Source organism: Sphingorhabdus sp. Alg231-15, assembly GCF_900149705.1.
In the GTDB taxonomy this organism is placed as follows: Bacteria; Pseudomonadota; Alphaproteobacteria; order Sphingomonadales; family Sphingomonadaceae; genus Parasphingorhabdus.
The window spans coordinates 3,466,587-3,521,382 of the sequence record NZ_LT703001.1 but is presented as its reverse complement, the minus strand read 5'-3'; the positions used below and the strand labels follow the sequence as shown (position 1 = coordinate 3,521,382).

At 52.0% G+C, this 54,796-nt stretch carries 67 protein-coding genes (2 of these 67 only partly in view); 25 read left to right on the top strand and 42 right to left on the bottom strand.

Annotation, left to right across the window (positions count from 1 at the left end; all coding sequences use genetic code 11):
• The 14 genes in view from DG177_RS17110 to DG177_RS17045 are tightly spaced (at most 45 nt apart) and all read right to left on the bottom strand, a layout consistent with a single transcriptional unit that may run on beyond the window.
• Positions 1-117 carry the start of a flagellar biosynthetic protein FliQ gene (locus tag DG177_RS17110; protein ID WP_108812595.1) on the bottom strand. Its footprint begins 159 nt before the window's first position, so only the first 117 of its 276 coding nucleotides appear in the window; its start codon is at positions 115-117; the stop codon falls past the left edge of the window.
• 3 nt (positions 118-120) lie between these two features.
• Positions 121-897: a flagellar type III secretion system pore protein FliP gene (gene fliP / locus DG177_RS17105; RefSeq protein WP_108812594.1), complete on the bottom strand. Its 777-nt coding sequence runs from the start codon at positions 895-897 to the stop codon at positions 121-123.
• A complete protein-coding gene (locus DG177_RS17100; RefSeq protein ID WP_108812593.1) occupies positions 887-1,141 on the bottom strand; it encodes a flagellar biosynthetic protein FliO in 255 nt (84 codons plus the stop codon). The genes fliP and DG177_RS17100 overlap by 11 nt, the downstream gene beginning before the upstream one ends.
• Complete coding sequence (fliN, locus tag DG177_RS17095; RefSeq protein WP_337658992.1) at positions 1,141-1,482, bottom strand: flagellar motor switch protein FliN; 342 nt, start codon at positions 1,480-1,482, stop codon at positions 1,141-1,143. The genes DG177_RS17100 and fliN overlap by 1 nt, the downstream gene beginning before the upstream one ends.
• A gap of 9 nt (positions 1,483-1,491) precedes the next feature.
• Positions 1,492-2,394, bottom strand: coding sequence for a FliM/FliN family flagellar motor switch protein (locus tag DG177_RS17090; RefSeq protein WP_108812592.1), 903 nt, complete (start codon positions 2,392-2,394; stop codon positions 1,492-1,494).
• A gap of 23 nt (positions 2,395-2,417) precedes the next feature.
• Entirely contained in the window at positions 2,418-2,993 is a 576-nt protein-coding gene (locus DG177_RS17085; RefSeq protein WP_108812591.1) for a flagellar basal body-associated FliL family protein, read from the bottom strand.
• Between the two features lie 45 nt (positions 2,994-3,038).
• Positions 3,039-4,817, bottom strand: coding sequence for a flagellar hook-length control protein FliK (locus DG177_RS17080; protein WP_108812590.1), 1,779 nt, complete (start codon positions 4,815-4,817; stop codon positions 3,039-3,041).
• Positions 4,814-5,254 (bottom strand): hypothetical protein, encoded by a 441-nt coding sequence (locus tag DG177_RS17075; protein WP_108812589.1) that lies wholly within the window; start codon positions 5,252-5,254, stop codon positions 4,814-4,816. Before DG177_RS17075 ends, DG177_RS17080 begins: the two co-directional genes overlap by 4 nt.
• Complete coding sequence (locus DG177_RS17070; protein WP_108813047.1) at positions 5,251-6,609, bottom strand: FliI/YscN family ATPase; 1,359 nt, start codon at positions 6,607-6,609, stop codon at positions 5,251-5,253. Before DG177_RS17070 ends, DG177_RS17075 begins: the two co-directional genes overlap by 4 nt.
• Positions 6,602-7,294 (bottom strand): hypothetical protein, encoded by a 693-nt coding sequence (locus tag DG177_RS17065; RefSeq protein WP_108812588.1) that lies wholly within the window; start codon positions 7,292-7,294, stop codon positions 6,602-6,604. Before DG177_RS17065 ends, DG177_RS17070 begins: the two co-directional genes overlap by 8 nt.
• Positions 7,287-8,339, bottom strand: coding sequence for a FliG C-terminal domain-containing protein (locus DG177_RS17060; RefSeq protein ID WP_108812587.1), 1,053 nt, complete (start codon positions 8,337-8,339; stop codon positions 7,287-7,289). Before DG177_RS17060 ends, DG177_RS17065 begins: the two co-directional genes overlap by 8 nt.
• Entirely contained in the window at positions 8,332-10,083 is a 1,752-nt protein-coding gene (gene fliF, locus DG177_RS17055) for a flagellar basal-body MS-ring/collar protein FliF (RefSeq protein ID WP_108812586.1), read from the bottom strand. The genes DG177_RS17060 and fliF overlap by 8 nt, the downstream gene beginning before the upstream one ends.
• A gap of 3 nt (positions 10,084-10,086) precedes the next feature.
• On the bottom strand, positions 10,087-10,449 hold the full coding sequence (gene fliE / locus DG177_RS17050) for a flagellar hook-basal body complex protein FliE (RefSeq protein ID WP_108812585.1): 363 nt from the start codon (positions 10,447-10,449) through the stop codon (positions 10,087-10,089).
• A 14-nt stretch (positions 10,450-10,463) separates the two neighbouring features.
• Positions 10,464-11,735 carry a sigma 54-interacting transcriptional regulator gene (locus DG177_RS17045; RefSeq protein WP_108812584.1) on the bottom strand — a complete coding sequence of 424 codons (1,272 nt, stop codon included), beginning with the start codon at positions 11,733-11,735 and terminating at the stop codon, positions 10,464-10,466.
• Between the two features lie 299 nt (positions 11,736-12,034).
• On the opposite strand from DG177_RS17045, the gene DG177_RS17040 reads away from it, so the two are divergent.
• Positions 12,035-12,850 carry a flagellin N-terminal helical domain-containing protein gene (locus tag DG177_RS17040; RefSeq protein ID WP_108812583.1) on the top strand — a complete coding sequence of 272 codons (816 nt, stop codon included), beginning with the start codon at positions 12,035-12,037 and terminating at the stop codon, positions 12,848-12,850.
• 99 nt (positions 12,851-12,949) lie between these two features.
• Here DG177_RS17040 and DG177_RS17035 read toward each other — a convergent pair whose 3' ends face one another.
• The 8 genes from DG177_RS17035 to DG177_RS17000 form a co-directional block, all read right to left on the bottom strand.
• Entirely contained in the window at positions 12,950-13,669 is a 720-nt protein-coding gene (locus tag DG177_RS17035; protein ID WP_108812582.1) for a FliA/WhiG family RNA polymerase sigma factor, read from the bottom strand.
• 17 nt (positions 13,670-13,686) lie between these two features.
• Complete coding sequence (gene flhA / locus DG177_RS17030; protein ID WP_108812581.1) at positions 13,687-15,798, bottom strand: flagellar biosynthesis protein FlhA; 2,112 nt, start codon at positions 15,796-15,798, stop codon at positions 13,687-13,689.
• Positions 15,799-15,804: 6 nt separating this feature from the next.
• Entirely contained in the window at positions 15,805-16,632 is an 828-nt protein-coding gene (locus DG177_RS17025) for a flagellar biosynthesis protein FlgJ (protein ID WP_108812580.1), read from the bottom strand.
• A 181-nt stretch (positions 16,633-16,813) separates the two neighbouring features.
• Positions 16,814-17,125, bottom strand: coding sequence for a hypothetical protein (locus DG177_RS17020; RefSeq protein WP_108812579.1), 312 nt, complete (start codon positions 17,123-17,125; stop codon positions 16,814-16,816).
• On the bottom strand, positions 17,122-17,412 hold the full coding sequence (flgM, locus tag DG177_RS17015) for a flagellar biosynthesis anti-sigma factor FlgM (RefSeq protein ID WP_108812578.1): 291 nt from the start codon (positions 17,410-17,412) through the stop codon (positions 17,122-17,124). Before flgM ends, DG177_RS17020 begins: the two co-directional genes overlap by 4 nt.
• 122 nt (positions 17,413-17,534) lie before the next feature.
• Positions 17,535-18,032, bottom strand: coding sequence for a flagella basal body P-ring formation protein FlgA (locus DG177_RS17010; protein ID WP_108812577.1), 498 nt, complete (start codon positions 18,030-18,032; stop codon positions 17,535-17,537).
• A 67-nt stretch (positions 18,033-18,099) separates the two neighbouring features.
• Positions 18,100-18,591, bottom strand: coding sequence for a hypothetical protein (locus DG177_RS17005; protein WP_108812576.1), 492 nt, complete (start codon positions 18,589-18,591; stop codon positions 18,100-18,102).
• 3 nt (positions 18,592-18,594) lie between these two features.
• Positions 18,595-19,290 (bottom strand): MotA/TolQ/ExbB proton channel family protein, encoded by a 696-nt coding sequence (locus tag DG177_RS17000; protein WP_108812575.1) that lies wholly within the window; start codon positions 19,288-19,290, stop codon positions 18,595-18,597.
• A 248-nt stretch (positions 19,291-19,538) separates the two neighbouring features.
• Between DG177_RS17000 and flgB the strand changes: the two genes are divergently transcribed.
• From flgB to DG177_RS16935, 13 genes are all read left to right on the top strand, one after another.
• Positions 19,539-19,892, top strand: a complete 354-nt coding sequence (gene flgB / locus DG177_RS16995; protein ID WP_108812574.1) for a flagellar basal body rod protein FlgB — start codon at positions 19,539-19,541, stop codon at positions 19,890-19,892.
• Between the two features lie 14 nt (positions 19,893-19,906).
• The gene (flgC, locus tag DG177_RS16990) at positions 19,907-20,293 is read left to right on the top strand and encodes a flagellar basal body rod protein FlgC (protein WP_108813046.1); all 387 of its coding nucleotides are present in this window, start codon (positions 19,907-19,909) and stop codon (positions 20,291-20,293) included.
• Positions 20,293-20,961 carry a flagellar hook capping FlgD N-terminal domain-containing protein gene (locus tag DG177_RS16985; protein WP_108812573.1) on the top strand — a complete coding sequence of 223 codons (669 nt, stop codon included), beginning with the start codon at positions 20,293-20,295 and terminating at the stop codon, positions 20,959-20,961. The genes flgC and DG177_RS16985 overlap by 1 nt, the downstream gene beginning before the upstream one ends.
• Positions 20,962-20,993: 32 nt before the next feature.
• On the top strand, positions 20,994-21,824 hold the full coding sequence (locus tag DG177_RS16980; RefSeq protein WP_108812572.1) for a flagellar hook-basal body complex protein: 831 nt from the start codon (positions 20,994-20,996) through the stop codon (positions 21,822-21,824).
• A 33-nt stretch (positions 21,825-21,857) separates the two neighbouring features.
• On the top strand, positions 21,858-22,604 hold the full coding sequence (flgF, locus tag DG177_RS16975) for a flagellar basal-body rod protein FlgF (protein ID WP_108812571.1): 747 nt from the start codon (positions 21,858-21,860) through the stop codon (positions 22,602-22,604).
• Between the two features lie 33 nt (positions 22,605-22,637).
• Positions 22,638-23,426 carry a flagellar basal-body rod protein FlgG gene (flgG, locus tag DG177_RS16970; RefSeq protein ID WP_108812570.1) on the top strand — a complete coding sequence of 263 codons (789 nt, stop codon included), beginning with the start codon at positions 22,638-22,640 and terminating at the stop codon, positions 23,424-23,426.
• A gap of 29 nt (positions 23,427-23,455) precedes the next feature.
• Positions 23,456-24,142, top strand: coding sequence for a flagellar basal body L-ring protein FlgH (locus tag DG177_RS16965; RefSeq protein ID WP_108812569.1), 687 nt, complete (start codon positions 23,456-23,458; stop codon positions 24,140-24,142).
• 21 nt (positions 24,143-24,163) lie between these two features.
• The gene (locus DG177_RS16960; protein WP_108812568.1) at positions 24,164-25,288 is read left to right on the top strand and encodes a flagellar basal body P-ring protein FlgI; all 1,125 of its coding nucleotides are present in this window, start codon (positions 24,164-24,166) and stop codon (positions 25,286-25,288) included.
• Entirely contained in the window at positions 25,285-25,602 is a 318-nt protein-coding gene (locus DG177_RS16955) for a rod-binding protein (protein ID WP_108812567.1), read from the top strand. Before DG177_RS16960 ends, DG177_RS16955 begins: the two co-directional genes overlap by 4 nt.
• A complete protein-coding gene (gene flgK, locus DG177_RS16950) occupies positions 25,595-26,926 on the top strand; it encodes a flagellar hook-associated protein FlgK (protein ID WP_337658991.1) in 1,332 nt (443 codons plus the stop codon). Before DG177_RS16955 ends, flgK begins: the two co-directional genes overlap by 8 nt.
• A 21-nt stretch (positions 26,927-26,947) precedes the next feature.
• On the top strand, positions 26,948-27,799 hold the full coding sequence (locus DG177_RS16945) for a flagellin N-terminal helical domain-containing protein (protein WP_108812565.1): 852 nt from the start codon (positions 26,948-26,950) through the stop codon (positions 27,797-27,799).
• 131 nt (positions 27,800-27,930) lie between these two features.
• Positions 27,931-28,794 carry a flagellar motor stator protein MotA gene (gene motA, locus DG177_RS16940; protein ID WP_108812564.1) on the top strand — a complete coding sequence of 288 codons (864 nt, stop codon included), beginning with the start codon at positions 27,931-27,933 and terminating at the stop codon, positions 28,792-28,794.
• A gap of 3 nt (positions 28,795-28,797) precedes the next feature.
• On the top strand, positions 28,798-29,664 hold the full coding sequence (locus DG177_RS16935) for a flagellar motor protein MotB (protein ID WP_108812563.1): 867 nt from the start codon (positions 28,798-28,800) through the stop codon (positions 29,662-29,664).
• A 963-nt stretch (positions 29,665-30,627) separates the two neighbouring features.
• Here DG177_RS16935 and DG177_RS16930 read toward each other — a convergent pair.
• Together DG177_RS16930 and sthA are read right to left on the bottom strand one after the other, a co-directional pair.
• Positions 30,628-31,713: a diguanylate cyclase gene (locus DG177_RS16930; protein WP_108812562.1), complete on the bottom strand. Its 1,086-nt coding sequence runs from the start codon at positions 31,711-31,713 to the stop codon at positions 30,628-30,630.
• 1 nt (position 31,714) lies between these two features.
• Positions 31,715-33,136, bottom strand: a complete 1,422-nt coding sequence (gene sthA / locus DG177_RS16925; RefSeq protein WP_108812561.1) for a Si-specific NAD(P)(+) transhydrogenase — start codon at positions 33,134-33,136, stop codon at positions 31,715-31,717.
• Between the two features lie 327 nt (positions 33,137-33,463).
• Between sthA and DG177_RS17850 the strand changes: the two genes are divergently transcribed.
• Complete coding sequence (locus DG177_RS17850) at positions 33,464-33,631, top strand: hypothetical protein (protein ID WP_337658990.1); 168 nt, start codon at positions 33,464-33,466, stop codon at positions 33,629-33,631.
• 63 nt (positions 33,632-33,694) lie between these two features.
• On the opposite strand, the gene DG177_RS16920 is transcribed toward DG177_RS17850, so the two are convergent.
• From DG177_RS16920 to DG177_RS16900, 6 genes are all read right to left on the bottom strand, one after another.
• Complete coding sequence (locus DG177_RS16920) at positions 33,695-33,946, bottom strand: hypothetical protein (protein WP_108812560.1); 252 nt, start codon at positions 33,944-33,946, stop codon at positions 33,695-33,697.
• A 207-nt stretch (positions 33,947-34,153) separates the two neighbouring features.
• Positions 34,154-34,498: a hypothetical protein gene (locus tag DG177_RS16915; RefSeq protein ID WP_108812559.1), complete on the bottom strand. Its 345-nt coding sequence runs from the start codon at positions 34,496-34,498 to the stop codon at positions 34,154-34,156.
• On the bottom strand, positions 34,495-34,989 hold the full coding sequence (locus DG177_RS17845) for a JAB domain-containing protein (RefSeq protein ID WP_337658989.1): 495 nt from the start codon (positions 34,987-34,989) through the stop codon (positions 34,495-34,497). The genes DG177_RS16915 and DG177_RS17845 overlap by 4 nt, the downstream gene beginning before the upstream one ends.
• A 77-nt stretch (positions 34,990-35,066) precedes the next feature.
• Positions 35,067-35,402 carry a hypothetical protein gene (locus tag DG177_RS17840; protein WP_337658988.1) on the bottom strand — a complete coding sequence of 112 codons (336 nt, stop codon included), beginning with the start codon at positions 35,400-35,402 and terminating at the stop codon, positions 35,067-35,069.
• 149 nt (positions 35,403-35,551) lie between these two features.
• Complete coding sequence (locus DG177_RS16905) at positions 35,552-35,887, bottom strand: hypothetical protein (RefSeq protein ID WP_108812557.1); 336 nt, start codon at positions 35,885-35,887, stop codon at positions 35,552-35,554.
• A gap of 64 nt (positions 35,888-35,951) precedes the next feature.
• On the bottom strand, positions 35,952-36,467 hold the full coding sequence (locus tag DG177_RS16900) for a sigma factor-like helix-turn-helix DNA-binding protein (RefSeq protein WP_337658987.1): 516 nt from the start codon (positions 36,465-36,467) through the stop codon (positions 35,952-35,954).
• Positions 36,468-36,833: 366 nt separating this feature from the next.
• On the opposite strand from DG177_RS16900, the gene DG177_RS17835 reads away from it, so the two are divergent.
• Positions 36,834-36,983, top strand: coding sequence for a hypothetical protein (locus DG177_RS17835; protein WP_337658986.1), 150 nt, complete (start codon positions 36,834-36,836; stop codon positions 36,981-36,983).
• Between the two features lie 291 nt (positions 36,984-37,274).
• Here the strand turns inward: DG177_RS17835 and DG177_RS16895 are convergent, their stop codons facing one another.
• The 3 genes from DG177_RS16895 to dnaK form a co-directional block, all read right to left on the bottom strand.
• Positions 37,275-38,549 carry a putative 2OG-Fe(II) oxygenase gene (locus tag DG177_RS16895; protein WP_108812555.1) on the bottom strand — a complete coding sequence of 425 codons (1,275 nt, stop codon included), beginning with the start codon at positions 38,547-38,549 and terminating at the stop codon, positions 37,275-37,277.
• 13 nt (positions 38,550-38,562) lie between these two features.
• Entirely contained in the window at positions 38,563-39,717 is a 1,155-nt protein-coding gene (dnaJ, locus tag DG177_RS16890; RefSeq protein WP_108812554.1) for a molecular chaperone DnaJ, read from the bottom strand.
• 112 nt (positions 39,718-39,829) lie between these two features.
• Complete coding sequence (dnaK, locus tag DG177_RS16885; RefSeq protein WP_108812553.1) at positions 39,830-41,776, bottom strand: molecular chaperone DnaK; 1,947 nt, start codon at positions 41,774-41,776, stop codon at positions 39,830-39,832.
• A 199-nt stretch (positions 41,777-41,975) separates the two neighbouring features.
• Between dnaK and DG177_RS16880 the strand changes: the two genes are divergently transcribed.
• Complete coding sequence (locus DG177_RS16880) at positions 41,976-42,455, top strand: copper chaperone PCu(A)C (RefSeq protein WP_337658985.1); 480 nt, start codon at positions 41,976-41,978, stop codon at positions 42,453-42,455.
• On the top strand, positions 42,456-42,926 hold the full coding sequence (locus tag DG177_RS16875; RefSeq protein ID WP_337658984.1) for a vgr related protein: 471 nt from the start codon (positions 42,456-42,458) through the stop codon (positions 42,924-42,926).
• 9 nt (positions 42,927-42,935) lie between these two features.
• On the opposite strand, the gene DG177_RS16870 is transcribed toward DG177_RS16875, so the two are convergent.
• The 3 genes from DG177_RS16870 to DG177_RS16860 form a co-directional block, all read right to left on the bottom strand.
• Positions 42,936-43,244: a TFIIB-type zinc ribbon-containing protein gene (locus DG177_RS16870; protein WP_337658983.1), complete on the bottom strand. Its 309-nt coding sequence runs from the start codon at positions 43,242-43,244 to the stop codon at positions 42,936-42,938.
• Positions 43,245-43,383: 139 nt separating this feature from the next.
• The gene (locus tag DG177_RS16865) at positions 43,384-43,557 is read right to left on the bottom strand and encodes a DUF465 domain-containing protein (RefSeq protein ID WP_108812550.1); all 174 of its coding nucleotides are present in this window, start codon (positions 43,555-43,557) and stop codon (positions 43,384-43,386) included.
• Between the two features lie 161 nt (positions 43,558-43,718).
• Positions 43,719-45,107, bottom strand: a complete 1,389-nt coding sequence (locus DG177_RS16860) for an MATE family efflux transporter (protein ID WP_108812549.1) — start codon at positions 45,105-45,107, stop codon at positions 43,719-43,721.
• Positions 45,108-45,279: 172 nt separating this feature from the next.
• Between DG177_RS16860 and DG177_RS16855 the strand changes: the two genes are divergently transcribed.
• On the top strand, positions 45,280-45,762 hold the full coding sequence (locus DG177_RS16855) for a Rid family hydrolase (RefSeq protein ID WP_108812548.1): 483 nt from the start codon (positions 45,280-45,282) through the stop codon (positions 45,760-45,762).
• A gap of 2 nt (positions 45,763-45,764) precedes the next feature.
• Here the strand turns inward: DG177_RS16855 and DG177_RS16850 are convergent, their stop codons facing one another.
• Positions 45,765-46,292, bottom strand: a complete 528-nt coding sequence (locus tag DG177_RS16850) for an isoprenylcysteine carboxylmethyltransferase family protein (RefSeq protein ID WP_108812547.1) — start codon at positions 46,290-46,292, stop codon at positions 45,765-45,767.
• On the bottom strand, positions 46,292-47,341 hold the full coding sequence (locus DG177_RS16845) for a type III polyketide synthase (protein ID WP_108812546.1): 1,050 nt from the start codon (positions 47,339-47,341) through the stop codon (positions 46,292-46,294). The genes DG177_RS16850 and DG177_RS16845 overlap by 1 nt, the downstream gene beginning before the upstream one ends.
• Positions 47,342-47,528: 187 nt before the next feature.
• Here DG177_RS16845 and DG177_RS16840 point away from each other — a divergent pair, with 187 nt between their 5' ends.
• Complete coding sequence (locus tag DG177_RS16840) at positions 47,529-48,542, top strand: helix-turn-helix domain-containing protein (RefSeq protein WP_337658982.1); 1,014 nt, start codon at positions 47,529-47,531, stop codon at positions 48,540-48,542.
• Positions 48,543-48,657: 115 nt separating this feature from the next.
• Positions 48,658-49,515, top strand: coding sequence for a sterol desaturase family protein (locus tag DG177_RS16835; protein WP_337658981.1), 858 nt, complete (start codon positions 48,658-48,660; stop codon positions 49,513-49,515).
• A gap of 279 nt (positions 49,516-49,794) precedes the next feature.
• Here the strand turns inward: DG177_RS16835 and DG177_RS17830 are convergent, their stop codons facing one another.
• Positions 49,795-50,160, bottom strand: coding sequence for a hypothetical protein (locus tag DG177_RS17830; protein ID WP_337658979.1), 366 nt, complete (start codon positions 50,158-50,160; stop codon positions 49,795-49,797).
• Between DG177_RS17830 and DG177_RS17825 the strand changes: the two genes are divergently transcribed.
• From DG177_RS17825 to DG177_RS16820, 3 genes are all read left to right on the top strand, one after another.
• The gene (locus DG177_RS17825) at positions 50,126-50,608 is read left to right on the top strand and encodes a phasin family protein (RefSeq protein ID WP_337658978.1); all 483 of its coding nucleotides are present in this window, start codon (positions 50,126-50,128) and stop codon (positions 50,606-50,608) included. The genes DG177_RS17830 and DG177_RS17825 overlap by 35 nt on opposite strands.
• Positions 50,609-50,834: 226 nt before the next feature.
• The gene (gene clpS, locus DG177_RS16825; protein ID WP_108813044.1) at positions 50,835-51,200 is read left to right on the top strand and encodes an ATP-dependent Clp protease adapter ClpS; all 366 of its coding nucleotides are present in this window, start codon (positions 50,835-50,837) and stop codon (positions 51,198-51,200) included.
• 28 nt (positions 51,201-51,228) lie between these two features.
• The gene (locus tag DG177_RS16820; RefSeq protein WP_108812542.1) at positions 51,229-51,888 is read left to right on the top strand and encodes a DsbA family protein; all 660 of its coding nucleotides are present in this window, start codon (positions 51,229-51,231) and stop codon (positions 51,886-51,888) included.
• Positions 51,889-51,905: 17 nt separating this feature from the next.
• Here DG177_RS16820 and DG177_RS16815 read toward each other — a convergent pair whose 3' ends face one another.
• The 3 genes from DG177_RS16815 to DG177_RS16805 are packed head-to-tail and all read right to left on the bottom strand — an operon-like array spanning position 51,906 to position 54,161.
• Positions 51,906-52,679 (bottom strand): SDR family oxidoreductase, encoded by a 774-nt coding sequence (locus DG177_RS16815; RefSeq protein ID WP_108812541.1) that lies wholly within the window; start codon positions 52,677-52,679, stop codon positions 51,906-51,908.
• A 49-nt stretch (positions 52,680-52,728) separates the two neighbouring features.
• Positions 52,729-53,526, bottom strand: coding sequence for a DUF1295 domain-containing protein (locus DG177_RS16810; RefSeq protein ID WP_108812540.1), 798 nt, complete (start codon positions 53,524-53,526; stop codon positions 52,729-52,731).
• On the bottom strand, positions 53,523-54,161 hold the full coding sequence (locus DG177_RS16805) for a lysophospholipid acyltransferase family protein (protein ID WP_337658977.1): 639 nt from the start codon (positions 54,159-54,161) through the stop codon (positions 53,523-53,525). Before DG177_RS16805 ends, DG177_RS16810 begins: the two co-directional genes overlap by 4 nt.
• A 161-nt stretch (positions 54,162-54,322) precedes the next feature.
• Between DG177_RS16805 and DG177_RS16800 the strand changes: the two genes are divergently transcribed.
• Positions 54,323-54,796, top strand: the 5' portion of a protein-coding gene (locus DG177_RS16800) for a rhodanese-like domain-containing protein (RefSeq protein WP_108812539.1). It continues 120 nt past the right edge of the window; only the first 474 of its 594 coding nucleotides appear in the window; it begins with the start codon at positions 54,323-54,325; the stop codon falls past the right edge of the window.

The window sequence follows — 54,796 nt, the reverse complement described above, 5'->3', positions numbered from 1 at the left end:
CATGCCGAGCAAGAGCCCGACCAACAGCGCGGGGATAAGCAACGGCGCTGCCGCGAGGGCGGTAACCCACAAGGCTTGCTGCGCAATCCCGACAAAGAAATCTGCATTATCCGTCATTATCTAACTCGCAAAAGATGCTGCAAGGGAGCCCATGGTGAGCGCCCAGCCATCGACCAGGACGAAGAGCAGGAGTTTGAAGGGCATCGAGATAATCACTGGTGACAGCATCATCATACCCAGCGCCATCAACACGGCTGCAACCACGAGATCGATTATCAGGAAAGGCAGAAATATCATGAAGCCAATCTGAAAAGCCGTCTTGAGTTCGCTGGTGACAAAGGCAGGCAGCATGATCGAAAACGGAACTTCTTCCATCGTTTCAAATCCGTCTTCATTGGCGAGATCCATGAACAGCCGGAGATCGGACTGGCGTGTCTGTTTGGCCATGAAGCCATGCATGACCGTACCCGACCGTTCAATTGCTTCCGTCAGCGTAATCTCGTCCGCAGAATAGGGTGTGATGGCCTGCTCGTTGATCTTCTCGATACTCGGCGCCATGACAAACAGGGACAGGAACAAGGACAGGCCGATCAAAACCTGATTGGGTGGAGTTTGTTGTAGACCCAGTGCGTGGCGCAATATCGATAGAACAATGATGATCCGGGTGAAGCTGGTCATCATCAGGACAATTGACGGCAATATCGTCAGCAGCCCCATCACGATGAGGATTTGCAGCGTCGTGCTCAGCGGCTGTCCGTCTCCCGAGACGTCGTCCAGCGCGCGTTCCAACGCCTCGGACGCGCCCGGTGCTTCCGCCTGTGCGAAGGCCGGGTCGGCAACAAAGGCCGAGACCAGAAAGGCCAGGACGGGCCAGAAATATTTTAGACTATTCCGCATTTTTCACATCAACTTTTGCGACACCGCTGCGCGTGACCGAGAGCAGAATCTTGCGCCCTTCAAAGTCGACAACGGCAAGTTTGTTATTCATGCCCACTGGCAGGACTTCCACGATATTGAGGCTATTCGTATTCTGCCGCATCATCGTCTGCGGTTGATATTTGCGGTACAGCCAGAGCGAGCCGTAGATCATCAGGCCGATCAGCGGCAGCATGATCAGAAGTTTGAGAATATAGTAAGTCATCAGTTGCGCCTTTCGACCCGCGCCCGCGCCATGCCGTTCGACACGATCTCCGCGATCCGCACGCCGAATTTGTTTTGGACTGGAACAACCTCGCCGCGGGCAACAAGAGTGCCATTGACATTTATGTCGATGAGTTGATCAACCTGGCGGTCCAGCTCGACCACCGAGCCTTCCTGCAAATCCATTATATCGGAAACGGTCATCGACACGCTGCCCACCTCAACGGACAGGCGTACCTTGATATCCGCGAGAAAAGCGTAATGGTCCTGGGGCTGGCTGACATTTACAGCGGCCGGTTCTGCGGCTTCGAGAGCTTCGCTATCATGGGTCATATCATTCATGTTCTGGTCCTATAGAAACTGTTTGATTTGGAAGGCGACACCGCCATTTTGTTCGCCGATGCTGCCATGAGCAAAGACGCGATCACCAACGATCAGCGGGACATTGTCGGTTGGGGAAACGGGTAGAATATCGCCGACCGACAACCGCGACAATTGTGACAAATCCATTGTCGGACGAGCCAGTACCGATCGGACCGGCATATAGACCTGATCAAAAGACTCTTTCATCGACCGTTGCCAAACCGGATCGACCGCATTGGTTTCGCGGGCAACGGGCCGATGCAATTGTGGTTCAATCGCGGCCAGACCATCAATGGACTGGACGAAATCGATCGCCTCGACAGCATGTCCGCACAATGCAATACGCGCCACGCTGACAAGACTGTTAGGATCGTCAAGTTCGATCTCTAGATCAACCTTGTCGTGGATAAAACCGCCGTATCGTACCGTTGTTTCGTAAACGGCAGACCAAGCTTCGCTCAGGCTTTCACCGACGGCACCAGCAAGACGTTCGATCATCCCGACTTCGGAACGCGTCAGTTTGCCTGTAGCGCATGTTTCTCCATCAAATTGGCCGCCAAAAAAACAGTCGACACAACCGGTCAAAAACAGGCGAGAAATGCGCACCCATATTGCTGGACCGGTCACGCCGGAGTGAAATTGGAGATAGATGGAATCGGTTTCCTGACCGGCAAGCCAATCGGCAAATGGAGCGGTTTCGCCAGCGGCCAGTTCAACCGACAATTCGCTGGCGACAATGGTCGTCAGATGACGTTTCAATTGGCTTGCAAGTTTCCGTTCTACCTTTCGGTAAACGGTCAGAAGCATGTCGTCGGGGCCACCTTTTTTCAGCGGACTATGCTCGACCGGAGCGCCGCTGTTGGAAGTTGATTCTGAGGAAGGATTAGACATGAGCTTGATGCTTTCCCTGATCTTTACTGGACAACGATGCTGGTGAAATAGACGTCTTCAATGCCGCCAAATCCCGACTTTTCTTTCAGGGTTACATTGATGACATCGCGCAATTTTTTCTTGAGCTTCAATTTTCCTGCGGACGTATCCAGCTCGAACGGATCCTGTTGTCCTAACTCCATCAATACGGCCGAGCGGATCGCAATCTCATGCTCGGTAACATTCTCGAAAACGCGCTCATCATAATAGGTCGAGATCGCCAGCGACAATTGGGCAAAACTCTCTGAATTGGACAGGTTCGATGTGAATGGTTGCTCAATCTGGTGATAGGAAATCTTGAATTTGCTGTCCGTCTCTTCGGGAACAGCTGTCTTCGCTTCGGTTTCGCTAACCGCCGTACCGTCTTTCAGAATGATCTTGGGCTTGTTCGGGTCTTCTGGTTCCTGGCCTTCGCCGCCCATCGTGCCAGCGACATAAAAGCCTCCAGCAGCGCCGCCACCACCGACAACGGCAATCGCAACAATACCGACGATGAGTCCTTTCATCTTACCCTTTTTCTTCTTGGGTTTTTCTTCTTCTTCTGGATTGCTGTCTGACATTTTTACCTCTGAAGTCTCTTATGGTTCTGGATGGTTGCGCTACGCTCAGGCGTAGCGGCTGTTATCGTTTGGTTCTTGCGGATCCGATGGCCTGTCGGAGGTCATCATCTGCCCGCGATCTGGGGACGGGTTCGAGCGCTCCTGATGCCCGCTCTCATTCTCTTGCTGTGCAAAATCCATCATGTCTGATTGCGATGAACCAAGCATATTTTCCTTGATATCAACCCGCAGGCTCAGGTCGGGCCGTCCTTGCGCTTTCAACATGTCCTGAATGGCTTGGCTGTGCTGGACAATCATCTCGCGTGCGGCATCATTTTCGGTTTCGATCCGGATGATCTCCTGCGTGCCTCTCGCCACAAAGGAAATCTCCAGGCGCCCCATATTCCGGGGATTGATTTCAAATCGCTTCAGATCGCCGCTGACCTTCATGTCGCTCAATTCAGACGCAAAGCGCTCAGCAAATTGCGGGGCGTTCCAGTCAAAATTGACGGTTTTTCCGGCCAGGGTTTGCGCGGCGCTGACGGGCGTTGCTGTAACCGGCGCCGGTATTTCTGAATGTCTTTCCAGCGAGACCGAGGCGGGTGCATTATCTATGTCTGCGAACGGCGTTTTGGTTTCGATGCTAACGGGCTTTTCCATATTGCTCGTTACTTCGCGTGCCGTAAATTCCGTGGGCTGGGCTGTTATCTTGCTGTCTACATTGCGCGTGCTAGCCACCCGAAGGTCAAGCGGAGCGACAATCTTGCGTTCACTGGTTTCGGCTTGCGGAATTGCAGCCGTCAGTCCGTTTTTAGCGGTACTCTCATCAACTTTCGCCGGAGCGTTACGATTTGCATCAGAATAGGGTTTGGCCATCAGCGGCGGAATAATTGTTGCTGCCTTCTGACTGTTTTCAGCGGGAGAAATGTCGGTCGCCGTTGAATTCCCAGCCAGTGGCTTCGATAAATCCAAGGCAATTGCTGGCTTCACCTCTGCGCGATTAGTAGCGGATGAGATTTCTGGTTTGATGTTGTCTTGAGCCACAGGTTCAGCGCTAATTACTGGTTCACGTTGCAGGCTCGGTTTGATGCCAGCGGCCTTCTTGTCCGACAGCTGCATACGCGGCATATCGATCGCTATTTGAGCTTTTGGCTCGTTACCGACAGTCCTGATTTTCTCGCCTGAAGTGGTCGGCTGGTCGACCAGAATGATTGGCATGGTCGCAATCTTGCCGACATCGCTCAGTGGATGATTGGCTTTGACGGTCTCATTGCCTGAAACAGGCGTATCCGCTGACAACGGATCGCGGCCACGCGGTGCAGGACTATCTTTCAGATCGGATTGATCCATGCTGATACCAGGCTGGTTTAGCCTGTCGGACATCATTGCGGAATCGATTGAATCACCGGCGTCGTCCCCGGTTTCAGAAGAGCCTGCGAGCACAGCTTTCTCTGTCAGGTCCGACACCTGTGGTTGAGTCGCGATGAAGCGCCCTATCTGTGAAGCGGGAGCTGGCGACGGAGTTGTTTCGAGAGACAAGTCAGACTTGTCTGCCTCGGCATCCTGTACAATCTGGGTTGAAACAGTCCCGGTAATATCGCGCGCATTCGATCGTGAACGCGGTTGATCATCAAAGCCGAGCAACTGACTTACAAATTGTTCAATTCCGGTTTCCTCTACCACTTCAGTGCCGTCATTTTGCAACGTCGGACGCGGCCGGTCTTCACCGGGCATCAGAAGGGCGCTAAACGCATCAGAGGCTGTTGTTGTTTCCATGTCCGAAGGCTTTGCAGAAAGCATGCCAATTATTGAATGAGAGGCCTCTGCCATAATTTTGCCAATCATTGTCCTGACCCCTTTTTTCTATTATTAGCTATATTATACAATATGTTATGACGAACATCGCTTTTGAAGACCTCTGCTTTTCGGGCCTTTTTCATGTTGGATTGGAGCAGTTTCTCTGTGCTCTCATAAGTGGATCGGGCGGCAAAATTTTGCCGCTCCGCATGGGCAAAATCTTGCCTTGCCGTCACCATTGATCTTTCGATTGATCGCTCGGCGTCGAGCAACCGTCCCGACAATTCCATTCTGGCCGCCAACAAATCGGCACTTTCCGCTTTGACATCCGATTGCGTCTCGCTGTGCAGATTTTTGATCCGCTGCGCATTATGCTCCAGCGCGGCACAATGGTTTCCGGCCTTCGCCAGTGCGCTTTCCTTCAGCTTTTTCTGTGTCTCCCGCACCTTCAAGATGCGTTGCAGCCCTTTCACCTTGCGCTTCATGACTGAAACAAACCGGCAAGATCGCTAATGCTCTGTTGAAAATTGACCAATTCGCGCGGCTTCTGTTTGATATACTCAACCATCACCGGCCAATAGGCCAACGCTTCATCAATATTCGGATCACTCCCGGCCTGATAAGCGCCCATAAGCACAAGATCGCGATTTTCCTCGTATATCGACCAGAGCCGCCTGAAATGCGTTTGAACGGCATGGTGATTGTCATCGATAATATCGACCGCAACGCGGCTGATCGATTTACCGACATCAATGGCGGGAAATATGCCTTGCTCGGCAAGCGATCTCGACAGGATGATATGCCCGTCGGCAATGGCTCGCGCGCTATCAACGACAGGATCATCAAGATCATCGCCATCGGCCAGAACAGTATAAATTGCTGTTATCGACCCGCCGGTCTCGCTGTCATTGCCCGCCCGTTCGATCAATCGCGGGATCATCGAGAGTGCGGACGGTGGATAGCCTTTCATGGTTGGCGGTTCACCAGCCGCAAGCCCGATTTCGCGTTGGGCATGAGCCACACGGGTCAGGCTGTCGAGGACAAGCACGACGGATTTGCCTTGCGAACGAAAATGCTCTGCGATGGCAGTTGCACGATGGGCTGCCTTCAGGCGTGATGAAGGAGAATGATCTGCAGGAACAGCAACCGTAATAGTTGGTACGGCGTCTTTTTGCTGATTGCGGCGATTGACAAAGTCATTCACCTCGCGGCCGCGTTCACCAATCAGGCCGACGACCACGACGTCGGCAACAACACCGTCCAATATCTGGTTGATCAGCATCGATTTGCCGACACCGGAACCGGCGATCACGGCGACCCGTTGCCCTCGGCCAAAGGTCAAAAGGCCATTCAGCGCCCGGATCCCCATGTCGATTGGCTTGGTAACGCTGGCCCGGCGCATGACATCGCCTTCCTGCCCCGACAACGGCACGCTTTCTGTCGCCAATATCGGTCCCTTGCCATCAATCGGCTCACCCATTGGACCAATAATTCGGCCAAACAGCGCGTCACCAACGGCTGCTTCATTGGATTTCACATAGGGCAATACGCGGCTTCCGCTGCGCAGGGGTGCGTCCTGTACCATCGGGATCATCAGGGCCCGTGATCCTTTGAAACCAACCACTTCGGCGCAGATTTCCCGGCCATCAGTTGCGATCACCCGGCCGGAATAGCCTAGTGGATAGGCAAAGCCGGTTACTTCCAACATACCGTTATCATGAGCCGAGAGCTTGCCGACGTAACGCGGCGCGTTGCTGATATGGTCGATCCGCGCCAGCAGACCCTGAATGCCTTTCCCACTATTCGGATCACTGACAAATTCGCTCTGCCTATCACTCATGATCGGCATCCCGTTGCGGCCCGTTAAACTCGTCAATCAGGGCCCGCAATTCGTCCAATACGACCGCAGATCCTTTTTCAATCCAGCCGCCGGCGTGGCTAAGTTTCAAATTGCCGCGCAACATCGATGGGTCGGCACGCAATGGCAATTTGCAGGCGTCCTGATCAACCAACGCCATGTCATCGGGATGCAGAACCAGGCTCGCGCCTTTCTGATCCTGGTCAATCTTGTCCGCCAATTGCGTTGCCCATGCTTGCAACAATACCGGATCCGGCACGGCCAGCTCGGAACAGCGGTGAAAAAGCGATTCAATCGCGGTCAGGATCAAAGCAAAGCTGCCGGTCGAATGCAGATCGTTCAAATGACTTATGGCGTCTGCAATAGCGGCAGCGGCTTGATCGTTTATTGCCTGTTCAGCGGAAAGCGCAGCCTGTCCGTCTTCCCATCCCTTGCGATAGGCGGCTTCAAAAATATCCTCTTCTCCGCCGGGAGGCGCTGTGCCCCCTGCCCTGTCCGTTTTTCCAAAATTTTGAAATTGGCTTCCTGCGCCGGCAGCGGCATCAGGAGGCAATTGTCCCGACCAGGCGGAAAACTCTTTTTGTTCGAGCGGCATTCTCCAGAGCGGAGCGACATTATCTTTTTGCATCGCATCATGCAGGTTTTTCTCGGAACGCAGATCAGACATAATCGGCACCGCCGCCGGACATGTTAATCTCTCCATTGTCGAGCATGACCTTGGCTATCGCGATAACGCCTTTCTGTGCATCCCGCACAGCTTCCATTGGCTGCGGCGGTGCTTCATCAATTTCATCCTGGATTGTCTCTGCGGCCCGTTTCGACATTGCAGCGAAGATTTTCGCTTTCAGTTCACTCGATGCGCCACGCAGAGCTGGAACCAATATAGCGGTATCCACTTTGCGTACGACTGTGCCCAGATCCTTGCTCGACAGATTGATCAGATCGGCAAAGATGAACATCTCATCTTCAATCTCTTTGGCAATTTTTCGGTCACGACGGGTCACGCCTTTCAAAACAGCGCGACCAAGTTGCTTCGGGAAATTGTTGACGATCGAAGCGCTGTCCATCACGCCGCCAATTTCCATCGGTGGTGCGATTTCTTCTGCCGATGGTGCATTGCGTTCCAGCAGCCCATGTATCTGCGCCAAGGCGTGGGCGCTGACCGGCCCCATGGTGGCAACCCGATAGACGAGTTCTTCCTGCAAGTCCGACGGCAGAAGCTGTAACATTTCCGCAGCCGCTTCCGGCGCCATGAAAGAGATCAGCACCGCTGAAATCTGAGGCGGCTCATTCGCGACAAGCTCTGCAAGATCCTTGTGGGGAACCCACTTCAAAAGCTCCGCGATGTTGCTGGGCCGTTTCGGCGCAAAGCGGTTCATCATGGTTTCAGCGCGGGAGGTGCCCAGCGCCTGACGGAACACGCGGCCCACTTTTTCGTCGGATTTATAAGCCAGCATCGATTGGTTTCGAGTCAACTGCAAGAAACGATCGAGCGATCCGTCAATCTGCATCGCATCGACATCGGCGACGCTGAACATCGCCTCGCCGAGCAGTTCCACTTCCTGCGGTTCGAGCCGTTCCAATATCCTGGCAGCCTCATCGTCATCAAACAACAACATGAGGATCGCAGCGCTCTGACGGCCGGTAATCAATTCCAGTTGTGCGCCGTCTTCTTCTGACGCTTGGGTGTTCTTGGTTTCTGCCTCAGCCATCGACTTCCTCCGCCTCGCCTGTTTCCTTGAGCAGTTCTTTCACCACCAACGCAGCATGATCGGGATTTTGTTTGACAAAATTCTGCGTCAGAAGAGCACGCTCCTGGTAGCTGGGTGCGGCCTGGATCATATCGATCGTAATCGGCGATCCATCCGGTAGTGCTGCGATCTCTGATCCGCCTTGGGCGTTACTAGCGACTGGCGCAGCGCCTAACAGACCGCCATTTTGAGGTCCGAGATTTGCAGGGATGGTATTTTCAATCGCCGCGGCGTTTTCTTTCAATTTCTTTTCGGAATTCAACCACCGCTTCAATATGGGCCGGCCGATTCCAAAGATGATCAACAGAGCGACAATGAGCGCCGTGACATTGCGGCTGACGACACCGAACCAGGGTGATTCATACCACGCCTCCTCGGCCTCTTTTTCGGTTACAGGACGGAACTGACGCGCGGAAACAGCAACCTGATCACCACGCTCGGCATTAAAACCCATGGCGCCTTTCACCAGCTTTTCAATTTCCTGAATCTCTTTCGGTGACTTGGTGTCTTTGAGCGCCTTGTCATCAATTGCCACGGCAACCGATAACCGCGAAACTTGGCCCGTGGCTTGATTGGTTACCGCAATTTCACGGGCCAGTTCAAAATTGCGTTGATATTCCTCGCTGGTTTTCTGTGGAGCGGTTTGCTGTGCCACCTGCTCTTCTTCGCCATCGGGCTGCTCTTCAAACTCAGCAGGTGCAGGGGGACGGTTGGCCAGAGCGCCAGGTATACCGCCAACTTGCGGGGTGCCGATCGGTTCTTCCGACCGCATGCCCTGTTCCGAACGCAGCACGGAACCGTCTGCCGGATAGATTTCACTGGTCGCCTGTTTCTCATCAAAGTTCACGTCTGCCGTCACTTCGGCAACAAAATTTCCAGGCCCGACTATGGGCGTCAACAGGCTCGCCAGCGATTGGCGATAACGATCTTCTATAGCCGCCTTTATTTTCAATTGTGCATCCGTGCCACGGGGATCTTCATCCTCGCTTCGGGACAGCAGGCGTCCGTTCTGGTCGATAACCGACACGTTTCCAGCCGCCAGACCGGGAACCGAACTGGCCACCAGATTCAGAATGGCCTGCGTTTGCCGCTCATCCAATTTGGTCGCACCGGTCAATTGCAGAATGACCGATGCTGCCGGCTCATTTCTATCTCGCAAAAAGATGCTTGGTTGTTCAACGGCCAAGTGAACCCGGGCAGACAATACGTTGTCGAGAGCCTCAATTGACCGCGCAAGATCCATCTCCCGCGCCGTCCGCAATTTTTCAGACTCTACTGCGCGGCTGGCTCCCATCGGCATGCTCGACATGATGGTATCGCCGCTGGGCGCCGAGCGAGGGAGGCCTTGGCCTGCCAATTCGATTTTTGCGGTATGATAGTCTTCATTGCTAACCGTCAGAGTCCCGGACGTGTCATCAACCTGATAGGCGATGTTCGCACTTTGCAGAGCTTGCATTACTGCGGCTTTGTCATTGTCTGGCAATCCGCGGAAAAGGTCACGCTGCGCCGGCTCACGCACCAGCAGCCAGGCCGAGAATGCAGCGAGAAGGACAGCGGATAATATGATCAGCGGCATTGCCCGCGCAATTGCCGGTTGCCGGGCAAAAGTCTGGATGGAGCCCAGCGCGCCGCCCGGGCCGGAACCGCCAACACCGGTTGGAGCGACCGGTGTCAGGTTCTGATTAAGGGATGTTTCTTCAGCCATCTATCATACCGACATGTTCATGATGTCTTTGTAGGCAGACAGCAGTTTGTTGCGCACTTGCAGCGTGGATTCAAAACCCAGCGACGCTTTGTGCTTGGAGAGCATCACCGCAGCCACATCGTTGGTCTCGCCCATTTGATAGGCGGCCGTGTTGGCTTTCGCGGTTGCTTGCAGATTGTTCACTTCCTGAATGGCATTGGTCAGCTGGTCGGCAAAACCGTTCGGTCCAGATGGTTTCTCGGTTTGCGGTGCCTGACCGGGACCAGCCAGATTGGATGTTTTACTGGCAATGTCCTGCAGCGCATTGTTGCGGTTGAGGATCGCGTTGCGCGCTGCCATCAGGCTGTTCATATTGACGGAAGACATATTCTATCCCCTGTTCAGGCCGCCAACGCGCGCATATCGGCCATCCGATAACGCAGCGTCCGTTCTGAAATACCAAGTTCCTTGGCGGCTTCGCGGCGGTTGCCATTGGTTTGTTCTAGCGTTTTGTTGATCGCGTCATATTCAACGCTCTTGGAAATGGAGTGCAGATCACGGCCGCGAACGAAGCGCGCAGAGCTACCAGGTTGCACCGCATCCTGTTTGGGCTGAGCAGAGAGGCTCTCGCCCGAAAACATCAGGTCGCCTGCTCCAATGCAATCGCCGTCACACATAACCAGGGCCCGTTGCAGGACATTGGCCAGCTCGCGAACGTTACCAGGCCAATGGTGGGCCTTCAGGCGTTCGACACAGTTTTTCGAAAGCGAGACAAATTTTTCATGACCTTTCTGGAAATCCATCATCATGAAAGCGGAGATTGCGGCAATATCGGCAGGACGCGCAGCAAGCGGTTCCAACTCAACCGGCATAACATTCAGACGCCAGTAGAGGTCTTCACGGAATTTTCCGGCTTTGACTTCTTCGGCAAAATTACGGTTCGCGGCACAGATGATACGTACGTCGATCTTTTCGTGACGGGTTGAACCGACCGGCAGGATTTCGCCTTCCTGCAGCACGCGCAGAAGTTTGGACTGGCTCTCCAGCGGCATCTCGGTAATCTCGTCGAGAAAAATTGTTCCGCCGTCGGCTTCTTTGAACAGCCCGACAGCATTGGCATAGGCTCCCGTAAAGGCGCCTTTCTTATGTCCGAACAAAATGGATTCGATCATCGTTTCGGTAATCGCAGCACAGTTGACGGTGACGAGCTGTTTGTCAGCGCGGGTACTGTGCTCGTGAATATAGCGAGCGACGCCTTCTTTGCCGGTACCGGTTTCGCCGGTAATCATGACATTGGCATCGCTGCGCGCTACGCGGGCGGCATATTTATATAAGGCAATAGATTTTGGATCAGCAAAGGCAGGCCCTTTGCCCCCACGCATGGCTTCAATAATGCAAGACAAACCAAATTCCTTGTCTGCTTTACCAAATTCAATGCGGGGGGGCTGGCTGAGGGTAGCCGGAACGAAACGGAATGGGCCATCGCGATAAATTACGACGGGATCTTTTGCACCACCATTCGCACCTGCATGCGCTGCACCATCAATGTGGGGTAGTTGTGCAGCGGCAGATGACAATGTGTGGTCGGAGTGGAAAGATTCAACACTCCCGAGCATATCAACAAGTTCTGGAAACCTAGAGACCAGGCTAGATTTAATGGTGTTGTTGATCATCTCATTCCCTCACGTTTTACTCTGAGCACGGGATCCTTGTTGTGCTCATCCGATACTTCGCAATCCGCGTGCCAGTTTCAGGGAATGGCTGAAAACTGGTGTTTTCTTGATCTAAGCCTGTCGGGTTTCCGACATTTTCGTCGGAAAGCAGACAGTTAAATCCGGCAGGTGTCGGAGAACCGACAAAGAATTTTGATTAATTTATTCCGGGCCCACCGTTAACTCCTCTGAGGCCGCTTCAGGAGACGAGGTGACCCACAGTATCAATCGAGTAAGTAAATTGTGAAAAGGAAGTCACCATGACTGTAATAGGAACCAACGTAACGGCCCTGCGTACCAGCTATGCTTCAAACCAAGCTGAAATGGGTCTCGCTAAATCAATCGAACGCCTGTCAACAGGTCGTCGTATCAACTCTGCATCGGATGACGCAGCCGGTAACGCAATCGCAACCCGGATGACCTCTGAAGTCCGCGGCCTTAACATGGCGATCCGTAACGCCAATGACGGCATTTCGCTGGCTCAGACCGCAGAAGGCGGCATGAACGAAATTACGAGCATGTTGCAACGTATGCGTGAACTGTCTGTCCAATCTGCAAACGGCACGCTTTCTGCTGGCGACCGCACCAACCTTCAGACCGAGGTTACCGCTCTGGTTGCGCAAATCGGTGATGTTTCATCACGGACCACCTTCAACGATGTTGCATTGCTGGACGGCACGAACGCATCCATCAACATTCAGACCGGCAGCGACGCCAGTCAGAACGTTGCCGTAGCACTCACCGATGTATCCGCTGCTACTTTGGGTGTGGACACGCTGGACATCAGCAACGAAGCTGGCGCTGCAGCGGCATTGACCGCTCTCGACACGGCTCTGGATACAATCACAACGGCACAAGCTTCTTTGGGTGCCGACCAGAACCGTCTGCAGACCACCGTTTCCAACCTTTCTGATCGGGTAGCCAACATCACGGAATCACGTTCGCGTATTCAGGATGTCGACTTCTCTGCAGAAACCACAGAGCTGGCCAAGAACCAGATCCTGAGCCAGGCTTCGTCCGCGATGCTTGCACAGGCTAACCAGTCTCAGCAGTCAGTATTGAGCCTGATCCGGTAATTATCCGGTTCAGTGGAACGGAAAAGCCTCTTCCCCAAACGGGAAGGGGCTTTTTCCTTGTCTGAAACAGACGTACAAAAATAGAAAACAGGTCGCGATCTAGTCAGCCGTCATCGCAGCTTGCAGCTTTTCCAAAGCGCGCTTCTTTATCTGGCAGACACGAACAGAGGATACCTCTAGAACGGCTCCAATTTCATCAAGCTGCATTTCCTCGATAAAATAGCAATTGAGAACCATCTGTTCCCGCTCATTCAACTTCTTCAGATTGGCCGATAACAGTTCGACCATCTGGCTTTTCTCCAGCGCTTCATGCTGGTCATCATCATCATCGGTGAACCAGCTACTGGAATCGCTATAAACCTCATCGAGAGAGTCCACATGGATATCCATTGCGCGATCCATATTCTTGCGAAACTCGGCTTGATCCATTCCCATGGCTTCGGCCAGTTCGACCTCATTGGGCTCGCGGCCGTTTTCCTGGGCAAGCTGTGCGCTGATGGCACGCAGTTTCTTGTTCCATTCGACAGAGCTTCGCCGCAGGCTGCATGTTGCACGCAAATAGTCGATCATCGCGCCGCGCACACGCACATAGAGATAGGTGCTGAAATTATGTCCCTGATCAACATATTTGCCCGCAGCCTCCACCATGGCGACAAGGCCAACCTGGATCAGATCCTCCAGTTCGACCTGATCGGGAGAGAATGATTTAATCTGCCAAGCAATTTTGGTCACCAGTCCTTGATGCTCGCTGACGAGCTTGTTCTCGTCAATCTGCATGGCGCCATAAGCTTGAGATGCTTTGATTTTTGTTTGAAACATAAATTCATTCCACTCGATTAAGATATCTGGTTTGCTTCAACCCGAGGAGGTTCGGGACGGGGTTGGGGAACGCCGATTTTGGCAAGCACTTCGATGGACTTGTCCTCGGGCAATTCCTGATAGGAAAGCACGGTCAAGTCAGGGAACCGGTTCTTCAGCAGTCCGCCCAACGGCCGCCGGACGATCGGCGAGGTGATCAGCGCAATATTGCGTGCTTCCATCGGCAAGGTCCGGGCGGTTTCGTCCACCGCCTCGACCAATTGCTGCGCCAGTTGCGGCTCTATCGGATAGCTCGCATCCTCCCCGACCTTGAGCGCCTTGACGAGCAAGCCTTCCAGTTCGGCATCCAATGTCACCACCGGCAAGGGAAGATTAATTGGTACCATCGTCTGAACAATCAGATTGCCAATCCTCTGCCGTATGGCATCGACGATTTCATCAGTTTCGCTATGCTGGCTTGACGCTTCCAGCATCGCCAGACAGATTTTCTGGAAGTCTTTCACTGGCACTTTCTCGGCCAGCAACTCGCGGCAGATGGCAGTGATAGAGAATAGCGAGAGTGGCTGTGGTGTCAGACTATCGACAAGTTGCGGTGATGTTTCTTTCAGCAAGTCGAGCAGTTTCTGCGCTTCATCCATGCTGAACAATTGCGTCGCGTTGCGGCGGACAACATCGTTGAGATGCGTCGCCACTACGGTAGGCGCATCAACAACGGTATAGCCCTCGGCAACCGCGTGCGATTTTTTGTCGCCCCCAATCCAGATAGCGTCCATGCCAAATGTCGGATCTTTGCAGGGGCGCCCGTCAATGACTGTATCGACATGACCGTCATCAAGCGCAAGAAAGTCATTGGGCCAGACCGTGCCTTCACCCAGTACCATCCCGCCCATCATGATACGGTAGCTATTTGGTTCCAGCTCAAGGTCATCCTTGATCCGAACTAGCGGCACCACAAAACCAAGTTCTTTGGATATTTGCCGGCGGATACCGGTGATCCGTTTCATCAACGGCGCACCTTTGCGATCCTCAACCATGGCAACAAGACCATAGCCAATTTCGATGCCCAGTCGGGCTTTTTCCGAGACATCCTCCCAGTCAATCTGTTCGGGCTGCTTTTCCTGAACGGGTTCAGGCGGTGCTTCGACTGGCTTGGGCTTGCGGATGAGATAGAATGCAAAACCCCCAGCCACAGCAGCTGCGGGAAGGATCACCATATGCGGCATACCGGGCAACACACCCAATATCGTCAGGATGATGGCGACCGGCACCCATGCGGCACCGGATCCGAATTGCGAGGTGATTTGATCAGGCAAATTTTTGCTGGACGAAACCCGGGTCACAATGGCAGCTGCAGCAATGGACAGGATCAACGCGGGGACCTGAGCGACTAGCGCGTCACCAATTGCAAGCATTGAATAGGTGCTCGCCGCCTCGGCAAAGGGCAAGTCATGCATCGTGGTGCCCAGAACAATGCCGCCGATAATGTTCACCGCCAGGATCAATATTCCGGCAACGGCATCGCCTTTGACAAATTTCGATGCACCATCCATCGATCCGTAGAAGTCGGCTTCGGTCGCGACTTCGGAACGCCGAGCCTTGGCTTCTTCCGGTGCAATCAGACCGGCATTCAGATCGGCATCAATTGCCATCTGCTTGCCGGGCAATGCGTCCAGGGTAAATCTGGCCGAAACTTCTGACACCCGTCCCGCACCCTTGGTGATAACAATCAGGTTGATGATCATCAGGATCGAGAAAACGAATATACCGACAACATAATTGCCGCCGAGCAAAAGGCTGCCAAAGGCTTCGATAATCTGGCCAGCAGAGTCACCACCTTCGTGACCTTGCACCAACACAACTCTGGTTGATGCCACGTTCAGGCCCAATCGCATCAGCGTCGCAAAAAGCAGAACGGTCGGGAAACTGGAAAAATCGAGCGGTTTGTTCGCATTCAAGGCGACCATCAAAATCGCAAGCGAGATCATGATATTGGTGATGAAGCCGATATCCAGCAGGATCGTCGGCAACGGCAGAACCATGAAAATGACCAGCAGCAACGTGGCAAGTGGTAATAGGCCCGATCTCAAACGATCAGCCATCTGGTCCATAGAAAAAAATTGTCGGTTCATTATGTCTTACATCCCCAGGGTGGCGAGCATCAGATAAGCGGCACGCGCCGGCTCGCTAAATGGCTTCGGTGTGTTCAAATTATTTTGGTCAGCGGCATGCGCTTGAGCGATCCGGAGATAATCCTCCGGCTGCACGGTCCGCGATGCGTCTGTTGATGCCGGCAAACTCTTTCCGCTCGCTGGCAAATCTTTGCCGCTACCGACCAGATCGACGGCATCTGACAGTTTGCGCTCAAAGCGGTCTCGAATGGCTTCAAAGCTCCGCGCATTGCCCGAACGGTCAAAGAATATATTGTGGTTGGCGCGGGCCGCGTGCGGAAAGGCCGACGCAGCCGAACCACTGGGATTGCGATCCATTCTGGTCAGGAATTTTGCGGCACCCGCAGGTCCCAGAAAATGGGCCAAATATAAATCCACAGATTCCGGTTTCCGCCCAATCCGTTGTTCCAGATATGCACTGTTATCGCGAGCGAATTCACCCGCAAGATTGGCCGACAACCCGGGATTGGTTCTAAGCGAAAGTATCCTTGTTTTCTGGGCTTGATCGCCGACAGACAAGTGACCGTTGCTATTTCTCGATATAGCGCTTTGGGCCCAACCAAGGCCATATTGATCGCCCTTCTCCTTTACCAGACCCAGCCAGGTCTGATCGATAAACTGGTAAAGCCCAGTTGCGGAGGAGGTTTGCGCCTTGGCATCTGCACGCATTCCACTTTCAAGCTGAGCCTGAGCGACGAGATACTGGAAATCGACACCAGTCCGCTGCGCGCTTTGCGCAATAACGCCGGTCAGATCATGACGCGCTGCTTGAGGGGTGATCGAAAGATTGGACATGGTTTAATCAAAGTCTCCTGCAAAGGAGAGAAGCAATGATCATGCCAAGAAAGGGATTCTGCGGAAATTTTGCGGCGCTGGCTGGACTATAAAAGCGCGCCTTTTACGGGCGCGCTTTTGCTAGCGCCGAAGCGCCGCGAATTGGTCAAAACTAAAATGGTTTAGGCTGTTTTATGAAGCCTCAATAGCTGCGCGCTGCGCCGGAATAAGTATCCGCTTGATTGCCGCGAAAACCAGCCAAGAGCTGCAAACGGGTCGCACTATGGTCGCGCAAGAACCGAAGCCGGTAAATCGAAGCCTGCATCAGTTGATCAGCTTCGGAAATGAGCGGCCGCAATCCGGGGTCCAGCTCATGGGCATTGATTGCGCCCAGTTGCGCGGCGGCTTGCCCTAGTTGCTCACTGGCCCGAAAAATCGCATCGCTGTCATGCCCTTCCAATGCGGAGTAAAGCATGTCTTGTGAACTGCGAAATGATTCAACTATGTGTTTCATTCCGCCGATCCTACACCAAAGACGCCTGTGTCGAGCATCTTCTGCGCCAGCGCGGCAGTATCCACGCTATATACCCCGGATGCAATTTTTTGCCGTATCTCGGCAATTTTTTGCTCATCGAACGGCGGTTGCTGTGCTGCCAAGATCGAAGCCGTCGTTGTGATCGTCGGCTTGCTTCCCGAACCTCCGGCATCAACACCGCCTTGGAGTTTTCTTGGTTCACCCTCCGCCACTGTTGGACGATCGAGCCGCGTATTTATAGCAGAATAGCTTTCTACGGGTTTCATTTTACTTCATCCTTAATGCATTCAGATCATTGATGATTTTCAATATCTCTGAAACGCTTACGACATCTTTCAAAACAATTTACGGTATGTTGTGAAAAAATTAATATCTTCTTCGAAAAATTTTATTGCACCAGCTCAACTTCGCCAGTCTCTGATACGCGCGCCATTAGCAACTTTGATTTACGGCTGGATCGCACGGGAATGAAATCTCCAACCTTTCCATTTTTTTGCGCAACCACGCCATAGCTAATGCTGAAGCTTGGACGCCGTACGACAAGCGTCAGAGGTTGGTTCCGGAAAACGATATATTCCTGCGAGCTGGCCTTTTGATCGGATATTTGGGCCTGCCCACGCCGTACCGGAACAAAAATACGCCAACCCAGTTCAGGACAACTGACCAGAACCGCATTGTTATTGGTGTCGGAAAATTGCACCGGGCTCGGACAGCGCTTCAATCGCAGTTTTTTATCAATAGGTGCACGCGCTCCACCGGCGTCACCAATCCTTGCATTAAGATGCATGGCAACCTGGCTGTCGAGGCGTACCGTATTCTCAAAAGGAGAAGTGGCACCCATTATCAAGAGAGAGATCAGCGGAAGGGCAGCGCGATAGTGAAGCATGTTCGGTTCCTAAGTGCATTTAGACTACAAGAACCAAAGCAGGTTTCATGCCAATTTTCCGGAGGCGCTATCTTTTATCTACCTGATCTTTTTCTGATGGCAGAAAGGTGAGCGAGATATGCTTCTTCCTGTCTGCCTGGGAGATCAACTTATCCGGCATTTTCAATATGATCATTTCACCATCCTGACCGGCCTTTTCAAAGGCATCCGCAATCGCAGCAGACCGGGCAGCAACTTTTTCCCATTGCCTCAGTCGCAGATCATCGCGGCTCTCGTTCGCTACAGGAACAGATATGGTAAGCAACTGGCTCTCTTGCACTAGCATTATCTCTGCGATTTCCTGCCGTGCAAAGTTCGTCAGCACGGCACTGCTATCGCTGAAAAACGCATTAGTATCATAGTCATAGTTACCCAATATCTCAGGCACATGTAAGGATTTCTCCGCCAGCTTCTGTCTTGTTTCCGGATCGGCAAGGTTGACAAAATGGGCATAAGCAAATGCACTCAAGAGCATCAGCGCCAAGTCGAGAAACGATAAGGTGGTCCGGCTGGCATGCATGATTTAGCCCGCAGCCCGCAGCGGTTTGGCGGGAGAAAAATGCACCGGACCGAGCACCAGCAATTCGCGCTTTGCAATTGCAATCGCATGCTGCACCACCTCTTCACGATAGGCATTCAGTATCGCAGCCCGGGCGTGTAGCCGCGCCGAGATCGGAAAAGCGATGATGTGTGAAACGAAAAGCCCATAGAGACTGGTCAGCAAGGTAAAACTCATGGCAGGGCCCATTTTCAGGGGATCGATGCCGGTCGCAAAAAGCTGGATCAGGCCGATTATGGTGCCGATCAAGCCAATGGCCGGCGCAATCTCTGAAGCAGAAGACCAATAGGTCGCCCTCATATCCTGTTCTTTTCGCGCAACATTTTCGGATAAACGAGCCCATTCCTCAAAGCTTTTCGCATCCTTGGAATTGACCAGTTCGGCCAGCAATTGAGTCACAAATGGGTCCTGACTGCGCACGCGCTCCAGTCCATTAAACCCCTGCTCTCTCATCACAAAATCGATCCGGCGACACGTGAATGTTGCGTTTTCACCGCTCTCGGCAAGCGGATCCCGACTGCAATTGAGTAGCGCTGTAAAAGCCAGTCCAAAAGAGGCCCGGCCATTTTGAACCCAGGCCATCAGCAGCACGCCGCCTAGTACCAGAGCGAATAATAATGGGTCAAAGAACCGGCCCATATTGGAAAGCAAAATGTCCATCAGATCGTACTTTGATCAAAAGCGGCAAAAATTTTCCGGCAACCGGCAAAATCTTGCCGGTCCGGTGTGTCCGTCGAAAATATGGCTGCTGTTAATGACACAAATCCCCCAAAAACCGTAACTTCTTCCTGAGGATGCAAAAACTGGCACGCCCTTTGCGAAGTACTGTTCGAGATTACCAAGCCCGGTATTTCTCATGCCAAAGTTACGGTTATCAAACCGGACAATTAAGACAGGACGTAAATTCGATGCCCAGTTTGGATCAGATATTTGCATTAAACGGTGGAGCGCTACAGTTGCGTTCACAGCGTCTGAATATGCTTGCATCCAATATCGCGAATGCATCCACGCCTGGTTACAAGGCTAAGGATCTCGATTTCGATCGCGCGATGCAGCAAGCGCAAAATGGCAGCTCCATTGACACGGCGATGAACGATCACACGGGTTTTCGTGTGCCTCTGCAACCCTCGCTTGATGGCAACACAGTCGAACTGTCGGTCGAGCAAACGCTGTTTGCCGAAAACGCCATTCAATATCGCACCACCCTGTCCTTTCTGAACGGACAAGTGGCGTCGATGAAACGCGCATTAAAAGGAGAATAGAGATGAGCGGTTCCATGAACGTCTTTGACGTCGCCAGCCGGGCCATGTCCGCACAGATGGTGCGTCTCAATACAACCGCATCCAATCTTGCCAATGCGCGCACAGACTATGCCAGCAAGGACGAAGCTTATCGTGCCATGCGGCCGGTTTTCCGCTCCGTCATGGAAGAAAATATGGCGACCATCGATGTCGAACGCGTGGTTCAAACCGATGCGGAACCACAAAAGCGCTACGACCCGTCCAATCCCATCGCGGACAAGGAAGGCTATGTCTGGGAGGCCGCTGTCGATGAGACGGCGGAGATGATCGACATGCTCGAGACCGCGCGAAACTACAAGAATAACGTACAAGTTTTACAGACCGCAAAATCACTCATTCTAGAAACGGTAAGGAACCAATAATGGAAATTGCACCACAAGTTTTTGAAAATTCAACACCGAACATTGCCGGCCTTGCCGCCGCGCAACCGGCCAATGCAAAGGGTGATGACACTCTGGATCAGGATTCATTCCTGCGATTGATGACGACCCAGTTGAAATTTCAGGATCCGTTTGATCCTCTCGACAATCAGGCAATGGTTGCACAGCTTGCACAGTTTTCGAGTGTGGCCGGTATTTCCGAGATGAACCAGTCCCTTACCGACATTGCCGCGATGCTGGGCGATAATCGTCTATCCGATGCAAAGGAATGGATCGGTCACTCGATTTTGGTTCCTGGCAACTTTGCCGTCGCAAGCAAGGACGGCGAATATACGGGTGAGTTCACACTCAATCAGCCGACCGAGAATCTCTCCATCGACTTGCTCAATGACGCTGGTGAAATTGTGATGTTTGCCGAACTTGGTGCTCAGGAAGCAGGTCCGATACAATTCAACTTCGACAGCAAAAATGCAGCTGGCGAAGCGCAGGACCATGGACGATTGCGGGTTCGCGTGAACGGCGGTTCCGTTTCTGACCTGGCAACCTGGGTTCCCGTGGCTTCAGTCAAGGCGTCCGGCGCCAACAGCTCACCCATACTTGTAACACCTATCGGTAACGTCCTGCCATCAGAAGCGATGCGCATCGGATAGGTGCCCCCTAATTTACAACAGGAGAAGAAGTAATGTCTTTCTTTACATCCCTCAGCGGTTTGAAAGCCGCGCAGACTGACTTGAACGTGATTTCAAACAATGTCGCCAACACCAACTCGACCGGCTTCAAGAAAAGTCGGGCACAGTTTGGCGATCTGTTTGCCGCCGCGCCTACCCAGACCACCAAAACTGTGGCTGGCCAGGGCGTTCGGTTGAGCGGCATCACCCAGCAATTCACCCAAGGCACATTGCAGGCGACCGACAAAACGCTGGATCTGGCAATCGCGGGTGACGGCTTTTTCTCCGTACGCGGCCAGCCCCCGCGACAGGATCTGACATTTACCCGGAACGGATCTTTCTCGGTCAATGTGGATCGTGAAGTCGTCGACACCACTGGCGCGAAAGCACAGCTATTACCAGTTGATGCCAATGGCGTGGCAACCTCGACCAACGTCGCTGATATGTTTGACTTCATATTGCCCGATGTCGATCCCGGCGATCCAGCTGCCTTGCTGACCAACATTGCGATTAATGGCGAAGGCGTGGTCAGCGCGACATTTTCCAACGGCAACCAGATCAATATCGGTGCGATGGCAATGGCCAGTTTCACTGCGATTGAAGGGTTGCGTCCGGTTGGCGATGCCCACTGGCAAGCCACTGGTGATTCCGGTCCCGCGCAAGTTAATCAGGCCGCCAATGGTCCGCTTGGACAGGTTCGCTCTGGTTCTCTCGAGCTAGCCAATGTCGACATTACCGAAGAGCTGGTGTCGCTTATCGCTGCTCAGCGTAACTTCCAGGCCAATGCCCAGGCAATCGAGACCGCCAATACCCTTAGCCAGACCGTGATCAACCTTCAGGTCTAGGATCTGACGGTCATTTCATTCCAGGAATAGTCTATGGATAAGCTTGCATATACCAGCATCAACGCAATGAAATCGTTGATGAACCGACAGACGGCAATCGCCAATAACATGGCGAATTCCAATACTATCGGTTTCAAAGCCGACATGGTTTCAGCCAAGGCTCAATATTTGAACGGTCCCGGTCATGACAGCCGTGCAATGGCGGTTGAACGGGATATGCAGGCCGATATGAACGCCGGATCGGTAACACAAACCGGCCGTTCATTGGACATTGCCCTGGAAGGTGACGCGATGATCGCAGTGCAAGCTGCTGATGGCAAAGAAGCCTATTCCAGGCGCGGCGATTTTCGGATCGCCGCGTCCGGCGCCATGGTCACTGGTGATGGCTTTCCGGTGATGGGTGAAGGCGGTCCGATCACAATGCCGCCAGCGGAGCGCGTAGACATTGGTGCCGATGGCACGGTGTTCTTTGTTCCGCAGGGTGGTGATCCAACTCAGCCGCAGGAGCTCGACCGGATCAAGCTAGTCAGCATGACCGGCAGCGCGATCTCGAAGGGCCCGGACGCACTGTTTCGTGCTGCCAATGACGGCATCTTACCGGTTGATGACAATGCCCGGGTTATTTCTGGTGCGCTTGAGGAATCCAATGTCAACATGACTGCGGCCTTGGTCGATATGATCGAAACCAGCCGCGCCTGGGAAACCCAGGCCAAATTGCTGCGCACCGCCGATGATCTGGATGAAAGCAGCGCCAGCGTCATGAACATGCCGCAAGGATAACCAGTGCAATAGTTGCACAAAGGAGATTTTGAAATGAGCAATGCAGCCCTACAAGTCGCGCGCACCGGTCTGGATGCGCAAAATACCAAGATGCGGGTAATTGCGAACAATCTGGCCAACGTGAACACCACCGGATTTAAGCGCGACCGCGCCGATTTTGAGACGCTTGCTTACCAGAATGTCGTCACACCGGGCGCACCGTCTGACGCCCAGAACCGCTTTGCCAGTGGTCTGCAATTGGGAACCGGCGTCAAGCTCTCCGGTATTGGTAAAATCAGTACCCAGGGCACATTGCAAAATAGCGAAAATGCTCTTGATATGGCGATTGAAGGCTCTGGATTTTTCCAGGTCGAGATGCCTGATGGCACGACCGGTTATACGCGTGCCGGCAACTTCAATCTGACCGCCGAAGGCAATCTGGTCACAAGCGATGGCCTGCCCCTGATACCCGCGATCCAGGTGCCGCAAGGTGCCACCTCCCTGACCATTGGCAATAATGGTACGGTTACCGCAAACCTCGCCGGTCAAGCCGACGTAAGTGAGCTTGGCCAGATCGAATTGGCCAATTTCACCAATCCAGCCGGACTGCTGTCCGCTGGCAACAATATACTCTCCGAGACACCGGCCAGTGGGCCGCCTCAGGTTGGTGAAGCAGGCACAGAAGGGATTGGCAGTATCCGCCAAGGGGCACTGGAACAGTCCAACGTCAATATTGTCGAAGAGCTGGTCAACATGATCGAGACGCAGCGCGCCTATGAGGTCAATTCCAAAATGATCTCGGCAACTGACGAAATGCTGCAATTCGTCAACCAGCAAATCTAATCCACATTAAAGCGAGAGGCACCAGCATCATGCGCATATCCCATTTTTCAAAGACAACTCTTCCAGTCATGGTGGCTCCTTTTTTGCTGATTGGCTGCCTCGGTTCTGGCGGAACCCACGCTCAGCAAGGCTTTGCAGCGACCGTTGCGCAGCCCATAGCAGCCCCTGCCCCCGCTGCTGCCAATGGCGCAATTTTCCAGCAAGCTTCTGGCTATGCCGCTTTGACCAGCGGCATGCGTGCCAGCAGAAAGGGTGATATCATTACGATATTGCTCGTCGAAGATACCAGGGCAACCAAAGCGAACAGTGCATCCAAAGACCGCAATGGTGGGATTTCGCTGACACCGCCAACCACAGGTCTATTTTCGTTATTCTCCCCCAGCGATGTCGCGTCCAGTGGATCACAAAATTTCAACGGCAGCGGCAATGCCGCCCAGTCCAATTCTCTGCAAGGACAGGTAAGCGTGACAGTCGTTGAAAGCTACGCCAACGGAACCATGCTGGTCCGTGGTCAAAAATTGACATCGCTCAATCGCGGCGACGAACATACGCAGTTCAGCGGGCTTGTTCGCGCGATCGATATTTCCTCCGACAATACGATCCCTTCTACCAAGGTTGCCAACGCCCGCATCATCTATGGTGGCACCGGAGAAATTGCATCCGCAAGCAAGCAAGGCTGGCTGCAAAAATTCTTCTCTTTCGTTTCCCCCTTTTAGTCCCCGATCAGGCAAGACAATATGACCCTATCTCCTAAAATAACCCGCTTCATTCATGCGTTTGCCGCAGTGGTGATCACATTGCTGATCGCAATGCAACCAGCGCAGGCCGAGCGGATAAAAGACCTCGGCCACTTTGCTGGCCTGCGGACCAACCAGCTGGTTGGCTATGGGGTGGTCGTTGGACTTGCCGGTACTGGCGATGACAGTCTGGAATATGCCACATTGGGTGTGAAAGGCATGACCAGTCGTTTTGGTCTCGCCCTGCCCCCAGGCGTCAATCCCGCCACCAAAAATGCGGCGGCGGTCATGGTCACTGCCGAGATGCCCGCCTTTGCAAAACCCGGTCAGCGGATGGACGTCACCGTTTCTGCCCTTGGTAAAGCCAAATCGCTGCGCGGCGGTACATTGATCCTGATGCCACTTTATGGTGCCGATCAACAGATCTACGCGATGGCGCAGGGCAATCTGGCCGTCGGCGGCTTGGGTATATCCGCAACCGATGGATCTAGGCTCACCGTCAACATCCCCTCGGTGGGGCGCATCTCGGGCGGCGCAACAATCGAAAGAACCGTCGCAACGGGTTTCGAAAGCGAGCCATTTCTGAGCTTCAACCTGTCAGACGCCGATCTTACGACGTCTCTGCGTGTGGCGGACGCGATTAACGCAGCGATTGGAACAGACAAGGCGATTGCGGCAGACGCGGTCACCGTGCGCATCACTGCCCCTATTGGCGCGCAGGAACGCGTTATGCTGATGGGCAAGATCGAGAATTTGATGGTAAAACCAGCGGAAGCCCGTGCGCGTATCATTGTGAATGCAAGAACCGGGACCGTCGTGATCAACGGAGCGGTCCGCCTTGGTCCAGCAGCCGTTACACACGGAAAACTTACGGTTCGTGTCGAGGAGAATCCGACGGTTGTCCAACCTGCTCCGTTTAGCCGCGGACGGACCACAACTGAGCCAAATAGTGACATCGCTCTTGAAGATGATGGCGCCCCGGCCTTTGAAATTGGTCGCCGTGCTTCCTTATCTGAAATTGTCGAAACTATTAATTCCATCGGCGTTTCACCGTCTGATCTAACAGCGATCCTCGAAGGATTGAAGCAGGCGGGAGCCCTGAAAGCGGAGTTGATCATTATATGAGCACCATTAATCCTACAGGGAATCTTCTGGCCGCCTCAGCTGCAAATGCGCCGAAACCCGTGGCGAATGCGGCGAAAACTGAAGCAGAAGCTATGGCAGCTGACTTCGAAGCCATCTTTGTGCGGCAAATGCTTTCGACCATGCGCACCGCCTCTTTGGGCGACGGTTTGTTTGATGGTCAAGGCACGGAGCAATTCCGCGACATGCAGGATTCCATGCTGGCCAAGAGCATGGCCGACAAAGGCGTTTTCGGCGTTGCCGAGTTGCTAACCCGTCATGTGAACAACAATGAAACGGAGAAGAATAATGTCTGATCTGTTGTCAATTGGCCGTTCCGCCTTGCAGGTAAATTCCCGTGCACTGGAAGTTGTCGGCTCCAACATCGCCAATGCGGAAAACCCGGACTATGTGCGCCGGTCGTTAAATGTCGGTGACACCACCATCTATGGCAGCACCAACCCAATCTATGGAAATTATACCGGTGTCGGCGGCGTCGCCATAAACGGCCTCGTTCGCGCCAGCGATCAATTTATGGAATCCGCTACCCGGCAAACCGGTGCCGACCGGGTCCGGACCGAAATCACGGTGCAATGGCTCGATCAGGGCGAAATTGCGCTCGCCAATAATCAATCGGATATAGGCAGCCAACTCACGCAACTTTTTGGCAGCGCTGAAGAGCTCTCTGCTGTTCCGTTCGAACCCGCCTTGCGCGGTCAGTTTCTCGGTGACATCGAAGATACGGTTGCCCGGTTCAATCAGACTGCATCGAACCTTTCCGCCACCACGACCTTGATGAATGGTGCTGCGTCACAAGAAGTATCTGAACTAAACTCAGCATTGGCCGAACTTGCCGAGGTCAACGAGAAATTGCGCCCCACACAGCCTGGTACGTCCCAGCAAGTCGCCCTTTTGGATCAGCGCGATGCTGCACTGACTGTCATCACCGAAAAACTCGATGTCGAGATCAGTTTCGGTGATAATGGGTTGGTTGACATCACGCGAGGCGCGACAAGCCTGGTCGATTTTGACAATGTCAGTCCGGTTACATTCGTTGAAAATGCGGGCGGCGCATTTGATATTGAAGTTGGCGGCGCAATTCAGCCGCCGCCGACCAACGGAACGCTGGGCGGCCTCCAACGCGCTCAATCCGACATTTCTGCGGTCTCAACCAATCTCGATGGCTTGGCGGTCCAGTTTGCTACCGAACTCAACGGATGGCAGGCCAATGGCAGAACCGATGCCGGAATCCCTGGAGCCGCAGTGGTATCCCATGCTGGAACGGCCGCCAGCCTGTCGACCACGGGGCTCACTACCGATGATCTGGCGCTGGCGTCGCCAGTTGGCGTTGCCAATGGCAATATTCTGGCTTTTGTAGATCTGCGAACACCCGGCGGAACCGAGCAGCAATATGAAGGCCTTGTCCTTGGACAGGCCCAAAACCTTTTGTCTGCGCGCAGCGAAAGCGATGCTGCGGCGGCATTTGACATTGCAACACGGGAAGCGCGGGACCGGGTTTCGGTTGTTGATCTGGATCGGGAAGCCGCTGACCTCATTCGGCTGCAACAATCATATGAAGCATCAGCGCGGATCATCCAGGTCGCGCGCGAAACCATCCAGTCCGTTCTGGCTATCTTCTGATCGGCGCCCCTGAAGGAACATATGATGGAATCAATCAATCGTACCAGGCCTGCAGATGCCATTCAGAGACAAAACCAGCTGTCGGAGCTCATCGCCCGAAAACAGGAGTCCATTGCAACCGGTATCAGCTTCAACCGGCCGTCCGAAGCGCCGTCCAGCTGGTTGGAAATATCAAGCATAAGCCGGCAATCGACAATTGAAGACAGCTGGTCGAACAATATCGGCCGCGCCCGGATTCTGGCGCAACAGGCGGAATCAACGATCGATACCATGTCAAACGGTTCCACCCGCATCAGGGAATTGATGGTGCTCGCCAACAACGAAACACTCGCGCCGCAAGACCGTGAAGTCATTGCTCTGGAATTGGCAAGCTTTCAGGAGCAATTCAACCAGCTGACCCAGGTTAAAGACAATTATGGTGGTCAGCTATTCCATTCTGGCGATCCGATACAGATGCGCATTGATACCAACGTTCTGGTTACACCGACACCTACGGTGCAGGCTGTTGCCCAAGACATCGATATTGGCGGTGGGGCTACTGAGGATCTGGACCAGATACTTACCGATATGATCGCAGCCGTACGCACCGGAACACAAGCCGAACGTGCGGAACAGCTGGATCGAGCGAAGTCGCTGACTGACCATTTTTCTTCACTGCTCGGAGTCCAGGGCGTGCTCGTCAATCGTCTTGATGAGCAGGAGCTGAGACTGCAGGAATCAAAACTCAACACAACGGAGCGCCGTTCAGCCTTGGAAAATACCGATATCGGTGAAGCTATATCCCAGTTTCAGTCGCTGTTGGTCAATTTGGAGGCCGCGCAACGGCTTTACGCGCAGACCGCCAACACTTCACTTATTCAGCTCATCGGCTAGGCGTCCGAAAATCACCTTTATCAGCCCCTTAACCATGATGTTTTTTATCCGTTCATCAATATGAGATTGTTTGCGCGCCCCATCGGCGAATGAACGAAAATTAAACGGACCTGTGGATTGGAACCAAACTTATGTTCGCTGGAATTGGTATTGTTGTATTGCTGATCATGGTGTTCGGCGTCTTCATGATTTCCGGCGGAGATCTTGGCGTTGTAGTCGCTGCGCTGCCGGTTGAAATGGGCATTATCGGAGGAGCTGCGGTTGGATCACTGATCATCGGGAATAACGGTGCTCAGCTTAAAGCGCTGATGGGCGGCGTTGGGAAAGTGTTTAAAGGTCCAAACTACGCCAAACAGGACTTCATGGACTGTATATTACTGGTTTCGAAGTTGACAAAGATCCTCAAAAGCGACGGTCCAGTTGCCCTGGAGCCGCATATTGAAGATCCAAAGGCGTCGCCAATATTCAGCGAATATCCCAAGCTTTTGAAAGATGATACGCTCGTCCATCTCATTGCCGACAGCCTCAGACTTGTCGTTGTTTCTTCCGGAACGCTTGACCCGCATGCGGTTGAAGATGTCATGGACCAATCGATCAAGACACATCATCATGAAGCCGTAGCACCCGCCGATAATCTTCAGGGGCTGGCTGATGCGCTGCCCGCATTGGGCATTGTTGCTGCTGTTCTGGGCATCATCAAAGTGATGGGATCAATCGATCAACCGCCGACAGTATTGGGCGGCATGATTGGCTCGGCGCTTGTTGGAACCTTTCTGGGTGTCTTGCTGGCCTATGGTCTGGTCGGACCAATGGCCGGTCGGGCACGCGCGGTTATCGATAGCGATGCCAGTATTTACCACGTCGCCAAACAGATGATCATCGCCAGCCTCCACGGCCATCCACAGCCGCTCGTCATTGAAGCGGCGCGGACCAGCCTGCAGCATGCAAACCAGCCAAGCTTTGCTGATGTGTTTGATGCTGTAAGGGCGAAATAAGCGATGGCAAAAAAAGCAGCTCCTGAACCAGTTCAGCCGATAATCGTCAAAAAGGTCATTGTTGAAGGCCATGAGGGGCATCATGGCGGCGCGTGGAAAGTTGCTTATGCCGACTTTGTCACAGCGATGATGGCATTTTTCCTGCTCATGTGGCTGCTTGGTGCAACAGACGAGAAAAAGCGCAAAGGTATTGCAGATTATTTTGCGCCTACCCTGACCCAAATGAAGCGCGATAGCGCTGGCGGCAAAGGCATGTTCGGAGGCTCCTCTGTCACCGATCCCGACAAATATCCTCACAAAGCCAAAAATCTCGGCAACACCGCGATGTCGATACCGCGTGAAGCCCCTACCGACCCGTCAGATCAAAAAAAACAGGAACGGAAAAAAAAGACAGTTCCCAAATCCATGACCGCCAAGGAATTTGAAAAGCGGGTCCGTGACCAGCTCAAGAAGAACCCCGAAACAGCGAAATTACTATCTAATGTTCGGTTTACGGATACCGCTGAGGGCCTGAGGATCGACATTGTCGATGAAGCAGATTTCAGCATGTTTGCGCTCGCGACTGATGATTTGAAATCACGTGCCGCGGAATTAATCGGCCAAGTTGCCAAGATAATCGATACCGTGGACAATGAACTTATCATCAGAGGCCATACAGACAGCCTGCCCTATGCTAGCGGGCAAAACATGAACAACTGGCTGCTCTCTTCTGCTCGAGCGGAAGCAACAAGACAAGAACTGGTCAGCAGAGGTGTTTCCATCGATCGCATGGCGCGAATAGAGGGTGTCGCAGATACCGAGCCCTATAATCCGGCTGAACCAATGGATGATAAGAACAGGCGCATATCGATTACGCTGAAAAAGTCCTAGACTGCTCCTTTTCGAAATACTCGCGGCGCTTTAAACCCAATTTGGTAGTAAAACTACGAACTACTATCATATTGGATTGAAAACGCATTGATCTCATCCGCCCTTGTTTGGATAGACAAACTTGAAAGTGTAAAACTTTCTATCAGGATCGTTCTAGCCCCCGCAGGCTTGATCTTGATGAACGTAGCGCACCTGGTCTGCGTTATTACTGATTGGGTAGAGTGACTTGTCACTCTACCCAATTGTAATTGAGGCCGGTTAAATTAGCTGATTTTTGCTGTGAGTTTCCAATTGCTCCGGTGTCATATCGCTCCAAGTATAGTCTAAGAAGTGGTTTTCGCCGCTTTAAACGCGTCACTCGGCTTTTTACCAGATTCTTGCCTATATAAATTCGCGAAATGACTAAAGCCGCACCACGGCAACCAAAGAGCAAGTCTCGCTGGTCGACCGCCAAGTCAATGGTGGGATCGTTGCAGCATTGACGATGCCGGGCATAATGATCGTGCCGGTTAGCATCATGTGCTTATAGTTCAGCCTGTTTACCTATGATGGAGAACGCGGATTCTCGACAGCAATCGTAGGACGGTTGACAACTGAAATCTATTTCTCAGAAGCCATTTCTGGGTCTTCAGTCAAAGACACAATTGGCGGCCGCGTTGGCTTTGCAATCGGGTTTTGACCAGTGATGGATGACCCGATTGGCAATGATATCGAATATGAACTTGATACAAAACCAAGGCATGAACTTTTGGCGAGAACAGATGTGTTGCTGGCAGTTTTGTTCGTGCGCTACTCTGTCCTGTCCGCGATGGTGATCTTTCATGGATCCTATGGCTTGTCGGACCACGGAAGATGATTTTTAACCATCCACACCACATTCCGGGCGCAAGATACTGACGTTTCAATACACCCTGAATAGTTTGGATCAGCGACCCATCATCCTGACGGCATCCACCCGAACAACTACAGGTCGTTCGAATAGGTCAGCACATTGTTACGACCCTGCGATTTCGCTTCATAAAGTGCCAAATCGGCTTTTCGAAGGATGGAGCGTTTATTGTCCGATTTAAGACACTCGGCTACTCCGGCGGAAAAGGAAACCTTACCGATTGCCTGACCCGATTCCAGATCAACAAGTTCGCGACTGGCAAGAGCTTCGCGGCAGTTATCGACTTTCTTCCAGACTTCCTTGATACTGGCTGCCTCAAATATGACTGCGAATTCTTCGCCACCGTAGCGAGACGTATGGCATTTGCTGTTGGCAAGTGACGAAAGCTCATCTGCAACCAGGCGCAAAACGCGGTCGCCGCACTCATGGCCAAATGTGTCATTGATCTTCTTAAAATGATCAATATCGATGAAAGCCAGAACCAATGATTGGCCTTTTGCAAGAAGTTTTTCCAGAACCTCATCAAGCGTTCTTTCAAATTTCCGCCTGTTCGCAAGCTTGGTCAGTTGATCATAATCAGCTTCATTTCTCGCTTGTTCCAGGTCATTCTGCAATCGCGCCAGCTTCTTGTTCGTATCATGAATTTGCTCTCGATTTTCGCGGGTCGATTCAACCATCAACTGCGAAAGATCGAGAAGCTTCTTGATAGCAATATCGATGTCACCAGATCTTGAACGGATATTATCGGCTTGAGCGATCAGATTGGTTTCACATTCTATGGTGTTTTTGTTTCCATCATCGATAAGCTCTGAGGTCTCACGAATATGCGCAATCGCCTCCATGAGGATCTTATCGATCTGAACACCAATATCGGAACGCAAATATTTTTCATGCAATTCAACCGCCGCACCGTTGTCAAGCCGGCCCGCTGAAGACAGCCCAACAATCTCGTTTTTGAGACCGACTTTGCCACCGCAGATATACTCCCATGCCAGTTCCAAATTGGTCGATGACAGGTTTAGATTATGCTGGCGAATAAAGCTTGCAATCGCAAATAGCGGTGACCGCGCTCCATCATCTTCTATGCAAACCGGGCAAGCGTCGTCGCCTTCATTGTCTTTGAAGTAGCTCTCTAATATGTTCTTAATGTCTAGTTTCACTTTACGCTCTCAATCTAGGCCTTGGCATCCGGTTGTACGCATCCAATGCGGCAACCTTGTACGCTTCTGCCAATGTGGGAAAATTAAATACTGTGTCGGATAAATAGTCGATGCCGCCATCGAGATTTAGAACGGCCTGTCCGATATGGATCAGCTCGGTCGCACCTTCGCCGACGATATGTACGCCCAATAATTTTCTATTATTGAGATCAAAAATGCATTTCAGCATGCCCTTGCAACTGCCTAAAATATGGCCGCGTGATGTTTCTTGGAAACGGGCAACGCCAATTTCTACCTGCAGGCCCTTGGCCCGCGCTTCTTCTTCCGTAAGCCCTATGCTGGCAATTTCCGGGATCGAATAGATGCCAAGCGGAAAACTATGCTCTGAACTTTGAATGGGATGATCAAATGCATGGCAGGCAGCCAACCGCCCCTGTTCCATGGAAGTCGAAGCAAGCGCTGGAAAACCAATAATGTCACCTGCAGCATAAATATGCGGCTGTGCTGTTTGCAGCGTCTTTGGATCAACCGTCAAACGTCCCCTATTATCAGGCTCAACACCGATCTTGTCGAGGCCGAGCTTGTCGACAGCGCCGACACGACCAGCCGTAAATAACAGCATTTCGCTTCGCAATTGCCGACCATCGTCCAGTTCGACATGCGGGTTTTCATTTTCATCAAGTGTGATGTTTTTGATCGCTCGGCCAAGGCGCAAACTGATACCGCGCTCGGACAATTGATGCATGAAATTCGAAATAATATCGCGGTCAATAAACTCGAGAATATTTTCGCGCGCTTCAACCACAGTCACTGGTATCTCAAGTGTCGAAAATATCGTCGCATATTCGAGGCCAATCACCCCTCCTCCAACGACAACAATTGATTTTGGCATCGGCATATTCGCAGCAACACAATCGCTGTCGACGACAGTGGTTCCATTAAATGGTATGTGCTTGGGTCGATAGGGCGTCGTACCAACGGCAATCAGGAACTTTTCTGCGGTAACAGTATAGCTGGTTTTTTTGCCCTGAACCGACTGCGAAACAGCCAGCTTATGAGGACCCGCAAACCGAGCCCGGCCTTTCAATGTAGCGATATTGTTACGGCATAGCTGGTTATCAATCACTTCAACCTCGTCGCCCAGAGTTCTGGACAGTCGAGAAGTGATTGATCGTTGAGTTGCATCCGCACCATCGCGCTTGCGCCCTGATTTAAAGTACTGATCACGCCATCCGGTTACGGACAACACAGACTCGCGGATCGTTTTTGAAGGCAAAGTTCCGGTGTGAACCGATACACCCCCAATTTTCTTTTGATCATCGATAATCGCAACTGACTTACCGAGCTTTGATGCTTGAATAGCCGCTCTGCGTCCAGCAGGGCCACCTCCGATTATTACGAAGTCATAGTCAAAATCAGTCATGTTCCTGCCTTTCATCTTTTGGTTAACGGCGAAGGAACAAAACATTAAGTGAGGCAAACCAGTTTCCACAAATTCGGCAGAAAATATGCGCCGCCCGGATCAGGGTTTAATGAATCGATTAAAAAGGCAAATGGATCAAATTGGGACAACGAGTAATAATTTGTCAATTTCTGTCATCGATCAGTAATTTTTGTTGAAAATGCAACTAGTTGGAACTATGCCATGCGACGTTCGAAATCGAGCGAACCAGGTCAGTGGCCCGGATTGCAAAGTAGGAACGATATCAAAACCGATTAAATTTGGTCATGAGAGGGTCTGTCGATAAAAATGAACAACAGTGAAATCGACATGCCTAGTCTTTTGGAAAAGCTCGAGACCATTCTGGACCTGTTGGATAATAGTGGTCATTCGGTAGCTGCGATAAAGGTGGAAGAAGCCATAAATGCTCTCAAACTCACCGAGCAGAACGAGAACAAAGATAACGACCACTCGTAAGTTCTATATCTCCGTAATTGGCCCCTCATATCTGACTAAGGGGTAACAGGACATTGTCCACCGTCAGTGCATTTCCAAAATTATCAGGGTGCAGTGTTCGATCAGTTTCTTTGCTTCAGAATGACACTCATCAACACTAATGTCGGGAAGTTGCTGCTCAGCCTGATTGCGACCCCTTGCACCTTGCGCTGAGCCAATTTCGATCCGATTGTAGATCTTGGCACGTGCATATGCCGTTGCGGAGGGCTTTCCACCGGGATGTTTGCGAGCTTCGGCCTTGGCCGGTGCAAAGCTGATGGCGACTAATATCGCCACAAGCCATGAACCTTGCCTGATTTTGAGAAAGGAAATTTCAGACTGGCATATTGCGATCGTACTGCACCTCTCTGACACCTATGGGTTCAGAGACAGTAACGGCAGCAATAAGGGAATCTTAAGCCGCGGTCCTCAAAATTTCTATTCCGGCTTTCTCGGTAACTCACGCATCGAAAGATTGGATCCCAGCAATCCATACATTGTGGACTATAAATCGGTGACAGCATCCAGATAGGCGATACAGTCAGCACGTGCCTCTTGCGTCATACAAATCCTGTCGTCACCATGTTCCTCACAGCGCGTCACATAACCATGATCGATAAACACGCCTATCCAGCGAGATGCTATTGTAGGTGTAGTCGATATAGCACCAAAAAGATCAGGTTTTGAGATGCAGTCTTGCGTTTCTGTCGCGATGTAAATTTCAAGCAACAGCTCCCAGGCCGGATTTCCAAATATCCCATCATTGGCAAAGAACAGAGTCCGCTTTCGCTGCATCGCCAAGAAGCGCTGCGCTCGCCGCACATGACTATTCAAGTCTTGATCTGTCATAACAGTCTCAATTTTCGAAAACTTGACCAGTTATTACCGGCGATAATGATATGATCATGCAATCTAATTTCCAGTTCACGGCACAGGTTTTTTATGAGCATCGTGAATTTCACGTCTGATTGGCTTGGCTGCATATCACCCCCCGGATGGTTATGGACCAATATGATTGCACTGCTGTTCAGCTCCAGAGCGCGCTTCAGTATACATCGCGGTTGCACAATAATTCTGCGCGGCGATCCATTTCCAAACTCCTGATCGTTCAACAGCCGATTGGCATTATCCAGAAACAATACACGCATCGTCTCGGTAGCCAGCGATCCCATGCTGCCTTGCAAATATCTGATTAGCTTTTCGTCCGTTGCCGATACAAGTTTCTTGGGCAGTTCATTTTGCAATTGCGCCATGAACAATTTTTCCGTTGCTACAAGCAAGTTAATCACCGCTTCTTGCGCGCCTAGAATGCGGCGTAGCGCCTCTTCGGACTCAGACATTATTCGCCCAATCGAACCAAATTCATCCAACAAGGCATTTGCCAATGTGACGGCCTGTCGCGGAGCCACCGACGCGATTAGTTGCGCCAGGACGGATCGGTCCCGTTGACTTTCAACCTCTGCTGATGAAAATAAGTCCCGATCGCTAGGGTTACGAGCAATGGATAGGAAGAAGCGACTTGCATGATCATATAGGCCAGCGGGTGTATCGACACGTCCATCAGCTTCGCCAAATGGCCTACCAACGCTATTGTTTGTAGCGAGACTACGCATAGTGGCCAGAACCTTCTTGCACGCAGGGAAATCGCGAGAAACACCGTCCAAGCGAAGAAGTCGATAATGAAATGACCTGGATCCATTGTTGCATATTCAGCAGGCGTGAACGTGTGCACAAATGGGTCAAGAACAACCATTGCGATGAGTGTTCCGGAAATCCATCTTTCCGGCCCTCCCCCTCGAAGAAGCGCATATATTGCACAGACGCAAAAGAGGGAGAGGTAGATCGCAACTCGCATAGTTGATTGGGAACACGCCGGATCATTTTAGTCAACCATTCGATCACTTATGCGACAATCGACAGTTTGGTATCTTCTTTTCCAGAAGCCTGTGCTGGCGGACATTCATGAAGATCGGGCATTGCATATTCTTTGCCAATCTTCCTCAGCTCACCGTGTACACGCAAAACGTCATTGCTGGCGTCGACAAGAGCCATTTGCGCTTTTGCAAGGCGAAGGATAGCCGCCTGACCGGTTGATGCCGGAACACCTGTGTTCAATCGTGCATTCACCAGCGTCGACATCAAATTGGAAACTGAAACCAGCGCCTGATCAATAGTATACTCGGTATGTGGCATATCTTCACCGATTTGGTCTGTAGCTTTCTTGATTTCGTAAGACATAAAACTCCCTTTCCGCGAAACGCGAATTCTAAAAATTAAATTTTCAGGTAGGCTCGGAGTCTGCTTAAGCAGCCATCAAGCCTGAAAGAGACTGAGAAACGGCAAGGCCGATCAAAACAATTGCCAATATGCCGATTGTCATGCCGACAATAATGGCCAATCTTTGAACGGTACCCAAGTCGCCACTCGGCTCCTTCAGGGTTCTCATCCACTGCGCCGATTCATGGGTGGAATGGAAGTCGTATGGTACGGCTGCTTCTTCCAACATGAACGACTGTGGTTGATCGCCCTGATTCGCTTTTGCCGTCAAATCGGGCTCAGATGGAAGATAGGCTGGATCATATATGATCCGATCATAGTCCCCGGCAGCCCTGGCATAGACGATTGCGGCCTCGTCTCGCGTCGCTACATCGAGCGTCCGGCGGGCACTATCCAGTCTTTGATCAACGGCGGGTTTTGATATGTCCAAAATCCGGGCAATTTCTTTGGATGATTTTCTCAGGACAACGAGATGCAGACACTCCCGCTGTTTGGCAGTCAGTTTTGCAACGCGTGCAGCTTCAATTTCGAACTGGCCCACTGGTATCCCCAAAAATACGTTGTGATCATAGATTCACATAACGTCATAGGCAACTAGCCAAACAACTAAAAATATTTTCGACGAAATACCAATGATCGCCAACGAAAAGTCGTCCACGATATATCGATCAATCGATAATCAATAAGGTTGTTCTATTGCTAACAATACTGTAAGTAAAAGTCATTATTTACATCGATATAACATTAAGAAACATCATTTTACGAATTAATAGTTTCTGACAGTCTAGGTTAATCTCGAGCTCGTTATGCAATAAAATCGCACATAGACTGAATGTATTTATGGCACTTCAAAAATGCTTCCGCAGAATAGTATATTAGGTGTTGCGGAGGAAGTCAGGGGATTGTCTTGAACGATAGTAAATCACAGACGAGCGAGATGATCGCTTTGTTACAGCAGCTATTGGCCGAATTTGATGCCTTGCAACTCGCAATGCCCGCGATCAAGATCGCAGAAGCTATCGACTGTTTAGAGCAGTCCCAAGGATCGACCGACTAACCGGCATTCAGACAAAAAAACGCATTTGCTAACGACAGAAATTAAAATCCGGCACAGGTGTTAATTCGAAACGGTAAGCTCCGTACATCAATTCAGGCACTTTTAGCTGCCTGAGCTTGCGAAGCGCCGCGTTAATCATCCCCACAATGAGCGGTAAGCTTAGCACGAATTGGAAAAGGGGCGATCCTGTCTGCTGGTCCTTACAGGAACGCCCCTTTTTTCACTTCGGTCGAATCCCATGAAAATTGAAGAATGTTGGCAATCAGGCAGGTCGTTGTTTTCAGCGTTCGGTTATGTTTTGATAGCCGCTGCATCAAAAGCGATTGATAACCGCTGGCCCTCGTCAATTGCCCGCGTGCCGTGGTACAGAAAGCTGGGAAACAGAACCAGCTGCCCCCCTTTTGGAGAAAATTGGGCAACAGGCTTCAGATCCAGAGCCAAATCCTGCGGAGCGCGTCCAAGTTCGAGATCACCCTGATGCGGATCCTCAGGATCAGGCTTCGGCGCAGCAATGTGAAAAGCCGAACTTATCAATCCCTCATCGTGCACATGGCTGACGTGACGGCCGGATGACCGGATTAGAACCGACCAACCTGCGGTTAGGCTCAAGGGAGAATATCGGTACCGCAAAATCGGATGCTCCGGATCCAATTCCGACCACTCAGATTGATAGCCTTCAACGGCAGACTTAAAATATTCCGTCAGCTGCCTTATTTCTGCATTGTCGCGCAGGAATAGATTGCCACGGGTTTGGGTTCCATCTCGAACGCTTTGGCCTAGAGGACGCGATTGGTTGCCATGCCAATCATATAATATCTCTCTCAAGCTATCCAGCATGGTCCGATCGAGGTTCAGGTCGATTTGGACCGGTAGCAATGACTTGGGAAGCAACCATGCGTGACGTGGGTCATCGGTCAATCGCCAGCAAATCTCGGTCAATGCCCAAGCAACGATCGCATCTGGTCGTGCGTTACGAATAACAGCCAATTGCATTTCCGCGCGTTCACCGTCGCCCTGGCGCAAGCGATGACGTGCTTCGTCCAGGGCCTTTCCGGTCCAGTCCGCAGGTAGCTGGGAGAATAGGTCCTCAGCCAGATCATGGAGGCCAGCGATTCCAGCATAACGGGCTTCAAGCAAAGTAAAGTCGTTCGCCGGAGCCCCTCGCTTGCGGAGCATATGTGCGGTTTTTGCTGCCTTTTCCGAATATCCACCGTCAGCCAGCAACTGCATATACAAGCGCCATAACGGGCCTTTGTTTGGAAGGACTTTCAACGCTTTTTCAAGTTGCGCGAGATAATCAGGATCACCATTCTCAAATCGATACCGCGCCAGAGCGCGATGTCCATCGATCCAATCCGGTGCTTGGTCTAGGACAGAAACAAGCTGCTCCAACGCCGCTGGATCATTGGCAGATTGTAAGGCTCCTGCCTCGCAAATCAGCAAACCGCCATCAAGGGGCAAGCGTTCTCGTGCCTGCTGCAAACGTTGCAGTGCATCTTCCGCGACCGCCTGATAGGCGGCGATCGCTTCATCTCGCAAAGCTTGATCCGTATCGCTATAGGCCACGGATCACCTTGCCCTAGTCAGCCAAGCCGTCCCAGGCTTCTTTGATTTTCGAGAAAAATCCGCTGCTATTCGGGCTTTCGTCACCGGTCTCGGTCTCTTGGAACTCTCGTAGCAATTCCTTTTGCCGTGCCGACAATTTGGTTGGTGTTTCAACCTCAATCTGAACGACCATATCGCCATGCCCGCGACCACGCAGAACCGGCATTCCGGCACCACGCTGGCGAATCTGCTTGCCTGACTGAATTCCAGGCGGAATCCGAATTTCATGCTTCGCACCGTCGAGACCAGGAATGACAATTTCGCCTCCCAGTGCCGCAACCGAGAAACTGATCGGTGCACGGGTGAACAGGGTTGTGCCCTCACGCTCGAAAATATCATGTCGGGCGAGATGGAGGAAGATATAAAGGTCACCTGGAGGAGCGCCGCGCGCGCCTGCTTCGCCTTTACCGGTCAACCGAATTCGTGTGCCGCTATCAACGCCAGCGGGAATTTCAACTTCCAAGGCCTGTGGCTTGTCGACCCGGCCTTCTCCAAGACAGACGTGGCATGGGCTCTCGATCACTTCGCCGCGACCCTGACAGCTGGCGCAGGTGCGTTCGACAACGAAAAAGCCCTGTTGCGCGCGAACCTTGCCGTGACCATGACAGGTTGGACAGGTTTTTACGCCGGTGCCTGGTTCTGCACCTGAACCGTCACATTCATCACAGCCGACAGAAACATCAATTTCAATTTCAGTCTGCTTGCCATGAAAAGCATCTTCAAGAGAGATTTCCATATCATAGCGCAAATCCGCACCACGGGCTGGGCCGCGCTGTTGCTGCTGACCGCCAAAGCCGCCGCCACCGCCACCGCCGAAAATCGTCTCGAAAATATCGCCAATATCGTTAAACGCCGCGCCGCCGAACCCGCCGCCGCCACCAGCATTATTGCCGCCGCCGTTGGTGAAAGCCGCATGACCATATTGGTCATAAGCCGCACGCTTCTGAGGATCTTTCAGAACATCATAGGCTTCGCTGATCGACTTGAATTTCGCCTCAGCATCAGCATTTCCGGGATTTTTGTCCGGGTGATATTTCATCGCCAGCTTGCGATAAGATGATTTCAGCGTTGCGCCGTCGCAACTGCGATCGACTTCAAGCTGCTGATAATAGTCCATTTCGGTCGCCATTACTTTGCTTCCCCCGAAGCCATACGCATACTTCGCCCAGACCTTGCCAGCCGAAGCTCCCCGCACTCTTCCCGTAACAGTGTCAGGGAGAATGCGAGGAGATAGATTTTACTTACTCAGCAGCTTTTTCTTTTGCGTCAGAATCAGCGTCATCGCTGTCATCTACTTCGGAAAATTCGGCGTCGACCACATCATCGTCCGCCTTTGCCGCTGCGTCTGCAGCTGCCGCATCGGCAGCATCGCCGCCAGCCGCTTGCTCGGCTTCGTAGATTTTCTGACCCATCTGCATGGAAACCTGTGCCAGTGCTTCTGACTTGGTTTTCATCGCTTCCGGATCACCGCCTTCAATTGCTTCCTTGGTTTCCTTGACTGCCTCTTCAATCTGACCTTTCAGATCAGCGTCAATCTTGTCACCATGTTCGGACAATTGCTTCTCGGTCGTGTGGACAAGGCTTTCCGCGTTGTTTTTGGCTTCCGCCTCTTCGCGACGTTTCTTGTCTTCTTCCGCAAATTTTTCAGCATCTTCAACCATCTGATCGATATCATTATCGGTCAGACCGCCAGAAGCCTGGATCTTGATCTGCTGTTCTTTGCCGGTGCCCTTATCCTTGGCCGAAACGTTGACGATACCATTGGCATCAATATCAAACGTCACGTCAATCTGCGGTACACCGCGCGGGGCTGGTGGAATACCGACCAAATCGAAATTGCCGAGCATCTTGTTGTCAGCGGCCATTTCACGTTCGCCCTGGAATACGCGGATGGTCACAGCGCCCTGATTGTCATCAGCGGTTGAGTATACCTGCGATTTCTTTGTCGGGATGGTCGTGTTACGATCAATCATGCGGGTAAAGACACCGCCAAGAGTTTCGATACCCAGCGACAATGGAGTCACGTCGAGCAGAAGTACATCTTTGACGTCGCCCTGCAAAACGCCGGCTTGAATGGCGGCACCCATGGCAACAACTTCATCGGGATTCACGCCGGTATGCGGTTCTTTACCGAAAAATTCCTGCACGGTTTCGCGGACCTTGGGCATACGGGTCATGCCGCCGACCATCACGACATCGTCAATTTCCGATGCGTTAATGCCAGCGTCTTTCAATGCCTTCTTACAAGGATCAAGCGTACGCTTGATCAGGTCACCGACCAGCTTTTCAAGGTCGGAGCGCGTGATCGACTTGACCAGATGCTTGGGACCATTTTGGTCAGCGGTAATGAACGGCAGGTTGACCTCTGTGGTCTGCGCCGAAGACAATTCAATCTTCGCTTTTTCAGCTGCTTCTTTCAAACGTTGCAGAGCCAGTTTGTCCTTGGTTAGGTCAATACTTTCCGCTTTCTTGAAATCTTCAGCCAGATAGGTAACCAGTTTCGCATCAAAATCTTCACCGCCCAGGAACGTATCGCCGTTGGTGGATTTCACTTCGAAGACACCGTCACCAATTTCGAGGATCGAGATATCGAACGTACCACCGCCAAGGTCATAAACCGCGATGGTTTTGCCGTCGTTTTTCTCAAGCCCATATGCCAAAGCCGCAGCGGTTGGCTCGTTGATGATCCGCAATACTTCAAGGCCGGCAATTTTACCGGCATCCTTAGTTGCCTGACGCTGGGCGTCGTTAAAATAGGCAGGAACCGTGATAACGGCCTGCGTTACTGTTTCACCGAGATATCCCTCGGCGGTTTCCTTCATCTTCTGCAACGTGAAAGCTGAAATCTGAGCGGGAGAATAATCTTCTCCGCCGGCTTTCACCCAAGCATCACCGTTGGAACCTTTGACAATCTCATAAGGAACCAATTCCATGTCTTTTTTGGTCATCGGATCGTCGAACCGGCGACCGATCAGGCGCTTTACCGCAAAAATAGTGCTTTCCGGATTGGTGACAGCCTGACGCTTAGCCGGCTGTCCGATCAAACGTTCGCCGTCTTTTGCAAAAGCCACGACAGACGGTGTTGTCCGTGCACCTTCCGCGTTCTCAATAACTTTCGGCTTGCCGCCGTCCATAACGGCAACACAGCTGTTGGTGGTGCCCAAATCAATACCGATAACTTTAGCCATTTTTCCCTCAATTCAATTTCAAATATTTTCTATAATTAGCAAAATAACCGCCCGGCCCTGTTCAGTTGGCACCGCTACGGCTTCGAATTGGGATATAGGAGGCATTTTCTTTGGCACAAGCCTTGGCACGAGGATGCGGAAGCTATACATTAAGAGAAACCACTCACAGGCCCCCAAATTTAGGAGTTTTCAGCCAGTCATGACGAAACAGCTTTCGATTTTTTTTGCAAGCCTCGCTGCAGTTTTTTTAAGCAGCTGCGGTCAAGGCGATGTGCTGCGTGTCGCCGAGGTTGTTGTCAATCTGTCCCCCGTGGATGGCAACCCCGCTTCAGGCTATGCGACAATCTATGGTGGACCAGAGGATGTCACCTTGGTCAGCGTTACGGCTGATGATGTCATGCGAATGGAAATGCATGAAACGTCAGACGAAGGTGGCATGGCAAGCATGCAATCGATTGATTCCGTTCCCATCCCGGCAGGCGAAACGGTGAAATTTGAGCCCGGCGGCAAACATCTCATGATCTGGGGCGTGGGCGGCGGCTCTGTCGCGCAGGGAAGATTGAAGATGCTCTTCATATTCTCCAACGACGATCGGATTGAGGTTCAGGGCATAGTCAAGAAAATCGGAACACCCGACAGTTCTGATGACAATGCAGAAAATACCGACAGCGCAGAATAGGTGCCAGAAAACCGAGAAATCAGCCGCCCGCTCAGCGAAGCGGAAGTTACATTATGCCGTTCGGTATTTGGCAGTGCGATCGATTATCGCCCGATAAAGATCTTCAACCGCAAGTGGTGGCCGTTTCATCCCCGGCGTGTGACGATGGCGCCAGACGGCAATATATGGTTCCATCCAGCCGGCGGACTATATTGCGACGACTATTGCGAGAAAGGTCTCAATCTTCAGGGATTGTTGATCCACGAAATGGTTCATGTGTGGCAGCATCAACAGGGTGTTTTCCTGCCCCTCGCCCGCCATCCGTTTTGCCGATATGACTATGAGCTCATTCCCGGAAAGCCTTTTCATGCATACGGTATTGAGCAACAGGCCGAGATCGTGCGCCATGACTTTCTGCTCAAACAGGGCGCTCAGCTCAAAAACGGTTTTCAGCCCAAGCAATTTGCCGGGCTGATACCTTTCACCCCCTAGTTTCAATCTCTAGTCGAACAGATCCTCCAGAAAGGATTTGCGGCGTTTTTTCTTATAATTTCGGTTGTTGTACGTATCGCTGTAGATGGTGCGATCAGGCCGATAGGTTTGTTCGTGTCCCGGTATTGTGTCTGGCCGTGACCTTTCGACAATTTTATCAATTTCACCACGATCAAGCCAAACACCGCGACACTGCGGGCAAAAGTCAATTTCGACGCCCTTGCGTTCACTGATTGTGAGGCTGACATTACAAACCGGACAAGGCATGGATGGCGACGCCTGGTGTCTGGGCGAGTCCTTTGGGGAATCAGAGTTCATGGCATATCCTGATTTAAGGCTGTAAACTGGGGCCCGCCGATCGGGGTCGATAGTGTTGAATATTGGGCGACATATTTTGGTTTCCGGCGGGGACCGGGGAGTGAAACACGTTATATGCCGCCCAACATTATCTGGCCTGTTAGGTCGTAACAGGAACCAGCTCGCGCTTTACAGCGGCGATCTTGTCTTTGATACTGAGGCGAATGCGCTTCAAATGCTGCATTTCCTGTTGCCGACCTGCGGCCTTGCAATTGTCAATCAGTCGATTGAGCCGACGGTGGCGTTTGATGAGTTCGTCTAAATAGCTTTTCATAACGGCCTCCTTTTGACTACGTGAAGGCTGGTGCCTCTACTGCCAAAAGATTTGCCAAAGATTTGCTGATTGATCCAATCGAAACGACTGCGCTTCATTGATAGTTTTTTGCTATTGATGATTTTCGCAGGCGCTTGGTGAAGCGGCACATATCACGAGGGCTAAGGCAGCAACCCGATCCGCTCTCGCATCATCCACCGCGCCAGCATCAACACGGCGACAATGCCCAATCCGCTCGCCAGGCCTGTCCAAACACCAATGCCTTCCCAACCCTGCCAGAAAGCCAGACCGGCGCCGACACCAATGCCGATGAACCAGTAGCCCATCAGCGCAAAGACCATAGGCACAGTGGTATCATGCAGTCCGCGCAGCATTCCAGCCCCAACCACCTGCGCTCCGTCGACTATTTGAAAGATAGCCGCAATTGCCAGAAAGCTGACTGCCAGCGAAGCGACTTTATCGTTGCCGGGGGCGTTGGCATCGATGAAAATCGCGATCAGGAAGTCGGGGGCCAGCACGAAGACCATCGCCATCGCCGCCATGAATGACGTACCGAGAGCGAAACTCACCCATCCCGCCCGCGTAATTCCGGCATGGTCCCGTCGACCATATTGGATACCCACTCGAACGGTAGCCGCCTGCCCCAGTCCCATCGGAACCATGAAAGTCAGTGACGCAAGTTGCAGCGCTATCGCATGCGCCGCGACGGATTCGGCATTGATCAAACCCATCAGCAAAGCGGCAATACCAAAAACCGAACCTTCCAGTCCCATGGTAACAGCGATTGGCAATCCCAGTTTCCATAAAGCGCGATACCGTTGCCAGTCGGCACGCCAGAAGCGTCCGAACAAACAATAGCGCCGGAAACGCTTGTGGAGAATGACCACCAAAGCCATACCACCAAACATCAGCATATTGGTCATCACACTGCCAATACCCGCGCCAATCACGCCAAATGCCGGCACACCGAATTTCCCGAAAATCAGAGCATAGTTGAACAGGGCATTGGCCATTACGGCGATCACACTAATGATCAGCGCCCATACCGGTTGCTCCAGTGCGGAGATAAAATTGCGCAATATGATGAAACATAAAAACGGCAATATCGACCACATATAGGCCGAGATATAGAGTCCTGCATTGCGCGCTAGATCGGGCTGCTGGCCAAAGAAAACCAGAATGCTTTCAGTATTCCACAGCAATAGCCAGAACGGGATTATGACCGTGATAGCCGCCCAGACGGCCTGCCGGAATGTCCGGCGGACATCACGAACACTATGACCCATACGGCCTATTTCGCTGGCCATCATGGGCGCAGATGCAGTCACCAGACCCATGCAGAAAATCGCACAGCTCATTGCCAGATTGAAGCCAAGTGTCGCGGCAGCCAGTTCGCGTGCGCCCAGCCAGCCGATCATCAACACATCGGTCGCACCAATCATCGCCATGGTCAGGTTGGACAGGATAAGTGGCCAGGCGAGTTTCAGCGTCGTGCTCGCTTCATGGCGCCACGGATTCGGTGCTAGAAAAGATTGCGCTGCACTAACCATAAAAGCCCGTTAGCCGAGGCCGGCGAATGGTGCTAGCGAAACTCGCACGAAAACTGACCGGAAAATTACCCAGGCGGCTGTGCGGCCAATTGCGCAGAAAGGTGGGTGACTGCCAACATGCTTGCGACCCTCTTCCTTTCCGTTTAGCCTTTTCGATGAAGGGGTTCGTAATATGCAGCATATCAAAATCTTAATCACCGCCATGGCAGCGGTATTTATCTTGATAAACGCTCCTGCGGTTCATGCACAAAAACAAGTCATCATCCCGGAATCCTTGAAGGAAAGTTATGAGAATTTTCGCTTTGCGCCAGCCGTGCGTGCGGGCGACATGGTCTATCTGTCCGGCGTTGTTGCACGCCTGAAGGATGACGAAACCGATGCAGATATCAGACCGGCCGTCATCCGCGCTTTTGAAGAAATCGAAATGATCCTGAAAGCATCGGGCGGGGATTGGAGCGATGTGGTTGACGTGACCTCCTATCTTACAGATCTCGACAAATATGTCGGGCCGATGTGGGCGGTAAAAGAGGAGCGGGTACCAGCTCCTTATCCTGCCTGGACCGCCATTGGTGTGAGCCAGCTGTTCGGCGGTGAAAAGGCGATTATCGAGATAAAGGTCACCGCGTATCTGCCGACTGCTGACAGCGAAGATTGATACTAACCGCGCCGCTGCAGCACGATATTCTCTACGCCGATGCGGTGCCGCAACAAGATCGCGTTCAATAGTGAAAATAGCAAAGCCACCCATGGCAAACCCATCAACAAAGGCACAATTGCGATTTCCAGCACAACCACCAGATAATTGGGGTGACTGACAAACTTATAAGGGCCCCGCTTCACCCGATCAAAATGAGGTGCCGAGATGATCCTTGTGGTCCACCAACGGCCGATCGAAGCCAATGTCCAGACCCGCAAGACCTGTGTTCCAACGAACAGCGCCAACAATATAGGATTCAGCTCTCGCAGCGGATCGACTAGCAAAAAGATGATGGCCAACCATGCGCTGTGAAGGAAGATGAACCAGTGATAATGGTCCGCCCCGAATTCCTCGCCGCCCTCTGATAGCAAACGCTTGGTATTTCGGTTCGCGTAAACCAGTTCACCAAGCCGCTGTGCGACAATATAAATTAACACCCACGTGACGAGGGTCGGGGGTGTCGAAAAAATCGCGCCCAGATTATCCATTAATCTGCTCCTGCAGGATCGAGTATTCCGAGCACGGATGTAAAGCCCGGGCCGAGCGCTGTCATCAGGACAGGTTTCTCAGGTTTATCTCTCAGTAAATTTTCCAGAACAAACAGCACCGTTGGTGATGACATATTCCCATGATGGCGCAATATTTCGCGAGTGGCAGGAATGCCGGACAGCTCTGGCGCAAAATAGTCTTCTAGCGCTTCCACCACGCGGCCTCCGCCAGGATGACAGGCCGGTTCGCTCATTTGCGATTTTTCTAGCCCCTGTTCGTTCAGGAAACCGTCGCAAAAGGGGGCAAAGTCCTTCGCCACAAAGGTTGGGATGTCCCGCGCAAGCACAAGGTCAAAACCGGTGTCACCGATGTCCCAGCCCATCATGTCGCGGGTATCCGGCCAGGTTTTCTGATCGAACGCCCGAAAATGGGGACCTTCACCCTGCCCGGTCCTGCCGGTCAACACTCCCGCCGCACAGCCATCAGCAAACAGGGCTGTGGCGATCATGTTCTTTTTATCGAACTGGCTGTAGTCGTAGGAAAGACTACACAACTCCAATGCAATGAGCAGGACATTCTGCCCGCCATTGGCATCCGCCAGATCATTGGCCAGCCTTATACCCAATATCCCACCGGCGCAGCCATAGCCAAAAACCGGCACGGTTTGCACCGACTGGCGAAAGCCCATCGTCTCTATCAGTCGGCTGGGGATTGAGGGCGTCATCGTGCCGGTGGTAGAAATCATGACTATGGAATCAATGTCCACCGGTTTCAGGGTTGCTTTTTCCAATGCCGCCGATGCTGATCGCTCGGCCAGTGTCCGACCCACTTCATCATAAATTTGCGCGCGCTCGGGCCAGCTGCGCTGTTCCAGATAATAATCCGGATCCCGTGCGATATAACGATGATCAATCCCGCTATTGCCCAGTATCTGCTTCAATCGCGCCGGCAAGGCTGACCCGCGCGCCTTTGCCAGCACGGCTAGAACATCCTCTTGGCTGATCTTGTGGTCAGGAAGAGCGGTCGCGATGGATTTCAGTTTAGACATGGGACATATTCGCGCTGCATGGCTAAGCTGTTACACATAGCCGTTTCAGAAACCAAAGAATAATCTGCACAGTGCCCGAACGGACGTATTAGCGAAATTCCCGTTGCGAACAGAAGAAGATGAGCTAGCATAGCACATAACAGGGAAGGTTATAGCAATCGCCGGATTAGACTTGGCATTTGTAGATATGATATTACGGCTGCTGACCATTGGTGGGCAGATCATGATCATTGCCGTCTTGATTGGCGGCAGGATACGCACAAGACTCAAAATCGTCGCCATTGGCCTGCTCGTCAGCTCGATGGCTTATATATTGAACTCATCTGGCTTTTTCCCCGATGAGGGCATGTTGGAAACTCTAATCGATTTCCTGTCCGTATCTACGACCATTTGGGCCTGGGTGTTCGCTCACGAATTGTTTGAACGGCCTATCAACAAGAAAATTCTGATCGGCGCTTCGCTGATCCTGTTCCTTCTATGGGGATCCACAAACTTGGCCATGGATGGTCGATGGCTGACATTTGATGCGATCCGCATTACCTCGCTCGCCTTGATCGTTCATCTGATGGTGATTGCAATGGGTGGAAGAGCTGATGATCTGGTTGAAAAGCGCAGACTGATAAGCACCTATTTGCCACTGTTGATCGGCTTGCAGGTAGGCGGGGTGTTGTTGTTCGAATTGCTCTATGGCGGGCAAACCAACCTGCCGGTTGCATCCGTTGTAAATGCTTCTTTCATCTTTCTATTGGTTTTATGCGCTGGCTCTGCGCTGCTCATTGCAGAACCAGAAGTTCTCGTCGAACGGAACTATTCGCGGACAAAAAAATACACCGCTGCAAATCTATCGCCAAGCGAAACCGTTTTGCATGAAAAGCTCTTGGCTGCGATGAATGATGGCCAATATCGCGCACCGTCGCTCACTATTGCAACACTGGCTTCTCAATTGGATACGCAGGAACATCGGTTGCGCGCGTTAATCAACAAACAGCTTGGTCATCGCAATTTTTCGTCCTTTCTCAATGGTTATCGAATCACCGAAGCCAAGGAAAAATTGGCGGACCGCAACATGGTAGACTTACCGATTCTGACAATTGCGATGGATTTAGGCTACGGATCACTCGCCCCGTTCAATCGCGCCTTTCGCTCTGAAACCGGCCAAACACCTAGTGATTTCCGCAAAGCAGCGATTGATCAAAACTGAAATAGTCTGATCATTTTCAAAATCGCACAGCATTTTTCAGCATTGCAGAGAGGTGGGCGAGGCTTTCTGTCACTTTGCCTTCATCAAACCAACACTGCCTTTGATGGAGAATGTTATGCCTGAACTTTTTGATGCCATAGTGGACCATATGATTGGTGCCTTCACCTTTGATCTGGGGCGTTATCTGATTGCGGCGGGCACATTGTCTCTGATCCTCTGGGCCTTTGGCAAATGGAGCGCAGTCCGGCGTATCCAATCCCGCAAAGCAGGTTTCGCCGACTATAAACGCGAATTTCTATCATCCATGCGAACGGTAGTCGTATTTGGATTGACCACAATCAGCACGGTCTTGCTGGAAGCATCTGGCTGGATCACAGTGATGACCGGCGAAATCATCTGGCCTCTATTCATTTTGCAGCTGGTGGCGATGATTGTTGCCCATGATGCCTATTTCTACTGGATGCATCGCTGGCTGCACACGAAGACCATGTTCCGCTTTTCACACCTGCATCATCACAAGTCGCGCACGCCGACACCGTGGGCTGCTTATAGCTTCTCTTCCTTCGAGGCGATGGCAGAAGCTGCGTTTGTGCCGATCTATCTTTTCATCATCTCGGTTCTGTTCAGCGGCATGTATCCTTTCGCGATCTTCTTGTTCCTCGCCCATATGATTATCCGCAATGTCATGGGCCATGCTGGTGTAGAACTGTTCCCTGCCGGCTGGACACGCAACAAATTTGTCGGCTGGATCACGACCACCACCCATCACGACCTCCACCATAGTCAGGGTAACAGCAATTTCGGTCTCTACTTCACCTGGTGGGACCGGATGATGGGAACCGAGCATCCTGACTATGAAGCCCGCTTTGATGCAGTCGCGAAACCGATCCACCTCTCCGTCGGAGCTACCGCCAACATCTGTATCGCTGCCTTCTCGCTGCTTGCAGTGGCAACCACAGTCAATCTGATTTGATGTTGCAGGACAGCAAAGCCTATAATTTCCATGCAAATTAACAGGCTTTGCTGATAACCTGGCGTTGGAATAACTTATTATGCAATTGATATTATTATGTTTTTATCGATTTCTTACATTTTTTGTGCAGTGCAACATTTTTCCTTGACTTCAGCGTAAACCTTCCCTATTTGTGCACTGCAACAAACAAATGGAAGCAAAGATGGCTGATACGAAAACGACTGATACCAAGGCTGTTCCGGCTGCTAATAAGCCCGCCAGCCTCTCTGCTGAAGCGGCCTATGCGGCCGCTGCCTCAGCGGAACCTGTAACCGCTGAAATAGCACCTGCTCCAAAGGCGGCTGCCAAACCAGCACCAAAGACTGCAACAACAACCGCTCCGGCTCCTGCCGCGAAGAAGCCGGTTGCTGCTGCAACAAAGACAACGGCTTCAAAACCCGCTGCAAAGAAGCCTGCAGCAACCAAAGCGGCTCCAAAAAAGACCGTTACGAAGCGCAAAGCCGCTCCGAAACGCGCCGCTGTAACCGCGAAAAAGACTGTTAGTAAAGGAACGACTAAGATGACAACCGCAAAGAAAACCACCGCAAAGAAAACACCTGCGAAGAAAACCGTGAAAAAAGCTGCTCCAAAAGCTGCTGCAACCAACAAAAAAGCTCTTCAGGACATGGCTGCTAAAATGCAGGCTCAGCTGGAAAAGCTGACCGCAACCGCTCAGGAACGCGCCAAAGAAGTTGCTGACCGCGCTGTTGAAGTTTCTAAAGACGCTGTTGAATTCAACCGTCTGAACGTTGAAACCCTCGTCGAAAGCGGCAAAATCACCGCTAAAGGCGCTCAGGAAATTGGCAAAACCAACGTCAAATATACTCGTGAAAACTTCGTAGAAGCCAGCAACGTTTTGAAAAGCTCTTTGAACGTTGCGACGCCAAAGGATTTCGTTGAAATCCAGGCTGACTTCATGCGCAGCAGCCTGGACCGCGTTATGGACCAGACTTCAAACAACATGGATGCTGTCACCACATTGGCTGGCAAAGCCTATCAGCCAATCGCTGATCGCGTTAGCACCATCCGTAAAGAGATCAAAAAAGCCGCTTAAGCCGCTTTTAATCGTCACGCAAAAGGCCGTTCCTTTGGGAGCGGCCTTTTTCATATGTGTGATATCAGGACGTTTTATCGCAAAATCATTCCCGATTGATCAATCCGCCACTTGCCCTCGAGGGCTAAAATACCATATCCTAGCCAACATGAGTAAAGTAGAGATTCTCTTCCCGGCATTGCCCGACGTCGACCCGCTTTTTTTGCAGGCTGGCCACGCTATTCAAATGCCCGCACATATGGCTGGTGATGACGACGACAACGGTGCAGATGATAGCGGCACCGGCGACAGCGATGACACTGATCTTGGCATTGCGACGAAAACCCGGACGAAGACCAAGAAGCCCAATCCCTACAAGGTACTGTTACTCAACGACGACTATACACCAATGGAGTTTGTCGTGCTGGTACTCAAACGGTTTTTCCAGATGGATATTGATGAAGCGACCCGGGTAATGCTGCATGTTCACCAGAAAGGCGTCGGGATTTGCGGCACCTTCAGCTACGAAGTTGCTGAAACAAAAGTCACCCAGGTGATGGACTTCGCGCGCAAGAACCAGCATCCCTTGCAGTGCACTTTAGAAAAAGCCTGACCAGACACCCAATAAAAGGAAATAAGCTATGTCAGAGACCCCGGTGATTACCGTAGATATTGTCTCTGACGTCGTCTGTCCCTGGTGCATAATCGGTTATAAAAAACTCGAACAGGCCATGCGACGCTTTGAAGGCAAGGCGGAATTCGCTCTTGCCTGGCATGCTTTCGAGTTGAACCCAAACATGCCGCCAGAAGGTCAGGATATTAATGAGCATATGGCGCAGAAATATGGAGCCACGCCCGAACAGAGCAAAGCCAATCGCGAACGGCTGCGCAATGCTGGCAGCGATCTAGATTTCGAGTTTAGCTATCATGAAAATATGCGGATGGTGAACACGTTTGACGCCCACCGCCTACTTCATTGGGCTGGCGAAACCGGTAAGCAGACCGCGCTTAAATTGGCGTTGTTCAAGGCCCATTTCACCGATGGAAAAAATGTCAGCGATCATGAAATATTGACCGCAGTGGCTGTCTCCGTTGGTCTTGATGAAAAACGTGTTCGCGATCTGTTGGGCAGCGATATGTTTGCTGCCGATGTGCGCGCCGTCGAAGCGGAATGGCAGGATCGCTTCATCTCGGGTGTTCCGGCGTTCATCTTCAACAAGAAATTCATGGTCCCAGGCGCACAGGACAGCGATGTCTTTGCCCAGATTATCGAAAATAAAGTGCTGGCGGCTGCGGCCTGAACATCTGACGGTCCGCGCTACTTGTCCTGACCACCATCCACAGGGATAATCGCGCCCGTAATAAAACTGGCACGTGGACTAAGCACATAAGCTGCTGCTGATCCGATTTCTTCAGGCTTCCCGAAACGCCGGAGAGGCACTTCACGATTGATCCATCGCATCACGGAAGCGCCCTTTTCACCATTGACCCGTTTCTCCCAATCTCCGTCAGGAAAAATGATATTGCCTGGTGCGATTACATTGACTCGAACTCCTGACGGGCCTGCAATCACCGCTAGCTCTTTGGCAAGATGGTTCATGCCTGCCTTGGCCGTGCCATATGTCAGAGGTGTTCCCAGTCCCGAAAGACCGGCGATAGAACTGATCAACAGAACCGATCCCTCGTTCCTCGGCTGCATGAACCGCAAAGCCGATCGAGACAAAATGAAGGCCGAGTCAAGATTTTGACTCATCCCACTGCGCCAAGTGTCATCATCCACTTCGAAGCCCGGAGGGCAAGGATGCAAACCAACATTGGCTACAACGCCCCAAAGCGGCCCAAAACTCTTTTCGATGTCGGCGGTCATGGCATCAACTGTTGCGCTGTCCCGCAAATCGCCTGCTTGCGACCAAAGGCGGTCGGCTCCGTAAATATCCGCCAATCGCGATTTTTCTGTCTCCAATGCAACCTCACCGCGAGCCGCCATTGCTACTTTTGCACCTTCAGCCAGACAGGCTTCGACAATTCCCAGACCAATACCCCGGCTTGCACCAGCCACAAAAATGACTTTATCCTGTAGCCCTAAATCCATCTATATTTCCTTTTTTTGAAGGCGCGCGAATTGCCAACCGAATCCGTATTTATCTCTTTGGCGGCATCGGGAAAAAACCGGACGTCCGCTCGATATAGTCCACATAATCTGGCCGGTTCTTCCGTAGCGCATATTCCAGCATCGGCGCACCACTCCATTTGGTCAGTGTGAAGCTGAGGAATAGCGGCCCGACAATCGCCACCCAAACGGGCCAGCCGACTTGTGCGGCGACCAACCAGATGCCCCACCACGCACAAAAGTCACCGAAATAATTGGGGTGGCGCGTATAGCGCCAAAGTCCAGTATCAAGCACCTTGCCTTTATTGGTTGGATCCGCTTTGAAAGCCTTTAGCTGGGCATCTCCGATTGTTTCGAAAGCGATGCCGATAACGGCAAGCAATAACCCGATAATCGCAATCGGTCCAAGGCCCTGATCACCGGCCAGTAATATCCCAATTTGTGCGGGCAAGCAGACCATGAACAGCAGCGGGATTTGCAGTATCCACGCCTTGATCAATGCAGTTTTGGCAAAACTCCAGCCCTTTTTCTCCATCGCCGTACCGATGATTTTCGTATAGCGCGGGTCTTCACCTTCCTTGCTCCACCGCAAATAGAGATGCGTGCCCAGCCGCACACCCCAAGTGACGGTCAAACCGAAGATCGTCCAACCGAGCCAGCCGGCATCGCCCACTTGCCAAATCGACGCCCCGGCCATGATCGCCATGCCATAAGCCCAGAATGCATCGATAAAGGACACATCGCGGATCTTCACGGAGACCAGCCAGAGAATGACCATGACCACGACCAGAAGGATAAAATTTTGACCCAATGCTGCCAGTAGAGTCATCTTGGTTCTCCCGACTGCCCTCCGCCCGGAGTCGAATCGGGATTGGTGTGAACAATATCGTCCATGGCCTTTTCCGGGAATTTCGGGGTGACCCTGTGATAATAGCTACTGACCTTTTCCATATCGGCCTCATAGTCGCCGGTTACTTCGATCTCGGGGCCCAGCCCGCCGGTTTTCTTAGCATAGTCCATCATCCCGATGATCAACGGTACCTTGGCCTTCAGTGCGATATAATAGAAACCGGTCCGCCATTGCCGCACATTGCCTCGCGTCCCTTCTGGCGGAATCGTTAGAATGAAATCGTCGCGCTTTTCAAATTCCGCAACCATCGCATCGACCATATTTTGAGATTTCGACCGGTCCACCGGGATACCGCCCATCCGCCGCATCATGTCACCAAAGGGCCATTTGAATAGCGTATCCTTGCCTATCCAGTAGGATTTGATTTTCAAGCTGTTGGTCAGACCGAAAAAATAGATGAAATCCCAGTTGCTGGTGTGCGGTGCCGCGATAATCACACATTTGCGCGGCGCAGGGTTTTCCTGAATGGCCTTCCAGCCTGTGATCGTATAAACAAATACCGAAAAGCGCCGGACAATTTCCGACAGCCAATTAGGTTTGATATTATTGTGCACGCTTCCCCCGTTTGCGATCCTGCTCGCATATGTGAAACGACAATAGGTTCATTTCACTCAAGCGCAACGCCAGATATGCTCGACAGATTAGTTCCGGTTCAGCTTTTGGCAATCCGAAAAATCTAGATTTAGTGCAAGTCTTGAAAACGGGAACAAAGATCATGAAAACATTACCGCTGGTGACATTGGCCACCATCCTTTCAACCCTCTCCTTGCAACCCGCTATAGCACAGAATCAGCCTTCTTCAGAAACAACCGTAAACCCGCAGGTGGACTATACCGGTTTTCTTCAACTGACTGAGCAGCTCGCGGATTATCGACAGGAGCGGCTCGTCGATTTGAAGCGATTCAAGAGAATCGCAAAGCAGGCAGACGCCATAATATTGGACAGCCGATCTGCGGCCGCGTTTGCACAGGGCCATATTGAAGGTGCCATCAACATACCTTTTTCAGATTTTACCGAAGAGAAACTGACCAAAATTTTGGGCGACAAATCACGACCCATCCTGATCTATTGCAATAATAATTTTCGAGACGATGTACCGCCAATTGTATTGAAACGGGCTCCGCTCGCTCTGAACATCCCGACATTCATTAATCTATACGGCTATGGATATGAAAACATCTACGAACTG

What these genes read in the sequence shown, in the direction of transcription:
- fliP (WP_108812594.1), bottom strand. Translation starts at nt 897, where the DNA reads ATGCGGAATAGTCTAAAATATTTCTGGCCCGTCCTGGCCTTTCTGGTC.
- DG177_RS17100 (WP_108812593.1), bottom strand. Translation starts at nt 1,141, where the DNA reads ATGACTTACTATATTCTCAAACTTCTGATCATGCTGCCGCTGATCGGC.
- fliN (WP_337658992.1), bottom strand. Translation starts at nt 1,482, where the DNA reads ATGAATGATATGACCCATGATAGCGAAGCTCTCGAAGCCGCAGAACCG.
- DG177_RS17090 (WP_108812592.1), bottom strand. Translation starts at nt 2,394, where the DNA reads ATGTCTAATCCTTCCTCAGAATCAACTTCCAACAGCGGCGCTCCGGTC.
- DG177_RS17085 (WP_108812591.1), bottom strand. Translation starts at nt 2,993, where the DNA reads ATGTCAGACAGCAATCCAGAAGAAGAAGAAAAACCCAAGAAGAAAAAG.
- DG177_RS17080 (WP_108812590.1), bottom strand. Translation starts at nt 4,817, where the DNA reads ATGATTGGCAAAATTATGGCAGAGGCCTCTCATTCAATAATTGGCATG.
- DG177_RS17075 (WP_108812589.1), bottom strand. Translation starts at nt 5,254, where the DNA reads ATGAAGCGCAAGGTGAAAGGGCTGCAACGCATCTTGAAGGTGCGGGAG.
- DG177_RS17070 (WP_108813047.1), bottom strand. Translation starts at nt 6,609, where the DNA reads ATGAGTGATAGGCAGAGCGAATTTGTCAGTGATCCGAATAGTGGGAAA.
- DG177_RS17065 (WP_108812588.1), bottom strand. Translation starts at nt 7,294, where the DNA reads ATGTCTGATCTGCGTTCCGAGAAAAACCTGCATGATGCGATGCAAAAA.
- DG177_RS17060 (WP_108812587.1), bottom strand. Translation starts at nt 8,339, where the DNA reads ATGGCTGAGGCAGAAACCAAGAACACCCAAGCGTCAGAAGAAGACGGC.
- fliF (WP_108812586.1), bottom strand. Translation starts at nt 10,083, where the DNA reads ATGGCTGAAGAAACATCCCTTAATCAGAACCTGACACCGGTCGCTCCA.
- fliE (WP_108812585.1), bottom strand. Translation starts at nt 10,449, where the DNA reads ATGTCTTCCGTCAATATGAACAGCCTGATGGCAGCGCGCAACGCGATC.
- DG177_RS17045 (WP_108812584.1), bottom strand. Translation starts at nt 11,735, where the DNA reads ATGATCAACAACACCATTAAATCTAGCCTGGTCTCTAGGTTTCCAGAA.
- DG177_RS17040 (WP_108812583.1), top strand. Translation starts at nt 12,035, where the DNA reads ATGACTGTAATAGGAACCAACGTAACGGCCCTGCGTACCAGCTATGCT.
- DG177_RS17035 (WP_108812582.1), bottom strand. Translation starts at nt 13,669, where the DNA reads ATGTTTCAAACAAAAATCAAAGCATCTCAAGCTTATGGCGCCATGCAG.
- flhA (WP_108812581.1), bottom strand. Translation starts at nt 15,798, where the DNA reads ATGAACCGACAATTTTTTTCTATGGACCAGATGGCTGATCGTTTGAGA.
- DG177_RS17025 (WP_108812580.1), bottom strand. Translation starts at nt 16,632, where the DNA reads ATGTCCAATCTTTCGATCACCCCTCAAGCAGCGCGTCATGATCTGACC.
- DG177_RS17020 (WP_108812579.1), bottom strand. Translation starts at nt 17,125, where the DNA reads ATGAAACACATAGTTGAATCATTTCGCAGTTCACAAGACATGCTTTAC.
- flgM (WP_108812578.1), bottom strand. Translation starts at nt 17,412, where the DNA reads ATGAAACCCGTAGAAAGCTATTCTGCTATAAATACGCGGCTCGATCGT.
- DG177_RS17010 (WP_108812577.1), bottom strand. Translation starts at nt 18,032, where the DNA reads ATGCTTCACTATCGCGCTGCCCTTCCGCTGATCTCTCTCTTGATAATG.
- DG177_RS17005 (WP_108812576.1), bottom strand. Translation starts at nt 18,591, where the DNA reads ATGCATGCCAGCCGGACCACCTTATCGTTTCTCGACTTGGCGCTGATG.
- DG177_RS17000 (WP_108812575.1), bottom strand. Translation starts at nt 19,290, where the DNA reads ATGGACATTTTGCTTTCCAATATGGGCCGGTTCTTTGACCCATTATTA.
- flgB (WP_108812574.1), top strand. Translation starts at nt 19,539, where the DNA reads ATGCCCAGTTTGGATCAGATATTTGCATTAAACGGTGGAGCGCTACAG.
- flgC (WP_108813046.1), top strand. Translation starts at nt 19,907, where the DNA reads ATGAACGTCTTTGACGTCGCCAGCCGGGCCATGTCCGCACAGATGGTG.
- DG177_RS16985 (WP_108812573.1), top strand. Translation starts at nt 20,293, where the DNA reads ATGGAAATTGCACCACAAGTTTTTGAAAATTCAACACCGAACATTGCC.
- DG177_RS16980 (WP_108812572.1), top strand. Translation starts at nt 20,994, where the DNA reads ATGTCTTTCTTTACATCCCTCAGCGGTTTGAAAGCCGCGCAGACTGAC.
- flgF (WP_108812571.1), top strand. Translation starts at nt 21,858, where the DNA reads ATGGATAAGCTTGCATATACCAGCATCAACGCAATGAAATCGTTGATG.
- flgG (WP_108812570.1), top strand. Translation starts at nt 22,638, where the DNA reads ATGAGCAATGCAGCCCTACAAGTCGCGCGCACCGGTCTGGATGCGCAA.
- DG177_RS16965 (WP_108812569.1), top strand. Translation starts at nt 23,456, where the DNA reads ATGCGCATATCCCATTTTTCAAAGACAACTCTTCCAGTCATGGTGGCT.
- DG177_RS16960 (WP_108812568.1), top strand. Translation starts at nt 24,164, where the DNA reads ATGACCCTATCTCCTAAAATAACCCGCTTCATTCATGCGTTTGCCGCA.
- DG177_RS16955 (WP_108812567.1), top strand. Translation starts at nt 25,285, where the DNA reads ATGAGCACCATTAATCCTACAGGGAATCTTCTGGCCGCCTCAGCTGCA.
- flgK (WP_337658991.1), top strand. Translation starts at nt 25,595, where the DNA reads ATGTCTGATCTGTTGTCAATTGGCCGTTCCGCCTTGCAGGTAAATTCC.
- DG177_RS16945 (WP_108812565.1), top strand. Translation starts at nt 26,948, where the DNA reads ATGATGGAATCAATCAATCGTACCAGGCCTGCAGATGCCATTCAGAGA.
- motA (WP_108812564.1), top strand. Translation starts at nt 27,931, where the DNA reads ATGTTCGCTGGAATTGGTATTGTTGTATTGCTGATCATGGTGTTCGGC.
- DG177_RS16935 (WP_108812563.1), top strand. Translation starts at nt 28,798, where the DNA reads ATGGCAAAAAAAGCAGCTCCTGAACCAGTTCAGCCGATAATCGTCAAA.
- sthA (WP_108812561.1), bottom strand. Translation starts at nt 33,136, where the DNA reads ATGACTGATTTTGACTATGACTTCGTAATAATCGGAGGTGGCCCTGCT.
- DG177_RS17850 (WP_337658990.1), top strand. Translation starts at nt 33,464, where the DNA reads ATGAACAACAGTGAAATCGACATGCCTAGTCTTTTGGAAAAGCTCGAG.
- DG177_RS16915 (WP_108812559.1), bottom strand. Translation starts at nt 34,498, where the DNA reads ATGACAGATCAAGACTTGAATAGTCATGTGCGGCGAGCGCAGCGCTTC.
- DG177_RS17845 (WP_337658989.1), bottom strand. Translation starts at nt 34,989, where the DNA reads ATGTCTGAGTCCGAAGAGGCGCTACGCCGCATTCTAGGCGCGCAAGAA.
- DG177_RS17840 (WP_337658988.1), bottom strand. Translation starts at nt 35,402, where the DNA reads ATGGTTGTTCTTGACCCATTTGTGCACACGTTCACGCCTGCTGAATAT.
- DG177_RS16905 (WP_108812557.1), bottom strand. Translation starts at nt 35,887, where the DNA reads ATGTCTTACGAAATCAAGAAAGCTACAGACCAAATCGGTGAAGATATG.
- dnaJ (WP_108812554.1), bottom strand. Translation starts at nt 39,717, where the DNA reads ATGGCGACCGAAATGGACTATTATCAGCAGCTTGAAGTCGATCGCAGT.
- dnaK (WP_108812553.1), bottom strand. Translation starts at nt 41,776, where the DNA reads ATGGCTAAAGTTATCGGTATTGATTTGGGCACCACCAACAGCTGTGTT.
- DG177_RS16880 (WP_337658985.1), top strand. Translation starts at nt 41,976, where the DNA reads ATGACGAAACAGCTTTCGATTTTTTTTGCAAGCCTCGCTGCAGTTTTT.
- DG177_RS16870 (WP_337658983.1), bottom strand. Translation starts at nt 43,244, where the DNA reads ATGAACTCTGATTCCCCAAAGGACTCGCCCAGACACCAGGCGTCGCCA.
- DG177_RS16865 (WP_108812550.1), bottom strand. Translation starts at nt 43,557, where the DNA reads ATGAAAAGCTATTTAGACGAACTCATCAAACGCCACCGTCGGCTCAAT.
- DG177_RS16860 (WP_108812549.1), bottom strand. Translation starts at nt 45,107, where the DNA reads ATGGTTAGTGCAGCGCAATCTTTTCTAGCACCGAATCCGTGGCGCCAT.
- DG177_RS16855 (WP_108812548.1), top strand. Translation starts at nt 45,280, where the DNA reads ATGCAGCATATCAAAATCTTAATCACCGCCATGGCAGCGGTATTTATC.
- DG177_RS16850 (WP_108812547.1), bottom strand. Translation starts at nt 46,292, where the DNA reads ATGGATAATCTGGGCGCGATTTTTTCGACACCCCCGACCCTCGTCACG.
- DG177_RS16845 (WP_108812546.1), bottom strand. Translation starts at nt 47,341, where the DNA reads ATGTCTAAACTGAAATCCATCGCGACCGCTCTTCCTGACCACAAGATC.
- DG177_RS16840 (WP_337658982.1), top strand. Translation starts at nt 47,529, where the DNA reads ATGATATTACGGCTGCTGACCATTGGTGGGCAGATCATGATCATTGCC.
- DG177_RS16835 (WP_337658981.1), top strand. Translation starts at nt 48,658, where the DNA reads ATGCCTGAACTTTTTGATGCCATAGTGGACCATATGATTGGTGCCTTC.
- clpS (WP_108813044.1), top strand. Translation starts at nt 50,835, where the DNA reads ATGCCCGCACATATGGCTGGTGATGACGACGACAACGGTGCAGATGAT.
- DG177_RS16820 (WP_108812542.1), top strand. Translation starts at nt 51,229, where the DNA reads ATGTCAGAGACCCCGGTGATTACCGTAGATATTGTCTCTGACGTCGTC.
- DG177_RS16815 (WP_108812541.1), bottom strand. Translation starts at nt 52,679, where the DNA reads ATGGATTTAGGGCTACAGGATAAAGTCATTTTTGTGGCTGGTGCAAGC.
- DG177_RS16810 (WP_108812540.1), bottom strand. Translation starts at nt 53,526, where the DNA reads ATGACTCTACTGGCAGCATTGGGTCAAAATTTTATCCTTCTGGTCGTG.